Origin of the sequence: Alteromonas sp. K632G (genome assembly GCF_017653625.1) — a bacterium.
Classification (GTDB): Bacteria; Pseudomonadota; Gammaproteobacteria; order Enterobacterales; family Alteromonadaceae; genus Alteromonas; species Alteromonas naphthalenivorans.
In genome coordinates this window covers 57672-107916 of the sequence record NZ_JAGGDM010000020.1, presented here as the reverse complement: position 1 = coordinate 107916, position 50245 = coordinate 57672, and the positions used below count along the sequence as shown (strand labels likewise).

The 50245-nt window shown below is 44.2% G+C and carries 47 protein-coding genes; 21 read left to right on the top strand and 26 right to left on the bottom strand.

The features are described 5' to 3' along the window. Positions 1-97 precede the first annotated feature (97 nt). The 3 genes from J5X92_RS17800 (at position 98) to J5X92_RS17790 (ending at position 2931) form a co-directional block, all read left to right on the top strand. Complete coding sequence (locus J5X92_RS17800) at positions 98-253, top strand: hypothetical protein (protein ID WP_208806225.1); 156 nt, start codon at positions 98-100, stop codon at positions 251-253. A gap of 234 nt (positions 254-487) precedes the next feature. Next, positions 488-1672, top strand: coding sequence for a hydroxymethylglutaryl-CoA reductase (locus tag J5X92_RS17795; protein ID WP_126871716.1), 1185 nt, complete (start codon positions 488-490; stop codon positions 1670-1672). 119 nt (positions 1673-1791) lie between these two features. Then, positions 1792-2931, top strand: a complete 1140-nt coding sequence (locus tag J5X92_RS17790; RefSeq protein WP_208806222.1) for an alpha/beta hydrolase — start codon at positions 1792-1794, stop codon at positions 2929-2931. 51 nt (positions 2932-2982) lie between these two features. Here J5X92_RS17790 and J5X92_RS17785 read toward each other — a convergent pair whose 3' ends face one another. Together J5X92_RS17785 and J5X92_RS17780 are read right to left on the bottom strand one after the other, a co-directional pair. Further along, a complete protein-coding gene (locus J5X92_RS17785) occupies positions 2983-4551 on the bottom strand; it encodes a sodium:solute symporter (protein ID WP_126871718.1) in 1569 nt (522 codons plus the stop codon). A gap of 238 nt (positions 4552-4789) precedes the next feature. Then, on the bottom strand, positions 4790-5308 hold the full coding sequence (locus tag J5X92_RS17780; RefSeq protein ID WP_126871719.1) for a hypothetical protein: 519 nt from the start codon (positions 5306-5308) through the stop codon (positions 4790-4792). A gap of 337 nt (positions 5309-5645) precedes the next feature. Between J5X92_RS17780 and J5X92_RS17775 the strand changes: the two genes are divergently transcribed. From J5X92_RS17775 to J5X92_RS17765, 3 genes are all read left to right on the top strand, one after another. Next, positions 5646-7334 carry a carbon starvation protein A gene (locus J5X92_RS17775; protein ID WP_208806221.1) on the top strand — a complete coding sequence of 563 codons (1689 nt, stop codon included), beginning with the start codon at positions 5646-5648 and terminating at the stop codon, positions 7332-7334. A 321-nt stretch (positions 7335-7655) separates the two neighbouring features. Beyond that, positions 7656-8891: an SO_0444 family Cu/Zn efflux transporter gene (locus tag J5X92_RS17770; protein ID WP_013786317.1), complete on the top strand. Its 1236-nt coding sequence runs from the start codon at positions 7656-7658 to the stop codon at positions 8889-8891. A 158-nt stretch (positions 8892-9049) separates the two neighbouring features. Continuing rightward, complete coding sequence (locus J5X92_RS17765) at positions 9050-10153, top strand: CNNM domain-containing protein (protein WP_126871720.1); 1104 nt, start codon at positions 9050-9052, stop codon at positions 10151-10153. A 6-nt stretch (positions 10154-10159) separates the two neighbouring features. Here the strand turns inward: J5X92_RS17765 and J5X92_RS17760 are convergent, their stop codons facing one another. From J5X92_RS17760 to pdsR, 6 genes are all read right to left on the bottom strand, one after another. After that, positions 10160-11380, bottom strand: coding sequence for a hypothetical protein (locus J5X92_RS17760; RefSeq protein ID WP_013786315.1), 1221 nt, complete (start codon positions 11378-11380; stop codon positions 10160-10162). Further along, the gene (locus J5X92_RS17755; RefSeq protein ID WP_260563413.1) at positions 11380-12060 is read right to left on the bottom strand and encodes a methylamine utilization protein; all 681 of its coding nucleotides are present in this window, start codon (positions 12058-12060) and stop codon (positions 11380-11382) included. Before J5X92_RS17755 ends, J5X92_RS17760 begins: the two co-directional genes overlap by 1 nt. A gap of 275 nt (positions 12061-12335) precedes the next feature. Then, entirely contained in the window at positions 12336-13016 is a 681-nt protein-coding gene (locus J5X92_RS17750) for a Fe2+-dependent dioxygenase (protein WP_208806220.1), read from the bottom strand. A gap of 25 nt (positions 13017-13041) precedes the next feature. Beyond that, positions 13042-15336, bottom strand: coding sequence for a TonB-dependent receptor (locus J5X92_RS17745; RefSeq protein ID WP_208806219.1), 2295 nt, complete (start codon positions 15334-15336; stop codon positions 13042-13044). A gap of 193 nt (positions 15337-15529) precedes the next feature. Then, positions 15530-17752, bottom strand: a complete 2223-nt coding sequence (gene pdsS, locus J5X92_RS17740; protein WP_208806218.1) for a proteobacterial dedicated sortase system histidine kinase — start codon at positions 17750-17752, stop codon at positions 15530-15532. Between the two features lie 12 nt (positions 17753-17764). Then, positions 17765-18454 (bottom strand): proteobacterial dedicated sortase system response regulator, encoded by a 690-nt coding sequence (pdsR, locus tag J5X92_RS17735; protein ID WP_013786310.1) that lies wholly within the window; start codon positions 18452-18454, stop codon positions 17765-17767. An 832-nt stretch (positions 18455-19286) separates the two neighbouring features. Between pdsR and J5X92_RS17730 the strand changes: the two genes are divergently transcribed. From J5X92_RS17730 to J5X92_RS17720, 3 genes are read left to right on the top strand one after another with little or no spacing between them, the layout of a single operon-like run. Next, positions 19287-20207 (top strand): ABC transporter ATP-binding protein, encoded by a 921-nt coding sequence (locus tag J5X92_RS17730; protein WP_126871722.1) that lies wholly within the window; start codon positions 19287-19289, stop codon positions 20205-20207. Positions 20208-20209: 2 nt separating this feature from the next. After that, positions 20210-21022 carry an ABC transporter permease gene (locus J5X92_RS17725; RefSeq protein WP_126871723.1) on the top strand — a complete coding sequence of 271 codons (813 nt, stop codon included), beginning with the start codon at positions 20210-20212 and terminating at the stop codon, positions 21020-21022. Continuing rightward, positions 21022-21702, top strand: a complete 681-nt coding sequence (locus J5X92_RS17720; RefSeq protein WP_126871724.1) for a methyltransferase domain-containing protein — start codon at positions 21022-21024, stop codon at positions 21700-21702. The genes J5X92_RS17725 and J5X92_RS17720 overlap by 1 nt, the downstream gene beginning before the upstream one ends. 25 nt (positions 21703-21727) lie before the next feature. On the opposite strand, the gene J5X92_RS17715 is transcribed toward J5X92_RS17720, so the two are convergent. Further along, a complete protein-coding gene (locus J5X92_RS17715; protein ID WP_126871725.1) occupies positions 21728-22447 on the bottom strand; it encodes an EAL domain-containing protein in 720 nt (239 codons plus the stop codon). Between the two features lie 276 nt (positions 22448-22723). Here J5X92_RS17715 and panP point away from each other — a divergent pair, with 276 nt between their 5' ends. Further along, positions 22724-24352, top strand: coding sequence for a pyridoxal-dependent aspartate 1-decarboxylase PanP (gene panP / locus J5X92_RS17710; protein WP_208806217.1), 1629 nt, complete (start codon positions 22724-22726; stop codon positions 24350-24352). 162 nt (positions 24353-24514) lie between these two features. Here the strand turns inward: panP and panC are convergent, their stop codons facing one another. From panC to sfsA, 7 genes are all read right to left on the bottom strand, one after another. Next, a complete protein-coding gene (gene panC / locus J5X92_RS17705) occupies positions 24515-25363 on the bottom strand; it encodes a pantoate--beta-alanine ligase (RefSeq protein WP_208806216.1) in 849 nt (282 codons plus the stop codon). 12 nt (positions 25364-25375) lie between these two features. Then, complete coding sequence (panB, locus tag J5X92_RS17700) at positions 25376-26170, bottom strand: 3-methyl-2-oxobutanoate hydroxymethyltransferase (RefSeq protein WP_013786303.1); 795 nt, start codon at positions 26168-26170, stop codon at positions 25376-25378. 50 nt (positions 26171-26220) lie between these two features. Then, a complete protein-coding gene (folK, locus tag J5X92_RS17695; RefSeq protein WP_208806215.1) occupies positions 26221-26718 on the bottom strand; it encodes a 2-amino-4-hydroxy-6-hydroxymethyldihydropteridine diphosphokinase in 498 nt (165 codons plus the stop codon). Continuing rightward, positions 26711-28027, bottom strand: a complete 1317-nt coding sequence (pcnB, locus tag J5X92_RS17690) for a polynucleotide adenylyltransferase PcnB (protein ID WP_208806214.1) — start codon at positions 28025-28027, stop codon at positions 26711-26713. Before pcnB ends, folK begins: the two co-directional genes overlap by 8 nt. Positions 28028-28125: 98 nt before the next feature. After that, entirely contained in the window at positions 28126-29214 is a 1089-nt protein-coding gene (gene gluQRS / locus J5X92_RS17685) for a tRNA glutamyl-Q(34) synthetase GluQRS (RefSeq protein WP_208806213.1), read from the bottom strand. Positions 29215-29282: 68 nt separating this feature from the next. Then, a complete protein-coding gene (gene dksA / locus J5X92_RS17680) occupies positions 29283-29732 on the bottom strand; it encodes an RNA polymerase-binding protein DksA (RefSeq protein WP_013786299.1) in 450 nt (149 codons plus the stop codon). A gap of 217 nt (positions 29733-29949) precedes the next feature. Next, positions 29950-30651: a DNA/RNA nuclease SfsA gene (gene sfsA, locus J5X92_RS17675; RefSeq protein ID WP_013786298.1), complete on the bottom strand. Its 702-nt coding sequence runs from the start codon at positions 30649-30651 to the stop codon at positions 29950-29952. Positions 30652-30753: 102 nt separating this feature from the next. Between sfsA and pepB the strand changes: the two genes are divergently transcribed. Further along, positions 30754-32055 (top strand): aminopeptidase PepB, encoded by a 1302-nt coding sequence (pepB, locus tag J5X92_RS17670; protein ID WP_126871729.1) that lies wholly within the window; start codon positions 30754-30756, stop codon positions 32053-32055. 80 nt (positions 32056-32135) lie between these two features. Here the strand turns inward: pepB and J5X92_RS17665 are convergent, their stop codons facing one another. After that, complete coding sequence (locus J5X92_RS17665) at positions 32136-32318, bottom strand: MerR family transcriptional regulator (protein ID WP_013786295.1); 183 nt, start codon at positions 32316-32318, stop codon at positions 32136-32138. A gap of 318 nt (positions 32319-32636) precedes the next feature. On the opposite strand from J5X92_RS17665, the gene J5X92_RS17660 reads away from it, so the two are divergent. Beyond that, positions 32637-33239, top strand: a complete 603-nt coding sequence (locus J5X92_RS17660) for a YhgN family NAAT transporter (RefSeq protein WP_126871730.1) — start codon at positions 32637-32639, stop codon at positions 33237-33239. After that, positions 33239-33820: a YjaG family protein gene (locus tag J5X92_RS17655; RefSeq protein WP_013786293.1), complete on the top strand. Its 582-nt coding sequence runs from the start codon at positions 33239-33241 to the stop codon at positions 33818-33820. Before J5X92_RS17660 ends, J5X92_RS17655 begins: the two co-directional genes overlap by 1 nt. 51 nt (positions 33821-33871) lie before the next feature. Here J5X92_RS17655 and rsmD read toward each other — a convergent pair whose 3' ends face one another. Continuing rightward, a complete protein-coding gene (gene rsmD, locus J5X92_RS17650) occupies positions 33872-34528 on the bottom strand; it encodes a 16S rRNA (guanine(966)-N(2))-methyltransferase RsmD (RefSeq protein WP_013786292.1) in 657 nt (218 codons plus the stop codon). Positions 34529-34594: 66 nt separating this feature from the next. Here rsmD and ftsY point away from each other — a divergent pair, with 66 nt between their 5' ends. From ftsY to ftsX, 3 genes are read left to right on the top strand one after another with little or no spacing between them, the layout of a single operon-like run. After that, positions 34595-36157: a signal recognition particle-docking protein FtsY gene (gene ftsY, locus J5X92_RS17645; RefSeq protein WP_208806212.1), complete on the top strand. Its 1563-nt coding sequence runs from the start codon at positions 34595-34597 to the stop codon at positions 36155-36157. 46 nt (positions 36158-36203) lie between these two features. Then, the gene (ftsE, locus tag J5X92_RS17640; RefSeq protein WP_013786290.1) at positions 36204-36893 is read left to right on the top strand and encodes a cell division ATP-binding protein FtsE; all 690 of its coding nucleotides are present in this window, start codon (positions 36204-36206) and stop codon (positions 36891-36893) included. Further along, positions 36890-37870 carry a permease-like cell division protein FtsX gene (gene ftsX, locus J5X92_RS17635; RefSeq protein WP_013786289.1) on the top strand — a complete coding sequence of 327 codons (981 nt, stop codon included), beginning with the start codon at positions 36890-36892 and terminating at the stop codon, positions 37868-37870. Before ftsE ends, ftsX begins: the two co-directional genes overlap by 4 nt. 30 nt (positions 37871-37900) lie before the next feature. Here the strand turns inward: ftsX and J5X92_RS17630 are convergent, their stop codons facing one another. Then, positions 37901-39142 (bottom strand): EAL domain-containing protein, encoded by a 1242-nt coding sequence (locus J5X92_RS17630; RefSeq protein WP_126871732.1) that lies wholly within the window; start codon positions 39140-39142, stop codon positions 37901-37903. A gap of 139 nt (positions 39143-39281) precedes the next feature. Beyond that, positions 39282-40511 carry an EAL domain-containing protein gene (locus J5X92_RS17625; RefSeq protein ID WP_208806211.1) on the bottom strand — a complete coding sequence of 410 codons (1230 nt, stop codon included), beginning with the start codon at positions 40509-40511 and terminating at the stop codon, positions 39282-39284. A 611-nt stretch (positions 40512-41122) separates the two neighbouring features. Between J5X92_RS17625 and rpoH the strand changes: the two genes are divergently transcribed. Beyond that, entirely contained in the window at positions 41123-41977 is an 855-nt protein-coding gene (rpoH, locus tag J5X92_RS17620) for an RNA polymerase sigma factor RpoH (protein ID WP_013786286.1), read from the top strand. A 119-nt stretch (positions 41978-42096) separates the two neighbouring features. Here the strand turns inward: rpoH and J5X92_RS17615 are convergent, their stop codons facing one another. From J5X92_RS17615 to pip, 3 genes are all read right to left on the bottom strand, one after another. Further along, positions 42097-43005: a bifunctional GNAT family N-acetyltransferase/hotdog fold thioesterase gene (locus tag J5X92_RS17615; RefSeq protein WP_129740236.1), complete on the bottom strand. Its 909-nt coding sequence runs from the start codon at positions 43003-43005 to the stop codon at positions 42097-42099. Between the two features lie 83 nt (positions 43006-43088). Continuing rightward, positions 43089-43526: a D-aminoacyl-tRNA deacylase gene (gene dtd, locus J5X92_RS17610; RefSeq protein ID WP_013786284.1), complete on the bottom strand. Its 438-nt coding sequence runs from the start codon at positions 43524-43526 to the stop codon at positions 43089-43091. Then, positions 43526-44500 (bottom strand): prolyl aminopeptidase, encoded by a 975-nt coding sequence (gene pip / locus J5X92_RS17605; RefSeq protein ID WP_013786283.1) that lies wholly within the window; start codon positions 44498-44500, stop codon positions 43526-43528. The genes dtd and pip overlap by 1 nt, the downstream gene beginning before the upstream one ends. Positions 44501-44598: 98 nt before the next feature. Here pip and J5X92_RS17600 point away from each other — a divergent pair, with 98 nt between their 5' ends. Further along, positions 44599-44841, top strand: a complete 243-nt coding sequence (locus tag J5X92_RS17600) for a hypothetical protein (protein ID WP_013786282.1) — start codon at positions 44599-44601, stop codon at positions 44839-44841. After that, on the top strand, positions 44838-45476 hold the full coding sequence (locus tag J5X92_RS17595; protein WP_013786281.1) for a DUF2959 domain-containing protein: 639 nt from the start codon (positions 44838-44840) through the stop codon (positions 45474-45476). The genes J5X92_RS17600 and J5X92_RS17595 overlap by 4 nt, the downstream gene beginning before the upstream one ends. 114 nt (positions 45477-45590) lie before the next feature. Here the strand turns inward: J5X92_RS17595 and J5X92_RS17590 are convergent, their stop codons facing one another. Together J5X92_RS17590 and metF are read right to left on the bottom strand one after the other, a co-directional pair. Beyond that, positions 45591-46475, bottom strand: coding sequence for a virulence factor BrkB family protein (locus tag J5X92_RS17590; RefSeq protein ID WP_013786280.1), 885 nt, complete (start codon positions 46473-46475; stop codon positions 45591-45593). A gap of 159 nt (positions 46476-46634) precedes the next feature. Beyond that, positions 46635-47519 (bottom strand): methylenetetrahydrofolate reductase, encoded by an 885-nt coding sequence (gene metF / locus J5X92_RS17585; RefSeq protein ID WP_129740232.1) that lies wholly within the window; start codon positions 47517-47519, stop codon positions 46635-46637. A 151-nt stretch (positions 47520-47670) separates the two neighbouring features. On the opposite strand from metF, the gene metJ reads away from it, so the two are divergent. Then, the gene (gene metJ / locus J5X92_RS17580) at positions 47671-47997 is read left to right on the top strand and encodes a met regulon transcriptional regulator MetJ (protein WP_013786278.1); all 327 of its coding nucleotides are present in this window, start codon (positions 47671-47673) and stop codon (positions 47995-47997) included. Positions 47998-48078: 81 nt separating this feature from the next. Here metJ and J5X92_RS17575 read toward each other — a convergent pair whose 3' ends face one another. Next, positions 48079-49320 carry a malic enzyme-like NAD(P)-binding protein gene (locus J5X92_RS17575; RefSeq protein ID WP_208806210.1) on the bottom strand — a complete coding sequence of 414 codons (1242 nt, stop codon included), beginning with the start codon at positions 49318-49320 and terminating at the stop codon, positions 48079-48081. 408 nt (positions 49321-49728) lie between these two features. On the opposite strand from J5X92_RS17575, the gene J5X92_RS17570 reads away from it, so the two are divergent. Next, entirely contained in the window at positions 49729-50043 is a 315-nt protein-coding gene (locus J5X92_RS17570) for a hypothetical protein (protein ID WP_129740230.1), read from the top strand. Positions 50044-50245: the final 202 nt, after the last annotated feature.

Below are 50245 nucleotides of genomic sequence, written 5' to 3'. Positions count from 1 at the left end.
TCACTGGCATTTTCGATGATGTGGCTACCCATGTACTGCTGAGTGAAATATATGCAGCAAAGATCAACAGGCCCTAGGTGTTAATGATAGTAGCGGTGTGAATTTTGAGGCTCGTCGCAACGCGCAAATTTATGTGTGCGGTCATTTTGAAGGAATGGGTAAGGGGGTTGATGCTGCCTTACAGGATGTACTTGGTAAACAGTACTACAGTATGCTTGTCGATAAAGGTCGTTATCACAGAGATCTTTATTAAAACTAAAAATCCGCTTATCACCGTCAACATCTCCTATGCGTTTATAACTATTAAAAGTTTACCTCCAAAATATACCTCCAAAATATGCCAGCCAATTGCGTCTTTAATAAACGCGTTACGAAAGTGTAGATAATACTATTGCGGATAGCTATGAGTAAAAATACACAGGGTTGATTGGTATAGAAGCATAAGGCATAACATAATGAGTTAACATTAAATTAACAAGCAAGTGTTATGGCTAAGATCCCACGAAGCAAATCCAATGACCAGAACTCCAGTGAGTACAGCACAGAGATGGCGGCAACTCGGCGTCAATTCGTGAAAGAAAAAACTGGCGCTGAAATGAATCATGTCGGTACATTTTCAATCGAGCCAGATACTTTGCCGGGCAATATAGAGCACTTCACCGGTGTCGCCCAAGTGCCTATTGGGTTAGCAGGTCCATTGATCATCGAGGGTGTAGATGCTCACGGGGAGTTTTATGTTCCAATGGCAACTACCGAAGGGACGCTAGTTGCCAGTTATAACAGGGGGATGCGGTTAACTGCTGAATCGGGGGGCGTTAAAACTACCGTTATTGATGATGCCATGCAGCGGGCTCCCGTATTTGTATTTGAAGATGCGCGCGCTGCACTAGCTTTCGGGAAGTGGGTAACTGACAACTTCGAACTAATTAAAGCCAAAGCAGAAGAAACGACTTCGGTAGGTAAGCTGCGTGATATCGAGCAGTATGCCGTATCAAAAATGCGTTGGTTACGTTTTAACTTTACCTGTGGCGATGCGGCAGGGCAGAACATGGTTAGCAAGGCCACGCGACATGCTTGCCAATGGATGCAAGCGCAACACATAGCTGGGCTTGAACACTTTGCCCTATCGGGTAATTTAGATACCGACAAAAAACACTCTTTTGTGAATTCGCTACATACCCGAGGTAAGCGCGTGGTGGCCGAGGCCACTATTCCTGCTGATTTAATGAAATCATTAATGCATTGCTCGCCTGAAGCGCTATTCAAGCAACGCCAGTTGTCTAACATGGGGGCATTTGTGGCAGGCAGCGTGAGCAATGGAGCCCACTTTGCCAATGGGATTACCGCACTGTTTATAGCCTGCGGCCAAGATGTCGCAAATGTAGCCGAATCATCAGCAGGGTATACCTACAGTGAAATTACGCCGAATGGCGATTATTATTTTTCTATTACTATCCCTTCACTCGTCGTAGCATCTTATGGCGGCGGTACAGGGTTAGCTACGCAGCGAGAGTGCTTAGAAACGCTAGGGTGTTATGGCAAAGGTGGCGTGAATAAGTTGGCTGAGATCATTGCTGCTACTGTATTATGCGGCGAGCTATCGTTAGGTGCGGCGGTAGTGGCAGATGAGTGGGTATCCAGTCATGATGAATATGGTCGCAATCGCCCATAGCTTTTTTCGTGCAAGCCACTCGCGTAACTATTAATAATAGTGATTATTGTTGAAAAGTAACAATATACGGGTGAGTCTATCGGTTATAACAATCTTGATAATATAAAAGCGTTTTACGCATGAACCTACTTACCTTTTCCTTCGCCTTTTTCATTTTGGTGGTATCAATGACCTTTTCGGCTTCTACATCTGGGGCTTCTACCCACAACACTGATACGGCCAGTGCGAGTAAACAAAAGGCCGATACAGTCAAAATCTCTAATGAATCTCCGTTAACCGTGCCAGCTAAAACGTTACCGCTGCCAAGTGCTTCAAGCGATGAACTTAAAAGCGCGATTTCTCAATACCCCATGCCGTCAGTTGATGAAGTCATTAACAACACGCCTCAATCTATAGAGCAGTGGCGTGAATTGATTCAAATAAGAAATGCAGATCAGAAAAAGAAAATCAAAAAAATGCGCAAGCAGTTTGATGTTGATGTGTCTTTGGAAAAAATTAATGGCGTACCGGTCAGGCGACTTACGCCAAAGACCATTGCCCCTGAATTTAAAAACAAGGTATTTATTGACGTACACGGTGGCGCTTACGTGTTTTTTTCCGGGCTGCCCAGCATAGAAGAAAGCTTGTTAATTGCCCATAGAGTGGGTATTACAGTGATTAGTATCGATTATAGCATGCCACCTCATGCGCCATTTCCAGCAGCACTTAACGATGTAGTGTCGGTTTATAGCAGCGTGGCTGCAGAACATGGCGCACAGAATCTTTTTATAGGTGGCACATCTGCAGGAGCAGGTTTAGTGCTTGCTGCCGTGCAAACGCTTATTGCTGACAAGCAACCGTTGCCAGCAGCAGTGTATGCGGGCACCCCTTGGGCTGATTTGACGAAAACCGGCGATACCCTTTATACCAATGAAGGTGTTGATCGTATTTTGGTGACATACCAAGGGTTTTTGGAAGCAGCGGCTAATCTATATGCTGGAAGCGAAAGCTTAACCCACTCCTCTATTTCCCCTCTTTATGGCAATTTTGCTGGCTTCCCGCCTACGTTTTTAATATCTGGCACGCGAGATATGTTTCTAAGCGATACGGTGCGGGTGAATCGTAAGCTACGTGATGCACAAGTACGCACCCAGTTAGAGGTTTTCGAAGGGTTATCCCATGCCGATTACGTTGTTGCTTATGAAACCCCAGAATCTCACTCTGTATACCAAGAGCTTAAGCAATTTCTACTAAGCGTGTGTACTAAAAGTAGCGACTAACCGCCGATAATGACAGATAGCAACATAAACAGCCCGACATAGGTCGTGTCGTTATTGACTAAGCATCACAGGTAATGCGATACAAATACCAATCAGCACAACACACCAAGTAATGAGTGCCGCTATATTGGTTTTAGTGAGTACATCCTGGCGGGTGTTAATAAAGGGCTGTTTAACCTTTTTGTGACTAAGCCAATACACTCCCAGTGAAACACCAAGCGCGGTTGAAAAACCAATCACGTTCCACCAAAACCAAAATACATCTGGTTGGGCTAGCCACAGATAGATGTTTAAAAGCACGCCAGCAATAAGCCCAGTATTCACCTGCTTTGCCGAAAGGTGTTTTGTGCACACGCCTAGAAAGAATGTCGCAAGAATAGGCCCGTAACATACAGAGCCAATCTTATTGATGGCCTCAATAATAGTAGGGGCAATATCATCTACCACAAAGGACAAACCCAACGTAAGCAAACCCCAAAACATGCCAACATACTTAGCAACCTGAAGGGTACTCTCTGGTGACAGTGTTTTGCCCGCAACTCGACAATAATCTTCAACAGATACCGCCGCTAAGCTATTAATTGCTGAACTTAAAGAGGACATGGCCGCGGCTAAAATGGCTACTAACAACAAACCTAAAATTCCGTTTGGAAGGTAGTTAACTATAAAGATAGGCATCAGCCAATCGGGTTGGTCGTCAGGAATTTGAGCAAGAAATTCTGGGGTGGTCAGCGCTAATGTGCCAATGATTAACCCTGCAAAGCAGTAAATTAACGTGATAGGGAAACGTAAGAAGCTGGCAGCCATGATAATTTTCTTCAAATCAGCTAGGCTCTTGGCCGACAGCGAACGCTGGGCTTCTGATTGGTCGCAGCCGTAATACGAAGCGTATAACACGATGCCACCAAAAATCATGGGCAGCAGGCCGAAACCTTCACCATCAAACCCATAAGATGCGGTGTTTAATGTAGAGAGTCGTTCTGGCTGAACTTGCTCAAGAAAGCTTGTCCAACCGCCTATGTGATATAGCCCAAAGCCCAAACACACCAACGCCCCTGCGACTATCAATACCATTTGCACGGCGTCACCATACACAACGGCTTTCATGCCACCTTGTAAGGAGTAAATGAGGGTTATAACCCCAATTAACAGCACGCTTTGCCAGAACGCTAAGCCCATGGTGCTTTGCAGTATGATAGAAATCGCATAAATCATGACGGCGGTGGCAAAAGAACGGCTTATTTGAAACACCACGCTAATGAGCACCCGAGAAGAGCGGCCAAAGCGTTGCTCTAAAAAGTCATAGACGCTGACTACGCCTGAGCGATACAAGGTAGGCAAGATAAAATAGAGTAGGGCTAGCATGGCAAGGGGAAGGGCAAGCTCGTATGACAACCAAATAAGGCCACCATTTTCTCTTAGCCCCACAAAAGCAGGGGCCGAAATAAAGCTAACTGCAGATAGCTGCGTGGCCATAATGGAAAGGGAGAGAGGCTTCCAGCCCAGCTGCCGATTAGCAAGAAAGTAATCTTTTTTACTCACCTGTTTTCGAAACACAAACCCCATGATTAACAAACCCACGAGGTAGATAGCCACTACTGTGAAATCGACAAAGTTCATACACGCTCACCGTGCAGATGCGCTGCTACCTTTGAAGTGCGTTGTAACTCGAGTAAAGCCGAAGTGAGAGCACCTAATACAAGCGTGCTTACAGCGAAAAGATGGTTATAGTGGCGCGGCATAAATCTTCCCTGATAGTGAGCGTACGAGATCGTTACTATTCAGATACGTTACCACAGGGTTCAAGCATGTGCTAAAAAGTGTTCGAACCACACCACAGCGGTTCGAACACGTGAAGTTATGAGCCGAACATCACCACAAGTACAGCCACTACTGCACCTAATCCCGCTATTTTAAGCCCATTTTTATACATAGGCAGCTTAGGCATAAACATCAAAAATGCAGAGATGACGAAAAACAAAAGCGCAACGCCAAAGCTAATGTTCAACCAGAATAATGGGCTGTTATTCGTCGCCTTGTGAAGCTTAACCATTTTTGCCAAAACAAGAGGATAGTCTTTACGAGTAATAGTAGCGACACCGTCTGTTTTGTTGTAGCTGCCCATATTTAACACAACTTGGCTGTCATTCTCTTCAACTACCTTTAAACCTTTTACCTTAATCTTCGAAGCTACCTGTTTTCCGTTCAAGTCTAGAGACAACTGACGGACTTCAGTTTTATCGAATTTCAGGAAATCGGTGGGGCGAAAAATGAGTAACACGCCACTGATAGCATAGATTGCCATTATGCCTGCTAAGAAAAAGCCTAACCATCGGTGATATTTACGGACGGCCATATGAAATTTTGGTGATGCCATAACTGCTTATTAATAGAATTATTTATTGATGAGCCTTTATAAACGAGACTGAGCGGTATTTGAAGGGTGTAGGTAAGATTAACGCTATATTTAGCAGCTATTTTCTTTAAGCCTGCTATTTTTGTTGTAAATGATTGGTAAAAGCCACAAAACTAGCATGGTACGAGCAGTGTAAAAAAGCTGCTACCACAATAGACTTTGGTCTAATATGGCGACGTGAAAAAGTAAATAATGTTTTAATGTTTAAATAAGCGTTTTTTAACGACAGAAAAGCGTTGTATATGCGTTCAAAAAAGAAATTGAATAATGCGGTGCAACATCGACACAGGACAATAATATGCAGTCAATAGCCATAGTATTACTCGGGATCGTGGGCATGCTCCTCGGGTGGTTCGTTTACTCGAAATTTATTGCCACGAAAATATTTAAACTAGACGATAACTTCACTACGCCTGCTCACGAGCTGCAGGATGGTAAAGATTTTGTACCTACTAATAAAGTGGTGCTCTGGGGGCATCACTTTACGTCAGTTGCTGGGGCTGCGCCAATTGTAGGGCCAGCTATCGCTGTGTACTGGGGCTGGGTGCCTGCCGTACTTTGGGTTATTTTCGGTACCATATTGTTTGCAGGTGTGCATGATATGGGGGCCTTGTGGGCGAGTGCGCGTCACAAGGGTAAATCGATGGGAGCTTTGTCTGAAAGTGTTATCGGCAAGCGTTCTCGTTCATTGTTTATGATTGTTGTCTTTTTAGTACTGTTAATGGTTAATGCCGTGTTTGGCGTGGTGATAGCAAACTCGTTTGTCTCTCAGCCTAATGCGGTTTTCCCAGCCTGGACAGCCATTGCCGTAGCGCTTGTTATTGGCCAGCTATTAAAACGTAACTTTGGTTTAATTCCTCTTTGCCTTGTGGGTATCGTGGTGCTTTACGCCTCGGTTTATGCTGGTAGCTATATCCCGATTAGCTTGCCTGAAACCATGTTCGGTTTAGCTGACAAAGCGAACTGGATCGTTATCCTGTTTATCTACGCTGCCATTGCGTCTTTATTACCCGTGTGGATGTTGCTTCAACCCCGTGACTTTATTAACGGTATGCAGCTGTTGGTTGGCCTATTTTTACTTTATGGCGCGGTCTTCTTTGCTATGCCAGACATTACAGCGCCAGCTTTCAATACACAGACGGCCATGGACTCTCCTAGCTTAATTCCCTTATTGTTCGTCACTATAGCCTGCGGTGCAGTGTCAGGCTTTCATGGTATTGTGGCTTCAGGCACCAGCTCAAAGCAGTTAGACAAGGAAACTGATGTACGCTTCGTGGGTTATTTAGGGGCGATCGGTGAAGGTTCTTTGGCGTTAATTACCATTGTTGCGGTTAGTGGTGTGGCGTTTGCGGCCTCTCCAGAAGAGTGGCATGAAGTCTACAGTCACTTAGGTGCAGGTAGCGTAGGTGCGTTTATTAGCGGCGGCGCGGCGCTTATTCATCAAGGGTGGGGGCTGCAGGAAGCTTTCTCATCAACCATACTGGCGGTAATGGTCGTGTTGTTCGCGGGCACAACTATGGATTCTGGTGTTCGTCTTCAGCGCTACATTATTCAAGAGTGGGGCGATATTTATAAATTGTCAGCACTTAAAAATGGTGTGGTCGCCACTTTCTTAGCGGTTGCTTGTTGCTTACTGCTAGCGTTCGGCGCAGGTGGTTCTTCAGGCGGTGGCGGTATGATCATTTGGCCGCTGTTTGGCTCTACAAACCAAATACTGGCTAGTCTTACCTTGTTGGTTATTTCAGTCATGCTGATTAAGATGGGAAGACCAGCCCGTTACACATTAATACCCATGGTATTCGTTTTGGTCATGGCTTTCTTTGCTGGGCTAATTAAACTTAAAGAATATTATCTTGCTGAAAATTACCTATTAGTTTTCCTAGATGCTGTGGTGCTAGTGGTGTCTGTGTTGGTGATGCTCGAAGCATGGTCTGTTGTGGCTAAACTTCGTAGCGGACATCAAGACGAAGTGGGCGAGAAGGAATAGCAACAGCGGTAAAAATAGTAGCTAGCCGCTATCACAACATTGTTGAGCGCTAGCTTTATACAAAGCCGACGTAGAGCGTTATTCTCTGCGTCGGCTTTTTTGTAGGCAATCGGGTTATTCGATGAGGTGGATTACTTCTCGTTCATTCACGGTAGGCGCGTAAATTTGCTATCATACGCATTCGCCTGATTTGGTAGATTTACCGCCAAGTAAATTGGCACATTAAGCTGGAAGTCGGAAGTCGGAAGTCGGATAGCAAGTCGGCAAAGCAAATCAGCATGTGAAAAATATAAATGTTCAACGCGGTTCGTTTGGAGTGGTATGACTGACCTAATGCTATTAGTGCAAAATTTCATCAGCCTATTTATGGAGTCTGCTCCGTGGCTGTTACTTGGCCTGCTGGTGGCGGGTATTATGCACGAATTAGTGCCGGTCAGCTTTTTAGAGCGCCACATGGGAAGCAGCTCAACCGCCTCTATCACGAAAGCCGCGGTAATAGGTGCTCCATTACCTTTATGTTCTTGTGGCGTTATTCCCGCTGCGATAGGGCTGCGTAGAAGTGGCGCCTCTAAACCATCGACAATTTCATTTCTAGTTTCTACGCCTGAAACAGGGGTTGACAGTGTTTCTGTTTCTTACGCATTACTAGGCCCCCTGTACGCCATCGTTAGGCCAATAGCCGCTATTGCTAGCGCAATCTATGCTGGTCTTATGGTGAGATGGTTTGATGGCGCTAAGTCTCAGAAACCGGCACATTCACATACTCACTCTCATAAAGGCTCTCATCAGCACCCACATAAACACGCGGGCAGTGTATCTTGCTGTTCAAGTGAATCCTCTGTAGCTCCAGAGCAAGAAGAAGCCGCATCGTTGGATAAAGCGCAAACGAGTTGTTGTGCTAGTGAAAAGCCAACCACACGTTGTTGCGATGGCACGGCCACTACTCAGGGTGAATCAGTAAAACAAGCAAACAAACTTACCCAAGTGCTTCGTTATGCCTCGGGTAAATTGCTGGAAGATATTGTGGTATGGCTACTTATTGGCCTAGCCTTAGCCGCAGCCATCAAAACTTGGGTACCAACAGACTTTCTCACTCAATGGGGTGATGGGGTTATCGCTATGTTGGTCATGGCCATCATTGGCATTCCTATGTATATTTGCGCCACGGCATCTACGCCGCTTGCAGTGGGTTTTTTAGCTGCTGGGTTATCTCCTGGCGCGGTGCTGGTATTTCTCATGGCAGGGCCGGCTACTAATGTTTCTACCATGGGCATGATCAAACAAGAAATGGGTTTTAGAACCCTGTGTTTGTATTTGTTTAGTGTAATCACAGCCAGTATTGGGTTTGGCTATTTGCTTAATTACGCGGTGTCAGCATTGTCATTAGAAGGCTTAATTCATATGGAAAGCCAACTACACAGTCATGGTGCTAACATTCAAGCGCTCTATGCAGCGTGCGCTATTCTTCTTGCTGCACTAATGGCTCGATTGGGCGTTAAAAAAGTCAATGCTAGGTTGGCACAGCGTGAAGAAAACCATCAAGACTGTTGTGGTTAACACAAAGGTAATAATGGTTAGGTAATTTAGTATATGGATACCTGTATTTATGAGTAAATTACTCGGTATTCGTATTTAATTCACCTGCGCTCTTGTAAGTCCGGTTAAGGCTTGCATAATGGTCGTTTGCTTCATACTCCGATTATCGGAAAGGACTCATGTTTTTACTCATCGTTTATGTATTGATTGCCTTGGGCTTCTCTTTTTTATGCTCAATTGCTGAGGCAGTCATATTAAGTGTGTCCTCAGCCTATATCTCTGTTTTAGAAAAAGAGAATCGGCCTAGCGGCATATTGCTACGAAAGCAAACCGATAATATCAATACGCCGCTATCGGCAATTCTAACGTTGAATACCATTGCGCATACCATGGGTGCTGCTGGTGCGGGTGCACAGGCTGCTAGTGTGTTTGGCGAAGCATATTTAGGTGTGATTTCAGCGGTATTAACGCTGCTTATCTTGGTTTTTTCTGAAATAATTCCTAAAACCGTCGGTGCAACCTATTGGCGTGGATTAGCGCCAGTGACAGCCTATTTCCTCAAGTATCTAATTATAATTCTTAAACCTTTTGTGGTGATGTCTGAATTGCTTACCCGTGGTTTTAAAGATGACAGCCCACTTCGAGGGTTAAGTCGCGGAGAACTTCACGCCATGGCCGAGCTATCAGGTCAAGAAGGGCAGTTGGCCAACCACGAGGCGGTATTTTTACAAAGCTTGTTAAGCTTGCACGAATTAAAAGTAAAAGATGCCATAACACATCGTACAGTGTTGTTTTCAGTGGCAGAGTCGATGACGGTAGAAGTGTTTTTCCATAAACACGCGCATATTGAGTATTCACGAATTCCTGTTTATGAAGACAAAGATTCGGAAAACATCACCGGTTATGTCATGCGTTCAGATTTGCTTGTGGCGCAAGCGCGCGGGAATACCGATAAACCATTGTCAGAATATGCTAAAGACATGGTGACCATATTAGGCTCTATGCCTTTGTCGATAACCTTCGACCATTTTATCGATAAACATGTTCATATGCTTTTAGTGGTAGATGAGTATGGCGGGTTGGAAGGGGTGATTACTCTTGAAGATTTGCTAGAGCGCTTGCTGGGCGTAGATATTATTGATGAAAAAGACACAACGGTAAGTATGCGCAGATTGGCGAAAATGATGACGCGCCGCAAAGAACGAATGATGGTCAAAAACGTACCCGATGAGTCGCTCGATAAGTCGCTCGATAAGTCTAAATCTAATGGTAACGATGATTAGTTCTGTTCAGTCGATGCGGTAGGTAACTGCGAGCTGAAGCAGGTTTTCGTGGAAGGTTTCACTAGATACCGATGTAGCGTTTAAAAATCGTAGATTTTCTTGGCGGCCTCGATTCACTTGCCACTCGGCTGATATTGCTATTTTCGAGCTCATAGCATAAGTGTAATTAACGGTAATGGCTTCCCCTCTACTGTTGTTGGGGTCATCTATGGTGCTGTCGTTATCTATCACTTGATACCAATCTAAACGTGTAGAAAGTTGATGTGCTTCATGGGTATACGTTGCAGCAATGTAGGCCGCGTAAAAGTCGTTATTAACAATGTCTTCCCCCATCAAAGTGTCACCTATCAGCCCTTGCCCGAAAAAGGTGACATTGCGGTTACGCATATGACGAAGGGTTAATGCGTGAAATCGCGTGCGCCATGCGTATATTTTGTCAGGGTCGAAAATGAGTGGATTGGCGCGGTTGTCGTAATAATAATAACGTAACTCTGAACGGCGCTTATGGGCTAAATGCGCCCCCACGTAATAACCTGTTTTCGTATCAATTTCACGAAAGGGGTCTGTCCATGCTGGAGCACCGATCCCCGCTTCCGATACCACGCCAGGAATAGGAGTGAATTTTACTCTATCATTGTTCAGCGATTGCCTGTCGTGCAGCGCAAAGCCGCGCCATGATAACAAGGTGCCTGTGGTGTCGTTACCCTTAAATAGGCTCCCTATTACTTTCCATGACCAGTCACGTCTAACTTGCCTTCCGTTTTGTCTTAAGCTTGCCTCTACACCAAACGTTCTAAGCTCTTCGCCTATCCAGCTGTTAATGGCTGAATTAGATAAAAAGTGTGGTGACAGCCACCCCATGTCGGTGTTTTCAGCAGAAATTGCAGGGTAGAAAAAGCCGAGCTTAACTTCTGGTTTAATGGTGGATGCAGTGAGTGGTCGGTATTGAGTATAGAGTTGGCTAACCCCGAGTTTTTGTTCTCCATCGCTATATCCATTGGCCACAGCATGAAACTGCCAATTATCGCTTAACACTTTATTATACGCTAGCACCGCTTGAGATAACGCAACTGCGTTATTTTCAAAGCGCTGGTGGGAGGCGCCATTTGTTTGAAATGTGTCAGCATTATCTGCTGAAAGAATACTACCTCTAAGCAACAACCTTGTATCTGAAAAAGCGTGAAAATTGATGAAGCAAAAAACAACGAAAATACAACGGCTCAGCATTAATAATCACCGAAACCATCATCAAAATCATCATCGCTTGCTATCACTTTCGATAACGTTAGCGTGAAGTTTTTATCGCTGTTCAACTCAATTTCAGTTTCAATAAAGGGCGTTTCGTTTGGCGCGTTAGGGTGCCAAAACTCAACACTGTATTTGCCAGTGGGAAGTGAGATGTCAGCATTTCCGTCATCTGCGGTTTTTAAAAAATAAGGGCTATCAGCAATAACGATGTAACCTAGCATCCAATCGTGAATGTTGCAGCCAATATCCACAATTCCAGCTTGCTCAAAGAACAATGGTTCGGCAGTAAATTCTTTGTAGAGCTTTAGCTCAAACTGCTTGGTGGGTGAAAAAGAATAAACATGATGGAACACGTTATCGGCGTTAGGGAAGGTAACTTCTGTGTTCTTTTGTACTACAAGTACATGAGGGGCAAACTGCTTATTGATTTGATTCATAATCGCAGTTTTAGGTGTTGATTCTGCTTCTGAGTGGTTAGTTTCTGTGCTGGGTAAATCAAATAAGGGGGTGAAGATAACCACGCCGTCTTTAACCGGGGACTGCTCGGCGTCTAATAGCGTTATTGATGCGGTTACATTATTTGCTAGCGCATTAAATGGCGCCAGCATTGCAATAAAAGCTACAGAGGCAAGAGCGGCTAGCACAGCAAGCTTATTCACGTTTTTCGCCACGCGCTTAATCCAGCAAGTGTTAGGTGTAAAAAAGCACGTTCCACACATTATTTCATTCATCTAAGAGTAACCCTATCTTTTGCTAAAAGCTTTTTTTTCAGTCATATAGAGACCGGAGGTAAAGCTGGTTTATTTCACAGTATTCTAAGCGTCACATGTTAATGAGTTAGGAAAACGCTCAATAAAATACTATTGGCAAGATCGACACAGTCAAAACATACCTACAAGAATAACCTTGCGCGACGGGTAAGGTTTTGTCCAGTTTAAACGATAGAGAATTTTCTAATGAGGTTGTGGTATACGTGATGAAGTTTATCGAGTTCTTCTCTGTTGGCTTTACCGCCTTGCACCAAAGACTGAATGCTTTGGTCTAGCTCATATAAGCTTTCACGAATGGTTTGGTCGCTAATCATGCTTTGCATCCATGTAATAGCAGCAATTCTCTCGCCGCGAGTTACCGGAGTAACTTTATGTAAGCTTGAGGATGGGTAGAGTACTGCGCTACCTAGGTTACCTTTAACTTTCTGCTCGCCGAACCCCGTCTGAATAACCAACTCTCCGCCTTCGTAATCGCTTGGGCTAGATAGAAACACCGTCATCGACATATCGCTACGCAAAACATCGGGGGTATTGGGAATGCGCATGATTGCCGCATCTACATGATAGCCGTAGGTTTGTGATTCACTGTAACGATTGAAACAAGGAGGGAAAATGCGCTGAGGTAGCGCAGCAGAGACTACTTGCGGGTGGTTGCCGAGGCTTGCCAACAAGTTGTTGGCAAGGGCTTGAACCGTAGCGTGCTGCGCGTCAGCTTGACCATTATTTTTAACCCCTGCTGCCATGCCCATTGCGGTCGCTTTTCCATCGTTAAATGGTACATCGGCTAAAGCAGCCCGATATTGCTTTACTTGGTCGGCGTCTAGTAGGTTATCAATAATGATCATTTTTTGTGTTTCTCTTTAAACTAACTTAGAACTCGTAGTTTACCGTACCGGTTACGTTACGGCCGTCACCAATGTACATGAAGGCACCAGAGCGATAAGCTGCAGTCCAGTATTCTTCATCAAACAAGTTGCCGATATTAACACGGAACGTTAGTTTTTCAGATGCGTAGTAGTTCGCAAACAAGTTAAATACTTGGTAGTCAGGAACGACAATTGAGTATTCACCCGTATCGGCATTGTAACCTGCCGCAGTGTCAGGTTGGCCACCAAACATTTCAGACTTGTACGTATAGTCACCACCAAAAGCGAACTTTTCATTGGGTTGATAACGCAGTTGTAAGTAGAAGCTTTCGTCAGCAAAGTTACTTAATGCAAGACCAATGTTAGATTCTGTGAATGAGTCTAGTACTTCTGAGTCCATGAAGGCGGCAGAGGCTTGAACACTAAACTTGTCAGTAATATCACCGCTAACACCAAATTCAACACCTTCAACTCGGTTTTCACCCGTGTTTAATGTACCAATGGTTGAGTAGTCATCTTCACCGATACTTTCATGTACATCGCTTTTCGTGATACGGAAGATTGATGCATTTGCCATCAACTTCTCATCAAATAGCATCCATTTTGTGCCAATTTCGATGTTTTCAACATGCTCTGGATCAGCTTGCGCAGCTTGTTCAGGCGTACCACATAGCCCACCGTAACCACAGTTTGCGCCAAGGTCAGACTCGCCGCCATTAATGTTTGTTGCTGTGCTGTAAGAGGCGTAAACATTACCGTGTTCAGTAATGTCATATACTAAACCTAAGTGTCCGTTAAACAACTCATCAGAAAACTCATAAAGGTCGCTACTTGTTTGGTTGCTATAGTCGTAGCTATCCATACGTAGGCCAAAGAACACGTCTAACTTATCGGTTAACGCAAAGGTATCCATGGCGTAAATGGCATAGGTTTCAATATCGAAAAGGGCATCTTCATCACCACGTTCAATGGTTCTGTCCATTAATGAGCCGATGTTATCGATAAGGTTTCCATCACCATCAAGGATACAATAGCTTTGTGATACGCCACGACGACCACCAATTGCACAGTTAGTATTTAAGTTTTCAATATCAAAAACACCGTTATCAACCGATTCATCGCTGTACTCAAAACCAAATACTAAACGGTGATCTAAGCCTGCAAATGACGTGTCCCAGAAAAGGTTAAATTGAGTCGTGAAGTAATCTACTTCTTGCCAGCCTTGGTGCGTGCTAAGTCGAAGTGTATCTACACCTGGTGCTGTTTCATCAGAATCATCACGGGTTGTTGCACTCATACCGGTCGTTACGTATTCGTTTTCAGTGTTACCTGCACGAGTCGCGTTATAAAAACGAACATTGTCGCTAATTTCGTATTCGGTACGGAAGGTAAAAGTGGTGACTTCTGAGTTTTGGAAGTCGTCATCTTGTGCATAAACAGGAATATCTTCTAACGGATAACCCGCATCACGGTCGTAGTAGCTCCCTAAGTCAGGTTTATCTTCTGCATTAAGGTAATAAACATCACCAATGAAAGACAATCTGTCGTTAGGGTTTAGTACGTAAGAAAGCTGAACACCATCACGTCCACGTTCAATGCCTTCGCGACCTGGCTTGTCTTCTTGAGACGTGAGTGCATTAACACGAATTGCACTGTTTTCCGTTAAGGTCTTATTCAAATCTACCGTTAAGCGCGTGTGCTCATCGGTACCAATGGCGGCATCAACACGACCAAAGTTATAGCTAGTAGAGGCTTTTTTCGTAATGCTGTTTACCGCACCGCCTGATGAACCGCGACCCGCAAATGTTGAACTTGGGCCTTTAGTAATTTCAACACGCTCGGTGGCGAAACTTTCACGTGTAGTCATACCTGGGTCACGCAAGCCATCAACAAAAACATCGCTGCGTGCTTCATGGCCACGTATTACATAGCGATCACCAAAAGCATTACCATTCTCACCTGTACCAAGAGTTACACCGGCTTGCGCAGCAAGAATATCTTTAAGGTCAGTTTTACCACTTTCTTGAATTTGGTCTTGTGTAAGAACACTAATGGTTTGTGGTGTATCAACAAGGTCGGCTAAACGACGAGGATCGCCAGACTTGTCATAGCGATAGATAGATTGCTGAACACCATGGATGCGAATTAGCTCAATTTCGTCTTGTTGCGCTTTACATTCCGCTTCTGTTTTATCTTTACAGATTTCAGTTTCTTGTGTTTGTGCAAAAGCAGCACCGTGTCCGAAAGCTAAGGCCGCAGCAATGGTTTGTGCGCCCATCGTTAACGTTTTATTTTTCATTGTGTGTGTTTTCCCTGTGTGTGTTTAGGCATCGAAGTGTATTCAAGTAGTAAATGAATGTAAATACTAATGAGAATAATTCTCATACGTTATTTATTTAGAGGGTTTTTAGTAAAACTTAAAGGGCTGCGTAAAAGGGGATATCACAACAAAGGGAAGGTGGTTTTCAAACCACCTCAAATAGCGTAGCGCATCAGATCTTTGGGAAGTTAACCGAAACAATCACTCCGCGTTTGTCATCTCGATTGGCCAGGGCGAGCGTGCCTTGATGAAAAGCGACAATAATGTCAGCGATATAAAGCCCCAAACCTAGATGTGGTGAACCTGCTGATTGCGCCGCCTCAGACTCAGGGCGAACCGATACCATTGATTGTACGAGTTGTTTTTTCATGCCTTCGGGCAATAGGGGCCCAGGGTTGCTCACAGTGAGGACAATTCTTTTGTCTTTGGTATAAACGGCTACATCTATGATGTCGTCGGGTTGACTAAAATCGACCGCGTTAGAAATAATTTTATCAAACATTTGCGCGATAAGGTCGGGGGCGCCCTTTAGCATCGCTGTGTCTTGTGAACAAGATAGTGAAAACTGCCTGTCTGTATAAGCATGTTGATACCCACCCACGCAGCCTTTAATTACGTCAATCATATTGAACGTGGTCACATCTTCCTGCGCAATGGCTTGTTCTAATCGTGTGGCTTCACTCATGGCATTCAAAATAGAACTTAACCGGCTTATACCGGATTGGGCACGTTGAACGAAAACATCTTGTTGCGTATTCGCCTGAGCGCTAACCTGAGATAACGCATCAAGGGATGATTTCACTACGGCTATTGGGGTTCTAAGTTCATGGGAAAGCCGAGAAGCCATGTTCTCTAAATAGGAGTTATATTGCTGTAGTCGCAATAAAACATCAGAAAACGCTCGCGACAGATCGCCAATTTCATCACCCTCTTTGGCAATAGGCAGTTTGCCTACAATTTTACCGTTAGCATCAATAATTGCCTCGGTGTTGTCTCGAAGCCGCCTAATACGGTTGGATATTCTGCTCGCGAAAAGCAATAAACCTAGCGTGCCCAGTAACATTACTGCCAAAATAACGTGGAATAGCTGCTCTAACGCTCGGTTTCTTAATGTGCGTATACCGTTAGTGGTTTGCTCCACCACCACTGCGCCCATTACCGCGCCCTCAATAAAGATAGGGTAAGCAGCAGACACTACCACGGCTTTGTTATCTGGCGTTAAGCGCCATAATGAATCCGGTTGACCATTAAGGGCTAGGCCAATGTCTCGGCCCGCCAACGCATAAGCATCCTCTAGTTCATCCACAAAATCGGCCGGTGGCTTAGTGAGAATATGGTAATACAAGGGCAGTAGCCAATGGGTTTCTACCCAGCGCCATACCGGGTTTTCGCTTGCTTCTCTTTTGGCAGTATTTAGCCCTGAGGCCGTTTGTATATCGCCTGCTCGCGCCAATACCCGCTTGTGATTATCTATCACCCATACGCGTGAGTCGGCATATTTTAGCCCTGCTAATATGCGCTCAATTTCAGGTGACGGGGTTACCACCGTACCTAGTTCATCAATGTTGTTGGTGTTAGCGGTGCCAATGGCGTAGCGTTTTTGCCTGGTTACCGGGTCGTCCACATCGACAATGGCAAAGGCGAGTGCGCCAGAGGTCATGGAAAGAGGAAAGCGAAGTTCAATATTGTAGCCAGTAGCGGTTTCTTGCCAGCGACCTTGAATACTTAACGCATTTTCCACCGCGCGATTTGTTGTGCCAGACTCAGCTAATTTAAACGCATTTACCCAGCCACTTTCGTAAGGGGCTACTACGTATCGTGCTAAGTGACCTGCTGGGGTTTGCATAGCAATAAGTAAATGGTCACCCCGCTCCACACTTAAACTATTTGCCTGTCGCCACAACAAGGCGTCGTCGGTGACGTTAAACATGGCATACAGAAACTGATCATATCGGCCTACCATATGCTCGAAAGAGAGGCTAATCGTTTTATCTGTGCCTTTGTTCACGCTAGCTGCGCCCTGGTTTTCGTCGTTAGTATGAAGGTTAGTAAAGCGCTCAACAATTTCATTAGCGCCATAGTGGGTAAGCAAGTCGTCAACTTGTTGCCAATCGTTTAGTTCACCGTCAAGCTGAATAGGATAAGGAATGGGCGGGGCGTATAAATCAGTGCCCGGGCGTACGTCTTTTAAATAGGCAGACTCGCTGTCGAATAACGCAGGGCGTTCATGCAGCGCTGTTGCTACCGCCCTCGCCGTACCTATCATGGTTTGCTCTTGACCTGTGCGAAGGTATTGCTCTAGCTCCCATACGTAATTATAGCCAAGGTAGGGAATGGCAAAAAAGAACAGCGACAACACAAGCAGCTGTAAGCGTATGGAGAACCTTAACCGCATATTAGCAATACCCTACAACTGCCATCGATATCCCATACCGTAAACGGTATCTATGTGGTCGAATTGTGGGTCTAATTGAATGAATTTTTTACGCATACGTTTTATATGAGAAGTAATGGTGGTGTCGTCTACTACCATGCGCGACTCATCCATTAATTGTTGTCTGCTTTTAACGTGGCCTGGGTGTTTAATCAGCGCGTGTAGCATCCAAAATTCTGTCACTGTCAGGGCGACAGGTTCGCCGCTCCAACTTACTGTCATACGAGAGGCATCAACTTTTAACTCGCCTATACGAAGCTCGTCTTTTTGCTTGACAGGGGCTGACATTAAATCGCTTCGTCTGAAAAGCGCGGCGATACGGGCAAGTAGGTGAGCCATGCTGATATCTTTAGTTAAGTAGTCGTCAGCACCCATGCGAAGCCCGCTAATGGTATCTACGTCGTTGTCTCTGGCGGTAAAAAAGATTATAGGCAAGGTGGGCGACAAACCTCGCAACTGCTGACATAGCAAAAAACCGCCCTCCATTTCTTCTTTTAGACCAATATCAATGATGGCTAAATCTGGCAATGCTTCGTTAAACGCCTGAGTTGCCGAGGGTCGGTCTTCAAACGCATTAACCTTGTAGCCTTGCGCTCTTAGGGCAACAAGGTAGTTTTCTCTTATAGCGGCATCATCTTCTACTAGCGCAATTGTTTTAGGCATGGGATCTACTCTCAATCATTCTTGGCACTACTATACCTTGGCAAAAGCGCGCGTGCCTGAGTTCGACGCAAATTCCATAAAGTCGCCCGCTTTTCGCCATATTTGCCATTAAACAAAATAGCTTTTCCATTATTGTGCCCTGATATTGCCTTGTCTGCTTGGTTAACTATACCTGTGCTTGGGAAGACAGATTGACTCAAGTATGACTCACTTTGGTACGCCAACCCCTTGCACTGTGCCTAACCCCCAACTAGGTGCAGTGCTTTTTTATACCTCCCACCGTCGGTTCCGTCTTCTTTATCTCGTTCTCTTCTTATTTTTGCTTGGCCGCGAAAGTCCTTAGCACCCTGAATCGTCTGTGAAACAGTCGGTAAAAGACAGGGCAGAAATGTTCAATATCGATAAAAGAATGCATTGAGGCTTCAATAAAAAAATCGACAAAAACAGTAAAATAATCGGCAAGATAAGGAGAGTGGCAGGCAGATGGGATAATAAGTGTGACATAATTACCCCCTTTTATATTTCGTCTTTGAATTAGTGATAGCATGAGTGAAATGGGTGTTGAATACCCCTATTACGGCAAGGGTTGAATTACTAGCATATGCCAGCACTATGCTTAAAACACGCTTACGGTAGGTATACCGTCATAGTATTACCGTTGCCGGTGTATTATGGCAGATGGGTAGTCACGTCAACTGGCGGCAAACTGATTTAATAGATTATTTGATTTACAGGGCCCTCGAATTACAGGGCGCTCGATTTACAAAGCACTCGATTTACAAAGCACTCCATTTACGGAGGCATCAAATTACGAGCAACTTACGGGTAGCACATGAAAGCGTTGGATATATCAGGCTTAACCAAAACGTATAAAGGTGGCGTACAGGCACTTAAAGGCGTAGATCTCACTGTTGATAAAGGGGACTTTTTCGCTTTACTTGGGCCGAATGGCGCGGGTAAATCTACCACTATCGGTATTATCAGTTCTTTGGTTAATCAAACCGATGGCAAGGTATCGATTTTTGGTTACGACCTTCATACCCAAAAAGAGCAAGCCAAAGCATGTATTGGCCTAGTGCCACAGGAATTCAACTTCAATCAGTTTGAAACCGTGATGCAAATTGTGCTCAACCAAGCGGGTTATTATGGCGTGCCCCGAAATATTGCGAAAGAGCGGGCTCAGAAGTATTTAGCTCAGCTCGATTTATGGGAAAAACGCGATGCCAGAGCTCGCGAATTATCAGGTGGCATGAAACGCAGGCTAATGATTGCCCGCGCTCTTATGCACGAGCCTCGTTTATTAATACTTGATGAACCAACCGCTGGCGTAGATATAGAAATCCGTCGTTCAATGTGGGGCTTCTTAGAAGAGATTAACCGCCAAGGTATTACCATTATCTTAACGACACACTACCTAGAAGAAGCAGAAATGCTGTGCCGCAACATTGCCATTATTAACAAAGGCACCATTGTGGAAAACACCAGCATGAAGGCTTTATTGTCGAAGTTGAACACAGAAACCTTCGTACTGGACATTAACCTTGGTCAGCAAAAGCCGCTTTTGACAGGTTACGAAAGCCGTTTACTTGACGACCATACTTTGGAAGTCGATGTGGAAAAGGCAGAAGGGTTAAACCCTGTTTTTGCTCAATTAACCGAGCAGGGGGTACAAGTACTGAGTATGCGTAATAAATCAAACCGATTAGAAGAGTTGTTTGTGCGTTTGGTTGAAACGGCAAAGGCAGAGGGTTGAACATGAATTCACAAGCAAACACACAGTCGGAAGAAAAGATTGGCTGGTTCAAGCAAAACTATGTGGCGCTAACCACTATTTGGATAAAAGAGTGCACTCGCTTTTTACGCATTTGGATCCAAACCTTAGTGCCGCCCGCTATTACCATGAGTTTGTATTTCGTGATTTTCGGCAGCCTCATCGGTAACCGAATAGGCGAAATGGGCGGCTTTTCTTACATGGAGTTTATTGTTCCAGGTTTGATCATGATGTCGGTTATCACCAACTCATACGCAAATGTCTCGTCGTCTTTTTTCAGTGCGAAATTTCAGCGAAATATTGAAGAGTTATTGGTTTCTCCCGTGCCCACGTCAGTGATCATTCTAGGCTTTGTTGGGGGCGGTGTAGCAAGGGCTGTGCTAATTGGCATTATTGTTACTTTGGTATCGCTGTTCTTTGTTGATGTGCAAATACATCATATCGGTATCATTATTCTTACCGTACTACTGACCTCATCATTGTTTTCAACGGCAGGGCTAATTAACGCCATTTTTGCAAAAACTTTCGATGATATTAGTGTTGTACCCACCTTCGTATTAACGCCGTTAACCTACCTTGGCGGCGTATTCTATTCACTTAGCTTATTACCAGAGTTTTGGCAGTGGGTGAGCAAGGCCAACCCTGTTGTGTATATGGTGAATGGTTTCCGCTACGGGTTCTTAGGTGTTTCAGATGTTGACGTTACCTTATCGTTAGCACTACTAGTGGGCTTTAATATTGTGCTGTTCGCTGTTGCTTATTACCTACTGAAAACAGGCAAAGGAATACGTAGCTAATGGCTAGCGGCAACTCCCGAAGCATCACAACGAATCAAGAAGGTGTGCACGAAAAGCTCGATGATTTAGTAAAGCGTTATAAGTCGTCTGAAAATCAGCGCCCCATTGGCGAGCATACGCAGCTCGCCTTCAATGAAGCAACCGAATGGCTTGACGGGTTTACCGGCGATATTATTTTAGACTCTTGCTGTGGCGTGGGTGAAAGCACAGCAAATATTGCTAAAGCGAACCCTGATTGCCGTGTTATTGGCTTAGATAAATCGGCGCAGCGGGTGGACAAACATCAGCATTATTCAGCGGGGCAAGATAATTATCGGGTTATTCGCGCCGATGTGAATGACTTTTGGCGTTTGGTTAATAGGGCAAATTGGAAGGTAAGCCAGCATTGCTTGTTCTATCCAAACCCTTATCCGAAGAAAACCCAGGTGCAAAAGCGCTGGCATGGTAGTGCTGCCATGGCCGATTTAATGGCGATCACTCCGAATATTGAAGTGCGTAGTAATTGGTTGGTTTACTTAATGGAGTTTGCTCAAGCTGCTACGCATTACGGCTTGGTGTCGAATTTAACTGAAATTACGTCTGATAATGCCATGACCCCATTTGAACGCAAATATCGCGCTAGCGGCCAACACTGCTGGTCGCTTAATTGCTATTCAGAAGAGGCCGATGGCGGGGCGTAGAATAGTTGAGAACAGCTACCCGCGGCTAGTGATGGGGGGTATTCGGTTGCGGAGGGCTAAAGACATAACCTTGCGCGTACTGAATGGGCAGTTTGTTTACACTTTCAAGCAGTAAATCTGTTTCAATATGTTCTGCTACCACGCTAATAGCGCGCGCTTGGCACAGTTCGAGCAAATTATCGACGTAATCCTGCACCGCTTCGTCTTGTTCATAGTGGCTTATCAAGCCACCGGCTAACTTAATGCCTTTAATCGGCATATTTAATATTGCATTAATGTTGCCGGGGTTTTCACCCACATTATCTAAGAAAACGCCAAGCCCTGCCTCAGCGCTTCTCTCAACAAACGCTTGCATTAACGCTGGGTGGGTTAATGCACTGGCAGCACTTATCTCAATGCTGACTCTTTCTGGGTTTGGGTAATTTGTTAAATGGGAAAGTAGCGTGTCAGCCAGGTTGTCGTTTAGTAAATCTCGCGCGCTTATATTAATACTCCAAGGTACTTGTACATGGCGAAAGTAACGGGCACTTTGGCAGAACATGGCTTCGGTAAGTGCCTTAACGTGTTGCTCCCGTTCAATTAGGTAGAGAAATTCGCTAGGCAAAAAGGTTTTGTCTTCGGCAGTAATTAAACGCGCTAAGCACTCGTAACGCCACACACGCTTCGACCTTAAATCCATGATAGGTTGAAAGTAGGGTACGATATCATTAATAGACACGGTTTTACTTACGGCTCTTATTGGCACATTACAGCCTTTATTTTTATTCGTATGTATAGGCAAAATATAGCACTACCCGTCATAATTTGAGAAGTTTAGGTTACTTCACTGTATTGATAGTGAATTATCACCACAAAATATCTTGTACTGATACACGGTCAAATCATCGGGATACGCTTGGCGAAGTGGGCAATCTGAGGTAAAGTTCGTGACCCTGAAAGTATTATGATTGCTTTCAGCGTAAGCAACGAAGTTGGGTTGTATTTTCTTGAAAAAGAGTCATTTCAAAGTGAGGTCGGTTGAGTGGGTGAAGCGCAAGTTAGTCTAGAGCACTTGTTTAGGGTCTTTACCAAGCCTGAACACAAAGACTCAAAGATGGCTCAAATTGAACAGCATTTATCTGACAATATCTTAGATTTTTTGTCGCAGCACGTTGTTACCAAAAAAACCTCGCTAGAAGAAATTGAGAAAGACTTCTCAGATTCAAAAGTACCTGAATCGCCAGAGTTTGTTTCAACCCATGCTGAAAGCTTACTCGATAAATTGGTTGCCCATTCGGTAAATACCTATTCGCCTACGTTTATCGGTCATATGACCTCCGCGCTTCCCTACTTTCATTTGCCCCTGTCTAAGTTGATGGTGGGGCTTAATCAGAACCTGGTGAAAATAGAAACCTCAAAGGCATTCACGCCACTTGAGCGTCAAGTGCTAGGTATGATGCATAACCTTGTTTATGACGAATCGAAAGACTTCTACGATAGTCACTTACACAGCGCTAAACGCTCTTTAGGCGCCTTTTGTTCTGGTGGAACTATTGCCAATATTACCGCTTTGTGGGTAGCTAGAAATAAGATGTTGGGCCCGCAAGAGGGGTTTGCCGGTGTAGCAAAAGCTGGGCTTGCTGCGGCTTATCGCTTCCACGATATTAATCATCTTGGCGTTATGTGCAGTAAGCGTGGGCACTACTCCTTATCAAAAGCGGTGGATGCGTTAGGGTTAGGTCGCGATCAATTATTATCATTACCTGCGCCGAATCAAACTCTCGACCCTGAAAAAGCACTCGCCGCAGGTAAACGTTATCAGGAAGAAGGTAACAAGTTGCTGGCCATTGTTGGCGTTGGTGGTACTACTGAAACAGGGCATGTCGACCCGCTTAACGAATTGGCTGATGTAGCCAAAGAATTAGGATGCTGGTTCCATGTGGATGCCGCCTGGGGTGGGGCAACCTTGTTCTCATCGCAATATAAACACCGCCTGAAAGGCATTGAGCGAGCTGACTCGGTCACAATTGATGCCCATAAACAAATGTATGTGCCCATGGGGGCAGGTATGGCGTTGTTCAAAAATCCTGAAGATGCCAATGCAGTGCGCCATCATGCACAATACATTCTGCGTGCAGGCTCTAAAGATTTAGGTGCGACTACGCTTGAAGGTTCGCGTAACGGCATGGCCATGATGGTATATTCTGCCATGCATATCTTTGGGCGCAGGGGCTATGAGCTGTTAATCGACAGAAGCATCGAAAAAGCAGGCACCTTTGCGGATATGATTGCAAAGCACCCTGACTTTGAACTGACTACGTCACCTACACTCTCATTGCTAACGTATCGCGTTTGTCCCGCTGGCCTGCAAGAAAAGCTTAAACATGCGGATGAGGCCACTAAAGATAAGATTAACGAGAAGCTTGATAGGCTAACTGTAATTGTACAGAAGCAGCAACGGGAGGCAGGGAAGTCTTTTGTCTCTCGTACACGCTTAGAAGCGCCAGAATACCCCACTAACTGTATTACTGTGTTCAGAGTTGTACTAGCGAACCCACTTACCAGCACACAGGATTTACGTAATATACTTAACGAGCAGCACGTCATTGCTACCGGCACTAAACTGTATAAAGAGTTGGTGAAGATAATAGTGACGATACCTGTTGCCTGATAAATCGGGCTGACTATTTAGGTTATTCGAAAGACGCATTACTAGCAGATAAAAAAAGATACAAAAAAAGCCCCCGCATGTGAATACGGGGGCTTTTTTGTGGTGGTAATTGATAATGTATGGTTTAAAGCGTGTTATCAATACCCGCGCCTTTATCTAAGCCTACAACTGGATTTGGAGGTTATCGATAAGACGGGTGTTACCCAGAAACGCCGCCACTAAAATAACTAAGTGTGCATCGGTTTCTTTCGCAGGCTTTAGACTTTGAGCATTAACAATATGCACATAGTCATTTTTAAAGCCTGAGTCGGTTAGGATGTCTGCAAGGTCTGCCGCCAATGCGACGTAATTTCTTTCACCCGCTTCTATACGGGCTTTCAGGGATGTCATTTCACTGTAAATAGTAGCCGCAGTATGACGTTGCTCATCAGTTAAATAACCGTTGCGCGAGCTTAAGGCTAGGCCAGATACATCACGTTCGGTGGGAATGCCATGAATGGTTACGCCCATAGAAAGGTCGCGCACCATGGTGCGAATAACCTGCAATTGCTGAAAGTCTTTTTCCCCGAAAAAAGCATCATGTGGGTGAACCATATTAAATAATTTGCTCACTACCGTGGCTACACCGCGAAAATGCCCGGGACGACTTGCACCACATAGAATATCCGAAATGTCGGGTACTTCTACTACCGTTTGGTGTTCAACCCCGCCTGGATACATATCGCTAACGCTGGGTAAAAATACGGCATCAACACCCGCTTCAATAAGCTTGGCTTTGTCTTCTTCAATGGTACGTGGGTATGCATCTAAATCTTCATTAGCACCAAATTGCATAGGGTTAACAAAAATACTCACTACCACTCGGGAATTATGTGCCTTGGCGCGTTTAACGAGTTTTAAGTGCCCGTTGTGCAGGTTTCCCATGGTGGGAACAAACCCAACAGTGCTACCACTGAATTTCCATTCAGTAGTTAGTTTTCGTAATGACGCAATGTCGTCAACAACCTTCATATTTAAACCTCGTTACTCAAAGCTGTGCTCAGGGGACGGGAAGGCACCACTTTGTACTTCTGCAATATACTGCTGAACCGCCTTGCGCATATCGCCCGTCTCGGCAAGGTAGTTTTTTGAAAACTTAGGCATGTAGTTGGCACTAATACCAAACATGTCATGCATTACCAGTATCTGGCCATCTGTATCATTTCCAGCGCCAATACCAATTACCGGTATAGTCAATGCTTCGCTTACGGCTTTGCCTAATGAAGACGGTACGCACTCTAGCACGAGTAGCTGAATACCTGCAGCTTCAAGTGCTTTCGCTTCTGCTAGCAGTTTTTCTGCTTTGTCGGCTTCACGGCCCTGTATTTTAAATCCACCAAAAACGTGAACCGACTGTGGCGTGAGCCCTAAATGACCACATACAGGCACGCCACGCAAATTCAAACCCTGAATGGTTTCGCATAACCAGCTACCGCCTTCCATTTTAATCATGCTTGCACCTGCTGCCATGAGCTTAGCTGCATTCGCATAAGTTTGTTCTGGTGTCGCGTAGGACATAAACGGCATGTCTGCTAAGACGAAGGCACGTTCAGTACCTTTCCTTACGCTGCGCGTATGGTATTCAATATCTTCAATGGTCACCGGTAAGGTGTCGCTTTCTCCCTGAAGCACCATACCTAGCGAATCGCCAATTAGTAAGGCATCAATACCTTGCTCATCAAACATTTTAGCAAAGCTGGCATCGTAAGCTGTTAGTGAGGTAATTTTTTCGCCGGCTTGCTTCTTCTTAAGCAAACCAGAAACAGTAATTTTCTTCATAGCAACCTTCCAGGGAAAGAATAATGGGGCGAACTATACGGATTTTGAAGCTAAATGGAAGCGCGCAGGCGTTTAAGGCCATCAAGAGAGCATTTTGCAACCCAGTGAGAGATGGGTTTTCCGTCAGGCATGACCATAGTTTGAGCTATTTCAAAGAGAGGAACTAGCACAAACTCACGTTCAGACATGCCACTATGTGGCACGGTAAGATCAGGCGTAGAAATTGTTTGGCTGCCGTAAAGTAAAATGTCCAGATCGAGCGTTCTTGCGCCCCATCGTTGCCCTTTGCGCTCTCGGCCAAAATCGTGTTCGGTGCGCTGTAATGCACTTAGCAATTTATCTGGCGCTAGCGTAGTTTCAATTAGCGATACCGCGTTAATGTAATCCGGTTGGTCTTGCGGACCCATAGGCTTACTAGAATACAGCGATGAGCACGCAAGCACGCGAGTACCTTCAAGTAAACCCAGCGCAATAAAGGCGTCTTCAACGTGTTGAACAGGGTCGCCTAGGTTGCTGCCTATACCAATATAAACGTGCTCTTTATGCATCAGTATTTCTCGATGCTGGACGGCGTTTACGCTTTCTTGGTTTGGGGCCATCACCTTCTTGGCGACGTAAGTCGTTTAACATTTTCTTTTGCTTACCAGGTTCGCCGTGCTGAAAATGTGTCCACCACTGGGCTAGCTCCAATAGGGCTCCGCCTTCAACTTGCCCGCGAACTAATAGAAAATCGTAACCGGCACGAAATTTAGGATGGGTTAACAGCTGAAAGGCACGACGGCCGAAACGCTTGGGAAGGCGTTGCTGTAAAATCCAAATGTCTCGAATGACTGTGGAGAAACGCTTAGGGATCATAATGCGCTGGGTTTGCTTTGCAATCACTTCAGTTGATGCAAGGTTGAAAGCATCATGCGCATTTAAGCCAGATTCTGCCTGCATAATTTGCGCGCGTTCTTCTAACGGGTACCAGAGTAATGCGGCATACAAAAATGCGGGTGTTACCCGTTGATCGTTATTAATTCTTTCATCGGTGTTTTGCAGTACTTTTCGTACAAACTGCATTTCACGGCTGTTTTCATCTTCGATAAACGGCGCAAGTTGCGGGAATAAAGGCGCAATTAAGCCGTATTCTCGCAGCATCATAAAGGTTTTCTCACCTTGACCAGATAAGAACAGCTTTAAGGTTTCTTCGAATAGTCGCGCGGCCGGAATATTGTTTAGCAAGCTCGCTAGCTGCTTGATTGGTGCCGCAGTGTCGTCGCTTATACGCATTGAAAGCTTAGTCGCGAAACGCACGGCGCGAAGCATTCGAACTGGATCTTCACGATAACGAACTTCAGGGTCGCCAATTAAACGTACTTCACGCTTTTCAATTGCCTCTAGACCATTCGCAAAGTCTTTTACCGTGAAATCAGCCACACTGTAGTACATGGCATTAAATGTGAAATCGCGGCGCTCGGCATCTTCTTCAATACTGCCAAAAACATTATCTCTGACCAGTTGCCCATGGGCATCTCGTTTCGACACTGCTTTGTTCTTTGGTACTTCTTTAGCCTCAGGTTCTTCGCTGTGATGGCCACGAAAAGTGGCTACTTCTATTACTTCACGGCCAAATACAATGTGAGCGAGTCTGAAACGACGGCCAATTAAACGGCAATTCCTAAATAGCCCCTTAATTTGTTCCGGTGTGGCATTGGTGGCCACATCAAAGTCCTTGGGCTCATGTCCCATCAAAATATCGCGAACACAACCTCCGACCAAATAGGACTCGAAGCCTGCTCCGTTAAGGCGATACATGACTTTCAACGCATTAGGGCTCACGTCTTCGCGAGAGATGCCGTGCTCCCCACGAGTCATAACACGAGGCTCTAGTACATTGTCAGCGGTATGTTCCTTAGTAAAGGCTCGCTTAACAGAATTGAAAACACGATGAATGATGGTGAAGTCTCCGAAGGCTATAAAGGATGGCTATAATAAGTGGATTCGTGCTCGCCCACAATAATTTCGGCTATTTTAGGTACTAATTTCCTATCCCAGCGCGATATTGCCATAGTAAGCAGTTGTGTGGCATTTTCAAATTCGTTCGCGTGATAGTCACCTTGGCCTAAAAAAGACAGGCCATTAACGATATTTTCCAGCACATTCTTGTTGTTAATGGGGGCAGCATGATTTTGTTTACTCAACTTTCGCCCTGGCGTCACAGCAGCAACCGGAATATGCCCATATTGTGGCACATTGCAGCCTAATGAACGATAAATAGCGCGTTGAAGCGGGGTGACATTTAAAAGGTCGCTGCCTCTGATAATGTCTGTTACACCCTGATATTCATCGTCTAATGCTACTACAAAGTTATAGGCGAAAAGGCCATCGCTGCGCTTAATTACAACATCTTCTGGTACTGTACTTAATGGTGTTACTTCGCTAGCGCTTATTGAGCCATCGTCGCTTCTGCTACTGCTTTTGTCTCTGTCTTGTTCCGCTTCGGCAAAGCTAGATGAAGTTAAATCAGCGGATGTTGAATGGGCTTTAGATATTGCCCCTGTTTTATCGACCCTGCCCATAATGCCGTCATTAAAGGCATCTAAGTGGCAATCAAGTTTTAATCGAACTGCTAAGCCACGGGTATTTGGCGCTGATTCGGACACTGCCTGAGCGGTTAGGCCTAGTTCTCGACAATAGTGATTGTCGTGCCCGCCATTTGCTTTTATTTGCTTGCGAGTACAGGCACAAAAGTAGGCTGAGTTGTCTGCTAGCAGGCTATCAAGTTTTGCCTGATACCTTGCATGCTGCTGTTGTTGATATAAAACGGGACCATCCCAGTGGAGGCCATGGCATTCAAGGGTATGCAAAATATCGCTATCGACACCAGGTAAACATCGCGGTGCGTCAATGTCTTCCATTCGAACTAACCATTGCCCGTTTAAATGACGTGCATCGAGGTAGCTAGCGAGCGCGGTAACTAAAGAGCCGAAATGAAGTTGCCCTGACGGCGAAGGCGCGAAGCGGCCGACATATAGAGGTGAGGAGTCGATTTTAGAAGGCATTAATAGAAATACTGTTACACACCCCTATAGTAAACACTAAGAGGCGTGTAACTTACTACGAAGGTTTATTAACCCTGTAGTTGCTTTTCTTTGATTTCTGCCATGGTCTTACAGTCGATACATAAATCGGCGGTAGGACGAGCTTCTAAGCGACGAATACCGATTTCAATGCCACATTGGTCACAAAAACCAAAGTCATCTTCTTCAATACGCTTAAGCGTCTTCTCAATCTTCTTGATCAATTTACGTTCGCGGTCGCGAGTTCGTAATTCAAGACTGAACTCTTCTTCTTGCGCAGCGCGGTCTACCGGGTCTGGAAAGTTTGCTGCTTCGTCTTTCATGTGCGTAACGGTGCGGTCAACTTCTTCACGAAGTTGGTTGCGCCATGCTTTAAGCAGTAAACGGAAGTGCTCCATTTGCGGCTCGCCCATGTACTCTTCGTCAGCGGTAGCCTGGTACGGCTGCAATCCTGCTAGTGCTAATAGCCCTAGGGATTTTGTCTCTTTTCCTGTTGGCATCTGCCACATCTCCTACACTACGACATCCATCTTGTCCTGAATGAATCGATTAACTAAATCAAAGCCGTTCATTACAAGCAATTGCTCGTGTCTATGTAATTATTATGCTGATGATATTGATTATAAGTCAGCACTGTTACTAGTTTACGTATTTCACGTTCTTCCAGTAAAACAAGGCGCAAATATGAAGGCGAAATGAAAAAAATCAACCTATTTTTCACACGTTTACTGGTAGTGTTTGATTTATAACTATTTTTTGTTCATCAATTGAACAGCTTGCTGCGAGGAACTTAACTCCTGATGCGACCGCGGTATTTACGGCGTCGGCGTAAACAGGATCAATATCTCGCGCTACTTGTACAGAATGCACTCCCGTATGCTGAACACAAAATAATAAGCAGGTACTTATACCTTGTTGAGAGAGTTCTGCAAGTTCTAAACAATGTTTTGCACCTCTGGCGGTTACCGCATCAGGAAAATATCCTTGGTTTCCCCGCGCCAGAGTGACAGATTTCACTTCAACATACTCAAGAGCGTCATCTTGACCGCAGGCAAAGTCGAAACGACTATTACCGCCAGGCGGTGTTACTTCAGCTTTCCAATGATTAATATCAGAAAATGCAGACAAGACCTTGTTATTTAGTGCCTCTGCCACCAATTTATTAGCATTGTGAGTATTAATGCCAATGAAATCGCCTTCGAAGGTTTGGGCAAGCTCCCAAGTATATTTTAACTTTCGCTTAGGATTGTCTGACTCGCTCAAATAGACGGTGTAGCCGGGTTCGGCGCATCCTGTCATCGCCCCCGTATTAGGGCAATGTGCAGTCACTATTGAGCCGTCTTCAAGTTCTACGTCGGCAAGAAACCGTTTATAGCGTTTAATTAAGGTGCCACGTAGTAGTGATGGCGAAAAAAACATAACAATTGGCCTATAACGACATGAATTTACATGCATTGCGTTGCTAGAACTAAACATCTACCCCAGCAATGAAACGCAAAAATATATAAGGATTAAAACGTAATGGCAGAATTTACCGTAAGCTTATCCTCAGATAAAGCCAATAGTGCGTGGGGAGAAAATACTAAGCTCTCTTTTGCTGAAAATGGTGCAGTGATCCATCTATCTGATGGTGATAGCAGCCAGGCTGGAAAGAATGAACGTACCATTCAGCAAGTGGCGCGTAAGCTTGATGGGTTAAATATTCCCGAAGTGGCCTTAACAGGCGAGTGGACCAAAGAGCAACAATGGGCTTTCGCGTTAAGTTTTACCCGAGCGCGCAATCCTTCAACTATCAAATGGGCAGACAACGACGACAAGCAGTGGCTAGAGCAAAACTACGCTGCTTTACTATTTACTCGTCAGTTAGTGAACGATACGCCTGAAGATTTAAGCCCTGAAACCCTAGCTCAGCGTGCAGCAGTTTGGTTGTCTGAATTAGGTAAAGAGCATGTGTCTTATACCATGACAGTGGGTGAAGAATTAAAAGATGCTGGTTGGACAGGTATTTATAACGTGGGCAGAGGCAGTGAACGCCCGCCTGTGATGTTAGAGCTAGACTACAACCCAACGGGTGATCCTGATGCCCCTGTTGAAGCGGTTCTGGTTGGAAAAGGTATAACCTTCGACAGTGGTGGTTACAGCATTAAATCAAGTGAAGGTATGCTTGATATGAAATGCGATATGGGCGGCGCCGCTACCGTAACCGGTGCACTAGGCTTGGCCATTAGCCAAGGCATTAGTAAGCGTTTAAAGCTCATTTTATGCTGTGCAGAAAACCTAATTAGTGGGCATGCTTATAAATTGGGTGATGTACTTACCTATAAAAATGGTGTGACTGTTGAAGTCGTTAATACCGATGCGGAAGGACGTTTGGTATTGGCTGATGGGTTAATGGCAGCAACCGAAACGGGCGCGCCATTAATTATTGATGCAGCCACATTAACCGGGGCAGCAGTGGTGGCGCTAGGTTCTGATTACCACGCAGTATTTTCAATGGATGACCATGCCCGTTCGCAAATGCTAGCGGCGGCGACTGCTGAAAACGAACGTTTTTGGCCTCTACCGATTGAATCGTTTCATGCCGATCGTTGCCCATCTGCCTTTGCAGATACCGCAAACAGCCGACCAATGAAAGGCGGCGGTGGCGGCGGTGCCTCTAATGCGGCAGGCTTTTTATCACGGTTTGTAAACCCCGAAGGAAAAGGTTGGGTGCACTTAGATTTAGCGGCGGCTTATCATGGCGGCGCAACAGCAGAAATGCCAGTAGGTGCAACAGCCAAAGGAATTCGAAGCATTGCAAGAATGCTTCAAGACTTTAAATAAGTCGTAAACGGATGTCGCCACCCTAAGGTGGCGACATCACTTAATTCAGTTTATCTGTTCAGATAAATATTTGCGGGCAGTTAAATACCGCCTAAGCGCTCAGCAAGCACTTTGTAGCGCTCTACATCTGCGCTATCAAACAAGGCATTACCGTCAGTGTCTTTTTCTTTTGCCACCAATAGGCTTTCTCTTTCTAAGCGTTCTACTCTTACTTCCTGAACACCTAAATAGGCCGCTACTTCTTTTACAGTCATCAAACTCATTCTGCTGGTTCCCAACGTTATTTTTTAAATTTACTCTCGTTGTAAGCGCCGCTACCGCTGCGATACCTCGGTGCGCTCAATTATTGATGTACATAGTAATAATAAAATGACTCAATACAGAATTATGAGAATAGCTCAATTTTAAAGCTTTGCACTAGATGTATTTTTGTCCGTAACGTTTTCAAAGCGTTATAGTTAATATTTAAGCCTAAAATTGACAAATTACGAATGCTTTTTTGTACAATGCAGAAAATGATAGATATAAAAAGTATTCTTGCAGTCGGTGATACCCAGCAAGTTATTGGAGAATAAGAAAAAATGGATACTTGGTCAGCAGCCGTCATGTTATTCTTGATCATGGATCCTCTTGGCAATTTGCCTGTGTTCATGTCGGTTTTAAAGTTAATAGAGCCCCGAAGACGGCAAATGATTCTTATCAGAGAGTTACTGTTTGCTTTAGGAATTTTATTTTTATTCCTATTTAGTGGCCAGTCGGTATTAAATTTCCTCAATGTTGAACAAGAAACGGTTAGCATTGCTGGTGGTATTATCTTATTTTTGATTGCGCTTAAAATGATTTTTCCGTCAGCGGGTAACCCTAGCGGGCTCGCCGTTGGCGAAGAGCCGTTCTTGGTGCCGCTGGCTATTCCAATGATTGCAGGGCCCTCAACATTAGCGGCTCTCATTCTTCTGGCAAACCAAAACCCAGATCGTATGTCTGACTGGGCACTTGCGCTTGGCGCCGCATGGTTAATAAGTGCAGTAATTTTGATGTTTTCAAATGTGTTTCATAAGCTATTAGGCGAACGTGGTCTTATTGCTATGGAACGATTAATGGGGATGATCCTCGTCATGATAGCCATTCAAATGCTTCTTGATGGTGCTACTCAATACTTTATGCATGCCACCGGAGCTAATTAATGGCAAAGCAAAAACTTAATACATTTGGGCGTGTGCGCATGCTTGAAGGATACAAAGCAGTTGCGTTTAGCGCAGCCTTGCTTGAACGAATGATCCCTAATTACGAGCTGTTCTGTGACGTTACCGAATTTGGTGATAAAGAAGGTATTCGTAATTGTCTCAATCTTGTATGGGAGTCGGTTAAAGCACCTAAAAGTAAGTTCAATCTTGCAGTACAACTTGAAAAAGTGGAAGTGGCGACGCCCGATACTAGCGATTTTGATACCTATGGCGTGTATCCCGCGATTGATGCCGCAATTGGGTTGGCCGCTGTGCTTAATCTTATTGCCGGCGACGACCCACAAGGTGCGGTAGTTGTTAGTAAGCTTTCTCAAGGTAGCGTAGAAGCTTACTTGTTAGAAAGCGGCGAAGCCGATGATGAAACCGTAAAAGAGCACCCACTTATGGTGTTTGAAGTAGAAGTGCAAGAAGCATTGCTTGACTGTGTTGAAGCTGGAAAGTCACCTGCTAGCACGGCTGATGCGCTAAAAGCGATTGCGTTAGAAGAAGGTATTTCGAATATCGGTCTCGATTTGGCTTAATGTTCTCGTAGTAAGGGCTTAACGCGTTTATCGTGAGACAATGCAGTTTTATCACACAGCCTTTATCAAATAATAGCAAAGCGCCGATGTGCGCTTTTCTTTTATAATTTGCCAGTGGTCCGGCAGGGAAATAGGCGCGAGGTTCGCTTCGTGCTCTACGTATAACACACCGTCGTTTGACAATAAGTTATTAGTGGCAATAGCCGATAACGTTGGTGCTACCAACCCTTTGTGAAAAGGCGGATCGACAAACATTATATCGAAGCTTTTACCTGAAAAGGTAGGGAGTATTGCTAAGGCATCGCCCTGATGGACGCTAGCAGTTTGTGCATTATTAGCCGTCAATAACGCCAAATTCTTTTTTAACTGTGCACTTGCCGATTTATCTAATTCAATAAAATCACAAGAAAGGGCATAGCGTGACAGCGCTTCTAATCCCAAGCCCCCCGAGCCTGCAAATACATCTAAGCACTTTGCTTCATTCAAATAAGGCATAAGCCAATTGAATAAGGTTTCTTTATTTCGGTCGGTGGTGGGGCGTAAACCTTCTGCGTCGAGAACCGGTAGCTTTCTTCCCCGCCATTGACCGCTGATAATGCGAATATGTCCGCCTTTCGCTTTTGCGTGGGTAGAATAGGATTTTTTTGCAGTTGAAGATGCCCTGAGTGGGCGAGAAACTCGCTTCATAGTCGCTGACAATGGTATCATGGGGTTATTCAATATTCGGCAAGTGTAGCCGAAATTGCCCAGTATTTATAAGGATTTGTCTTAACAATGTCGAAACTTTTTGGCTGGTTCGGTAAGAACAAAAAAGCAAATAAGCAAAAAGCACAGGAAAACCAAGATCAAAAGTCAGTTGATCAAAACGCAGTTTTACCTGATGAATCACAAACTTCAGACGCCGAGCAGCCACCTAGCACTGCCGCGCCAGTGGTCAAAGACACTGCCGCGCCAGTGGTCAAAGACACTGCCGGTAGTGACCTATCGGAAGATGCCAATAGCGCTTCAATAGACCCTGCCCAGAGCGATTTAGCTGAAAGCGCAGCACCAGTAGCAAATGAGCCGGTGTCAGTACCTGTCGAGAAAGAAGACGCTGCGCCAGTGGGCGTGGTTCCTGACAAGTTAGATGCAGTTGAAATAGCCGATGAAGCTAGTTCGCCAGCGTCAGTAAATGATGGTGAAAATGCCGAGAAATCGCTTGAAACGCCATTTCAAGAACTTGAATCAAAGCAAGAAAGTGAAGCGCCTGCTGTTGAATTTCCAATTCAAACAGCTAGCGTTTTAGAAGCAGAAGCAGAAGCAGAAGCAGAAGCAGAAGCAGCCGACATTGCTAACGAGCCCGTTGTGGAAACTGCACCTGTAGTTGAGGCAGCACCAGCTCCAAAAGAGAAAAAATCACTATTCTCGCGCCTTAAAGAAAGCTTGTCTCGCACTAAAGCAAACTTAGGTAGCGGCCTAGTTAGCCTTTTCAAAGGCAAGGCAATTGATGATGAATTATACGAAGATTTAGAAACCCAATTATTGGTTGCTGATGTGGGAATGGATACCACGCAAAAAATCATTACCCACTTAACGGATAGTGCAAGCCGTAAAGATCTTAAAGACGCAGAAGCCTTGCTTGATATCCTGAAACAGCAAATGGCGGGCATGCTCTCGAAGGTTAACGAACCGCTGAGCGATGCCATTAACGCCCACAATAGCGATGAAGGCCCCTTCGTTATTCTCATGGTTGGTGTAAATGGGGTAGGTAAAACTACCACCATCGGTAAATTAGCTAAGCAGTTCCAGCAGCAGGGCAAAAAAGTAATGCTGGCAGCGGGTGATACCTTTAGGGCTGCTGCTGTAGAGCAATTGCAGGTATGGGGTGAGCGAAACAGTATTCCAGTTATTGCACAGCATACGGGCGCAGATAGTGCGTCAGTACTTTACGATGCGCTAGAAGCTGCAAAATCCCGCAAAACAGATATTCTTATCGCCGATACCGCAGGTCGCTTGCAGAACAAAGACAACTTGATGGAAGAGCTTAAGAAAGTGGTTCGCGTAATGAAAAAGCTGAACCCTAATGCCCCTCACGAAGTCATGCTTACCCTTGATGCGGGTACAGGGCAAAATGCTATTAGCCAAGCGAAGTTATTCAATCAAGCGGTTGGCTTAACTGGTATTACCCTTACCAAACTAGACGGTACCGCAAAAGGTGGTGTTATCTTCTCAATTGCGGATAAATTTGGTATACCTATCAGATATATAGGGGTTGGTGAAGGTATTGATGACTTACGCCAGTTCGACGGTCAAGAATTTATTGATGCGCTATTTAGCGAAATTGATAGCGGCGAGTAGACAGCATTAATAGCTAATTACGGGAATAGGGTAGTAGGGAACATGCATGATAAAGTTTGAGCAAGTAAGCAAAACCTACCCCGGTGGACAACGGGCGTTGAGTAAAGTCGATTTTCACATCGCCCCTGGAGAAATGGCTTTTCTTACCGGCCACTCTGGCGCAGGGAAAAGCACGCTGCTTAAACTTATCAGTATTATGGAACGCCCTACAGTAGGTCGTGTACTGATAAACGGTCATGACCTCAATGCTATTAGCCGAAGAGATATTGCCTACATTCGTCGCGATATAGGCATGATTTTCCAGAGCCATCAATTGTTGATGGACAAGTCGGTTTTCGACAATGTGGCGCTTCCACTTGTGATAGAAGGGTACACCCACAAAGAAATTGGCAAGCGTGTCGATGCCGCACTAGAAATGGTAGGGTTACGAGATAAAAGCCGCAACTTACCCATTATGTTATCAGGCGGCGAACAACAACGGGTTGGTATAGCACGCGCTGTTGTTAACAAGCCTCCCTTACTTCTTGCCGACGAGCCTACCGGAAACCTTGACCCGAAACTTTCTATGGAAATTATTCGCTTGTTTGAAGATTTCAACCAAGCCGGTGTATCTGTGTTCATCGCTACCCATGATTTAGGGCTAATTGCCCGAATGAAATATCGCACACTCACTTTAAAAGACGGCCAAATGATTACCGACGGGCTAACTGATGACTTAAATGGGAACTGGCAATGAGTATTCTATTTAAAGGTAGAAGCCAAGGCGCGTCGTCTAGGAAAATAGGGTTTGTACAATCTATTGTGATGTTCTTCGTAAGCCATATAAGGCAAGCCCTTTCAAGCTTAGGCGAATTATGGCGTCAGCCCGCGGCTTCACTGATGACTATTGGTGTGTTGGGCTTAAGTATTACCCTTCCTAGCACGCTTTACATTATGGTTAAAAATACCGAGAAAATTACCGCCGGGTGGGAACAAGCCTCAGAGATTTCTTTATTTTTGAAACCCGATATATCAGCCGCCAGTTCACAGCAATTGGTTGCTAGGTTAAATACTTGGGAAGAAATTGATTCTGTGGTGTTTATACCTGCAGATGATGCGTTAAAAGAGTTTCAGCATTTATCAGGGTTAGGAGATGCTATTGCGTATTTGCAAAGTAACCCGCTACCCGATGTTGTGTTAGTGACCCCCATTGATAAGCATGCCACACCGAATGCCGCTAAAACACTGCTCGATAAGCTAAAGCAGCAGCGTGAGGTTGATATAGGTAAGTTAGATATAGAATGGTTGGAGCGCTTGTATGCGGTTATTGATATTGCCAGCGACCTTGTCACCTTTATTGGCATTTTATTGTTCTTCGCTGTGGTGCTGATTATAGGTAACACTATTCGACTGAACATTCTTAATAAGCATGATGAAATAGTAGTGATGAAGCTAGTAGGGGCAACCGATGCCTTTATTCATCGTCCATTTCTATATACCGGTTTTTGGTACGGCTTACTAGGTGGGCTTATGGCTTGGTTTGCCGTTATAATAATTCTATGGTGGATGGATAGCAGTATTCAAACCTTTGCTGCTATGTATCAAAAAGACTTTAATATTACGGGCCTAACGGGAACGGCGTTATTAACGATGTTGGGGCTATCTATTACATTAGGGTTGCTTGGGTCGCTTATTTCAGTACAGCGTCATGTACGACAAATAGAACCCAAATAAGCGTTATCTTACTGTTTAGCTTTGATAGGCTTAGCTTTGAACAGGGGCGCGAGGGAAGTGCGTAGAAATAGCGCTTCTCACACCGTTACCCCACACAATGGCTTGATTGTAAAGGATATGAAGTTGCTTTTGATCGATATCCAGTACTTTTGCTTGTTTAATCACATTCATCCACAGCGCTCCTTCAAAAGCGCGTACTAGGCCCATGTAGCTGTTGAATTCTGCTGTCTTTCCTAAGATGGCGTCATTTATTTCTTCTGATAGCGGGAGTTGTTTAAGCACATCATCTATAGACTGATCTAATAACGCATCCAACAATGAAAATAACCCCACTAAAAAGCCGATAGGCGGGTTCGCTTTTAAGCCACGCTTTGCCGACAATAAATCGAAAAACTTGGCCCTAACCAAAGACATATGAATAATCTCTAACGGCTTATCATCACCTAAGTTGGTGAGGCTGAGTAGCGCGATAAACTTCTTCACCTCCACTTCACCCATATAATTAAGGGCGTGTTTAAGTGAGGTTATTTTATGGCGCTTATTAATCAGTGGGTTATTGATAAACTTAAGCAATAGGTAGCTTAGTGCAGCATCACGCTCAACAATTTGGCTCACTTTATCAATATCAAAATTATCGTTTGAGCACTCGCCGATAAGGTCGACGATGTTCATTTTAGAAGCCGGCAATTGGCGAAGTATGCGTGCTTCTGGCTGGGCAAAGAAATAGCCTTGGAAGAAATCAAACCCAAGATCCATGCTGGTCGCAAATTGGTCTTGCGTATCAACTTGTTCAGCTATGAGTTCAACGTTGGCATCTAGGAATCTTGGAATATTTTTCTCTATGTTTTCGAAACGAATTTGCGAGAGATCTACTTTTACGATATCAACAAGGGGTAGAATTTCATGCTTAGCACTAAGCATCATAGGGTCGTCAATAGCAATACGAAAGCCAAGGCGCTTTATGTGCTGACAAGCTTCTAACAAGCCCGTTTGAGCAAAAGGGTTGTCAGCCAATTCAACCACAACCGATTCTGGGTTCAGTGTGGTAGGGAAGCGAGAAATAATGGTTTCAGAGGAAAAGTTAATAAAAGAGGTCTTTTCACCGCTAATGTCATCTAGCCCTAATGGATGAAAGTGTTCAGAAATATATTGCGCTTTTTCAGGAGAGTGCTCGGGGTACGCGCCAGCCTTGCCATCTCGAAACAAAAGTTCGTAAGCAAATACATCCTTTGTTTTATCCAAAATCGGTTGGCGAGCGATAAATGCGAACATACAAGTTCCCTACTGGCACGTTGAACAATTATCAACGAATATTACTGTAATTTGCACCACCATAACATGCATTTACGAAAATCGCGTTAATTTGCGCATTACATTATGCAAGTCATATTAGTGAACGTACATTCCTGAATTACTTTTTCTCTACCTGCGCTGAAACATGTACGTGGTGTGCCCATTTCATCGCTTCATTATAATAACCGTGAAGCAAAGTTTGCTGAATGTTGTACTTGCCGGAAAACTTTTTAATACCTGCCCAGTTCGCTCTTTCAAAATACTTAGCTAAAGTAAGACAGTCTTTCAATACGCCAGGCTCACCACAAAGCGCGTCTTTTACATTATCGCTAATAGGTACCTTACTAACCAATTCGTCGATGTGTTGTTCCATCATGGCATCAAGCATAGATAAAAGACCGGTTAAAAAGCCGGTAAGTTGATTTTCGCTTTCTTTAAAAGAGATAAACACAAGCTCACAAAATTTTGCCCGTACAAGGGCCATCTGCATCAATTCTTGAGGCTGACCGTCATTTAAATTAGCCAATGCAAGTAACGCGATAAACTTCTTAACTTCAACTTCGCCCATAAAGTTAAGCGCATGCTTGAGGGATGTAATTTTATTTCGCTTATTAATAAGGGGATTATTGATGAAGCGTAATAGCAAATAGGTGAGGGATGGATCGCGCTCAATAATTCGATTTACTTCATCAAAATTTAGCTTGGGTTGGCTACTTAACGTGAGTAGTTCCATCATGGTAAGCGCGCTAGGGCCTAATTTGCGATGACGTACAATTTCTGGTTTAGCTAGGAAGTAACCTTGAAAATAGTCGAAACCCATTTCCTTAAACTTGTGAAATTCTTCGTAGGTTTCGATTTTTTCGGCCACAAGTTCGATATTGTGCGATTTGAAGCGTTTAACTAATGAGGGAATAGTTTCGTGAGCAATTTCAGTAATGTCTATTTTAACAATACTGGTAAAAGGAACGAAAGCGTCCCACTTATCTTCCATATCATAGTCATCAAGTGCAATGGGGTAACCTAACCCTCGTATGTGCTTGCATGCGGCAATAAGCGCGTCATCTACCTCAACGGTTTCAACAATCTCAATAACCACTTTACTTGCGTCTAATGAGGTAGGAAATCGGTACATCAAGGTATCGCGGTGAAAATTAATAAATGCTTTTTTATCACCTGTTATTTCTTCAATACCTAAGCTTAAATGCGTAGACGTTAAAATTTTTGAGGTCGCCTCATCGGGCGGAATATCTGGAAAGCAATTGTCTTCCCCTATTCGGAAAAGTAATTCGTAAGCGTAAACGTTCCTATTTACGTCGAATATGGGTTGTCTTGCTACGTATGCGAACATCGAGTGCCTCTTTGCTCTCGCCGCGTAAAAACGCGATTGAAGTCGGTAAAAAAATGAAAGTTTTTATTATTATTTTGTTATTTATTTTATTTTGTTATTTATTATAGCGCCGAGCGCTTTTAAGGCATAAATTTTATATCTCATTGTAAGTAAAAAAGCGATGCTAGCAATCGAAAAATTGTAATAGTCTGCGTATTCGAGAGCGGGTAAAGTAGTTTTGTTGATATATAACAAAAATACGACCGAATTTAAGTTTGATATAACTTTTTGAAAGATGAATGGCATGTTTTATATACATTTTGAATGTATAATGGGCATATACCGTGAATATCTGCTTCGATAAGCTGTTTCCTCTGGGTTCGCACTTATGTTTCTTTGAAGCTTCCGGTGATATTTATTGAGCGTTGTAGCGTAATGATAAATTCGTTTTGCAATGTTTGAGAAATTTGGAAAGAGATAGACACTAATTGAACTGTTTTTTGCAATTGTGGTCTTGATCTTTAGAAGATGGGTACTACATACCAATAACTGGTTTGGTTTCTCATCGCAATTAAGTCTCGCGCGGCTGATGTTACTTTGCTAATATCAAGTTGCAAAGAATGAGGTGAATAATGAGCAATAAATTGCAATCCCTAGCACTATCAGTTCCTCACAGCGGTAGCATTGAAGGCTACGTACAAGCTGTAAGTCGTATTGATATGCTAACTGCAGAAGAAGAGCGCGCATTAGCGGTGCGTCTTCGTGAAGATGAAGATTTAGAAGCAGCACGCAAGCTGGTTATGTCTCATCTACGCTTTGTTGTGCATATTGCAAAATCTTATTCAGGATATGGTTTGCCACAAGCTGACCTTATCCAAGAAGGTAATATTGGTCTAATGAAGGCAGTTAAGCGTTTCGACCCAACAGTGGGCGTTCGTTTGGTTTCTTTTGCCGTACATTGGATCAAAGCTGAAATTCATGAGTTCGTACTCAAGAACTGGCGTATTGTTAAAGTTGCTACCACAAAAGCGCAACGTAAATTGTTCTTCAACTTACGCAAAGCGAAAAAACGTCTTGGTTGGTTTACCCACGAAGAAGTGCAAACGGTAGCCAGCGAGCTGGGTGTGAGTACGAAAGAAGTGCTTCAAATGGAAGCGCGAATGAGCAGCCAAGATCAAGCATTCGATCTTTCTGCTGACGAGGACGAAACGGGCAACTTTGCACCGGTTCAATTTCTTGAAGATAAATCAACTGATGTTGAGATGGACGTTATTAATAACGATTGGGATACTAATGCGAGCAAGCGTTTGTACTCAGCCATTAAGACGCTAGATGACAGAAGCCAAGATATTATCGAGACTCGTTGGTTGGCTGACAGCAAAATTACACTTCAAGATCTTGCTGATAAGTACGAAGTATCTGCTGAACGTGTTCGTCAAATTGAAAAGAACGCGATGAAAAAGCTTCAAGCTGCCATGGTTGCGTAAGCAAGCGCCGCCCAAGCGTCTAAGCTAAACAAATATAATTGAAAAAAGCGCCTACTGGCGCTTTTTTTGTATGTGTCATTTACGAAAGTAAAAAACAGCGAATAATATACCTTTGCTCGTTAGGCCTCGGTTTGCTCTGGAAGCACCCAAAACACCCCTTCAAACTCTGCCACGGCATTATCGCCATCCAAGATATCTACGTTCAAAGCAAATCGTGCTTTCTCACCTTTTTCTAAAGGCTTAAATTTGCCCGATAAGGTTTCTATATTACAGATTGCACGAGGCTTCATAGTAATGGGCTTATGATAGTGAATATCGCCGTCGCCCAATACAATATCGCCTGTTAGCCCGCGCTCTTTTAGTTGTAAGTAAATCATTCCCCAACCAGTTAATGTGGCTAACGAAAAAATACTGCCGGCAAACATAGTGCCATGAACATTAATATTTTTATTAAGTGACGCGCGGGTTTCTAATGTTCTGCCTGTGTATTGATATAGTTTAATGCCCATATGTTCTGTAATGGGAATGGTATCAGTCCAGGTTTGCTGTAATGATTTACACCACTTGGGATGCAGCACTAAGGTGTTATTTTCAGTTAGCTTTTTCACCATCTGCTGGCGTCTTAGCATGCCTAATTCGTTAGGCGCTTCACGTTCAACCACAAACCCACATGCGCTAAAAAAGTCGATGGAAACTTCTCGGCTGTTGGTCACCGCGCGTATAGCACCCAATTCTTTCGCCACGTTCTCTAAAGCGTCCATTATCATCTGCCCAAGCCCTTTACGCAGATGATCAGGGTGTACGGCAATATGTCGAATTTGTGCTTCTTCAGCGGTATTTAAATGTACTCGTCCACAGGCAACAATGTCGCCTTTACCGTTCACTATGGTGCGGTGCTCTGCCACTTGTTCATATTCATCTTTCTCTGAACCAGGAGGAAAGTTCCATGGCTGGCGAAGGTGAGCCCAGCGAAAATGAAAATAGGCTTCGAATTCAGTATCGCTTTTAGGGGTTACAACCTTATACACAATAGAGAGGCCTCGTATGAAAGAATGAAAATCTATTTAACCTTACGCTTTTCAACTGCACAAGATTAATTCTAGTATGTTCATTATACCTGAAACTGGAATGTGGCGGGTCCGTCATTTACTAAAGCGACTTTCATTTCAGCACCGAATTGCCCAGTTTCCACCACAATGCCCTTTTGTCTAAGGGATTCTATAAATTGCAGATAAATAGCATTGCCATGTTCAGGTGTTGCTCCTCTAGAAAAGCCAGGACGATTACCCTTTTGCGTGTCGGCCACAAGAGTGAATTGGGACACCACTAATACTTTCCCCCCGATTTGCTCAACATTTAGGTTCATTTTTCCATCGCTGTCGGAAAAAATACGGTAGCGGCATAATTTGTTAGCAAGCTTTTCGATTTGTTCTGGGCCATCGTCTTTTTCAACGCCAAGCAGCACTAGCATACCTTGTTCAATTTCACCGATGATTTCATTGTTCACTGACACGCTAGCTTCAGACACTCGTTGAACCAACCCAATCATTACTTTTGCTCCTTTAAAAATCTTGCCATATCTCTGGTTGCGCGGCACAACGCATAAGCAATGCCCGGTTCAGACGTGCTATGGCCAGCATCAGGAATGATTTGAAGTTGGCTTCCCGGCCACGACTTATGTAATGATTCTGCCGCTTCAGTTTTACATATCATGTCATATCGACCATGAATGATAGTGCCAGGAATATCACTTATTTTATTTATATTATCAAGTATATAGCCTTCATCAATAAAGCATTTGTTGGTTAAGAAATGGCATTCAAGAGTGGCTAAGCTGGTGACAAGCGATAGGGGATATTGACTGGTGGAATCGCCAGTGCCAGGTGGTAAAGATACGCGAGAAAGTCGCTCTTCCCATTGATACCAGCGCTTCAACGCCGCATGGCGTTGTACCTCGTTATCGGCTTTCAATGTATTGAGATAATGCGTACAAATAGCAGCGGTACTTAGCGAACCGTCTATCCCTTTAACGAACTGGCGATAATATTCTGGAAAAAGCTGAGCGGCACCCCCTTGTGGCGACAAAAACCAGTCTCGGTCTTGTTGGCGTGCTAAAAATACGCCGCGAAGAATAAGGCCGCTGACATGATCAGCATACCTAAAAGCATAAAGAAGCGCTAAGGTTGAACCCCATGAGCCCCCAAACACTAACCAACTCGATACGTTGAGCTGGCGCCTTAATATTTCAATATCTTCTACATTTAGCCATGTATCGTTGTCTTTGATGCTGGCTAATGGTGTTGAACGACCACATCCCCTTTGCTCGAAACCGATAATACGGTATCGGTTACTGTCGAAGAAACATTTATAATTTGGCGGTAAACCAGCACCTGGACCACCATGAATAAAGAGTACTGGAATACCTTCAGGGTTGCCGCTCTGCTCGTAATATAGAGAGTGCCCACATCCCACCTCGATAAATCCATTTTGATAGCAGGTAACATCTGGGTAAAGTCGTTTCATTTTATTTCCGCGCGTTGTGCGGGTGCCTGTTTTAGTTTAGTTTATTCTTATGAAATACTACATAATCATATTCTGATAACAATTGCGAGGAAGTTTATATGTCAGGGCAAGGATCTGGCGGCAATGTGATTGCTGCAATCTGTAACTTTTTTATTCCAGGGTTAGGGCATTTAGTACAAGGGCGAATACTTGGCGCACTGTTTTATTTTATTGTGGTTGGAGTGAGCTATGCGCTTGCCGCAACCGTAGTATTAGCAATTGTATTTTGGCCACTTGGCGTTATTTTGCACATTATTTGTATTATTAGCGCGGCCCGCTATCGAGGGAGAGAGATGTTATGAGGCTAATAGCAACCGCTATTATTGCTATGTTGGTATTAACTGGCTGTCAGTCTGCGTATTACGCAGCGTGGGAGAAAGTAGGCGTTGAAAAGCGCGATATTCTTGTAGACCGTGTTGAAAACGCAAAAGAGTCGCAAGAAGACGCACAGGAAGAGTTTAGCTCTGCGCTGGAAGCTTTTAGTGCCGTGGTTGCTTTTGAAGGTGGCGAGTTAGAAGATGTTTATAACAAGCTTAACAGCGAGTATGAAAACAGCCTTTCTGCTGCCAATGATGTCACTGATCGTATCGATAAAGTAGAAAGCGTGGCTGAAGCGTTATTTGATGAATGGGAAGACGAGTTAGAAAAGTATCAAAATGCATCATTAAAACGAGAAAGTACTGCGAAATTGCGTGATACAGAGCGCAGATACAGCGCATTGATTAAAACCATGCGTAAAGCAGAAAGCAGAATGGCACCTGTATTAAGTGCATTTCAAGACAATGTTTTATATTTAAAGCATAACTTGAACGCTAGCGCGATTGGCGCGTTGCAAGGTGAGCTTTCAACTATTCAAAATGATGTTGATCAACTCATTGAGCAAATGAATTCAGCTATAGCTGAATCTGATGCCTTCATTGCTGCCATGTCTAATTAATGAGTGCCCAACTAATAAGTGTGTCGCTTATCAGTCGTTAGCTTGTTTCTACTATTAACAAGCTAATACGATACTAAAAAGGCGTTGTAGTTTCGTTTCCTACAACGCCTTTTTTTATTCCTCTGGAATTTGCCTTGGCTCGGCTTCCGCTTTTCTATTTTCAAACGCTTGGCCCAGGCTACACGTAAACTCAGCGCCTAATAGCACTAAAATCCATGAGATATAGACCCACAAAAATAAGATAGGTACTACGGCTAGCGCACCGTATATCAACTCATAGGAGGGGAAATTAGTAATATAAAGGGCAAAGCCAGACTTCGTTAATTCGAACGCAACCGTCGCCAATATGGCACCTGAAATAGCGTGACGGGCAAAAACACGTCGGTTCGGAACTATCATGTACAAAATAAAGAAAGCCAGCATGGCAGCAAAGCTAGGTACAAGAGTAAGTAAAAACGTGCCTAACCCAGGGGTATATTCTTCGGCGAAAGCAGCTAGACCTGCTAAATAAGAACTAATTATCACGCTAGAGCCGATAAGCAAGGGCCCTAAGGTAATCACCATCCAGTAAATGGCAAAGGTATACACGATAGGACGATCGCTTTGTGTACGCCAAATACGGTTAAGGGTTTTATCAACGTTGGATATCAGCATTAGCGCCACAACAAGTAGCGATAGAATACCAATAGCGCCCATTTCTGAAGCGTTGCCAACAAAGTCAGACATATACTCATGAACTGTATCGCTAGCGGTAGGTACAAAATTATTAAAGATAAAGTATTCTAATTTGCCTCGCACCGAAGCAAATGCAGGAAACGCTGACATGATGGTGAATGTCACCATGATAAAAGGAACAAGAGAAAGTAGCGTAACGTAGGCTAGGTGGCCTGCGGAAATGGTAATATTGTCTTCACGGCAGCGCTTGATGAAGATAGTGAAAAGATCGACAACTTGTGGTGCGAGCTTATGATAGATGGCTTTTACCCGATCCCAATTCACACTTTACTCCTAGTAATTACTCGCCTTGGCTATTCGCCACCTACCTTGGCTTTTAAACAACCTAGAAAAGTGACAGTAAGGCAAACGAGTCGTTCAAATACCTAATAATAAGCAAATGGTATACTGGTCTGCCCTATAGGAGCAAAGGTTTAATCGAAATTAACCTGCTCGAACACCTAGCATGTGGCAAATAGCGTAGCTCAATTCACTACGGTTAAGGGTGTAAAAGTGAAAATGCTTCACACCTTCTTTGGCGAGTACCTTAACTTGATCCATGGCGATATTAGCACCAATGAGGTTCCGCGTAGCTTGGTCGTCATCGTCGAGGCCATCAAACATTTTGTGTAAGAACCCAGGTACGTGCACGTTAGTGAAACCGGCAAACTTTACCAAGGTTTGATAGTTAGTGACTGGTAGTATGCCAGGTACTAGGTCTAGGTCGATCCCCGCTGCTGCCGCACGGTCACGAAAACGCAAAAATACACTGGTGTCGAAGAAGAACTGTGAAATCGCTTCGCTCGCACCGGCTTCTGCTTTGCGCTTAAGGTTCAGTAAGTCGAATTGGGCATTAGGCGCTTCTGGATGTTTTTCAGGATAAGCGGCCACTGATATATCGAAATCGGCTACATCCTTTAGTAATGCTACTAAATCTGAAGCATACATCTCGGTATCTTTCACGCCAGGCGGTAAATCACCACGCAAGGCAACAATGCGACGAATACCAGAATCCCAGTAGTCTTGAGCAATTTGTTTAAGCTCATCACGGCTTGCATCAACACAAGTAAGGTGAGGTACAGCTGCAACCCCTGTTTGCTGTTGAATACGCTTTACTACATCATGAGTACGGTCGCGCTCACCACTGTTAGCACCATAAGTAACCGACATGTAACTTGGCTTTAAGGGCGCCAAACGTTCAACGGACTTCCACAAGGTTTGTTCCATTTTCTCTGATTTAGGCGGAAAAAACTCAAATGACACATCAATGTCACGCAGTTCCGAGAGGGACTGATTCAGTGCATCGACACCTTGTGCGTAAGAAACCATGATAAAATTGCTCTTTTATAGACGTTTAGACGTCCAAAATAAAGAATTTACGTCTAGACGTCAAGAGGTTTACACTGCTCAATTGACCTTTTCGTCAACTTGTTTAGAATTTCTCTTCATAACATAAATAAGATCAGACAGAGTTAGCATTATGGCAGAGTGGAACGGTAAGTATATTCATCCCTACGCAGAGCACGGTAAAAAGAGTGAACAGGTAAAGAAAGTCACCGTTTCTATTCCTATTAATGTGCTAAAGGCATTAACCGATGAACGTACACGTCGGCAAATAAATAATTTACGTCATGCGACGAATTCAGAGTTGTTATGTGAAGCATTCCTTCATGCCTTCACTGGTCAGCCGTTACCGGATGATGAAGATTTAAGAAAAGATAACCCTAATCGTGTACCAGCAGAAGCAAGGCGCATAATGGAAGATATGGGTATAGACGTTTCTATTGAGAACGAACAAGAAGATTAAAAAAAACGGCAATGAAAGTTGCCGTTTTTTATAATAATTTGAAGATTAAGCTGCGCGCTATATTCTTCGTTTATATTACCTTCACTCTGCGCGGCTAGGTATTTCTGGAAGTCTTGCAACGCCAGATTCAATCGCCGCTTTAGACACGGCAGTAGCAATGCGTTCACAAAGGCGAGGGTCCATTGGCTTAGGGATAATGTATTCTTTGCCAAAGGTGAGGCTTTTACTATTGCTGGCCGTTAATACCGATTCTGGCACAGGCTCTTTAGTAATAGCGCGAAGTGCTTCTACCGCAGCCACTTTCATCTCGTCGTTAATGGCCGTTGCGCGAACATCTAATGCACCACGGAAAATGAACGGAAAGCACAGAACATTGTTTACCTGATTAGGATAATCAGAACGCCCTGTCGCCATAATTAAATCGCTTCGAACCTCGTGGGCCAATTCAGGCTTAATTTCAGGGTCGGGATTAGAGCATGCAAAAACAATTGGGTTGGGGCTCATTAACGCTAGCGTTTCTGGTGGTAATACATCAGGTCCAGATACACCTACAAAAATGTCCGCGCCTTCCATTACATCTTCTAAGGTACGTTTATCAGTGTTATTAGCGAACAAGCGCTTGTGCTCGGTAAGGTCTTCACGGCGAGTGTGAATAACCCCTTTTCTGTCTAGCATGTAAATGCGTTCACGCTGCGCACCACATTTAATCAGTAATTCCATACAGGCAACGGCTGCCGCACCAGCACCCATGCAGACTATTTTAGCGCTCTCAATATTTTTACCCTGAATTTCAATGGCGTTCAACATGCCTGCGGCGGTAACAATAGCAGTACCATGTTGATCGTCATGGAATACGGGAATACTGCAGCGCTTAATCAATTCTTGTTCTATTTCAAAGCATTCAGGGGCTTTAATATCTTCAAGGTTAATACCGCCAAAGGTATCTGCAATATTGGCAACGGTATTAATAAATTCTTCTGTTGTACGATGCTTTACTTCAATATCGATAGCATCAAGCCCTGCAAAGCGTTTAAACAGCAGTGCTTTACCTTCCATAACTGGTTTAGAAGCTAACGGCCCTAAATTACCCAAACCTAAAATAGCAGTTCCATTACTGATGACCGCTACCATGTTGCCTTTTGCAGTATATTTGTAAGCATTATCAGGATCTTCAGCAATTTCTCGTACCGGCTCAGCGACCCCTGGACTGTAAGCCAGAGCAAGATCATCCACACTATCGGCTGGCTTTGAAAGCTCTACGCTGATTTTACCTGGCGTGGGTTTGGCATGATAATCTAGTGCACGTTGTCTGAAATCTGACATTAGTAAACATATCCTTCGATGTAGGGGTTAGGCAATCTTCGTTACCGTAGGGGCAATCTGCGTTCTAGCAGTAGAATGTCTTCGACTCTATCACAGGGTCATTTGAGTACATATCTGATCTGCCCTTTATATCTGTCAATCTAGGACAGACTTGCTCGTATGACCAGTGACATCGTCGAATATTTGCCATTCACAGTATTAATGACACTTAAGGAGTTAATACATTATTTCTATTTTATGGGTACTGGTACAGGGATAAGTTCAGGCATAAATGCAGGAATAACTTCAGGCTTGGTAACAAATAACAATCGGATAATGTTTGAAAAAAGTCATTTAACCGGCAGCTTAAGGCGCTGATTGGCGGAATAGGTATAATGGTAAACATGAAGAAAGAAAGCGTAACTTAACATGTCTGAAAAGAAACTGATTGAAGCGTTAACTGCGGTGTGTGAGTGGGCAAAATCTGAGTCGGTTGGCTTTGAATGGCTTACGCATGAGGGTCACTGGCGCAGACCAGAAATTATTGCGGTGTTTAAAACCGAAAAGCAAAAAAGTGAAGCACTTTCAACTAACTGGAACCAAGCATTCGAACATGAACTTGATAACGTATGCTCCGAATTGAAGGTACGCATTAAAGGAGTTCGCTATGACAGCGAGCAAGCATGCTCTGCACAAAGTAACGGCAACTGGGAACGGCATTTAAAACGCCGAGCTTTTCACTAAAAGAGCATTTTACTAACAAAGCATTGCATTAGCCGAGCATTCCACTTCGCTGCTCTAGCTGCTCTATAAGGGGCGAGCACGGTATTGGTTGAACCCAAATGAAGCGAGAATGAAAAGCGCAGATACGAAAAAATTCAAAACCCACTTACAAACTCCAGACACAAAAAAAGCGCCGATAGGCGCTTTTTTTAAAGAAACATCG

Bases quoted from the DNA above. Each gene is read 5' to 3' on its own strand.
- J5X92_RS17725 (WP_126871723.1), top strand. From the start codon at position 20,210: ATGAATTCACAAGCAAACACACAGTCGGAAGAAAAGATTGGCTGGTTC.
- J5X92_RS17730 (WP_126871722.1), top strand. From the start codon at position 19,287: ATGAAAGCGTTGGATATATCAGGCTTAACCAAAACGTATAAAGGTGGC.
- dtd (WP_013786284.1), bottom strand. From the start codon at position 43,526: ATGATTGGGTTGGTTCAACGAGTGTCTGAAGCTAGCGTGTCAGTGAAC.
- folK (WP_208806215.1), bottom strand. From the start codon at position 26,718: ATGCATAAAGAGCACGTTTATATTGGTATAGGCAGCAACCTAGGCGAC.
- metF (WP_129740232.1), bottom strand. From the start codon at position 47,519: ATGGTTTCTTACGCACAAGGTGTCGATGCACTGAATCAGTCCCTCTCG.
- J5X92_RS17745 (WP_208806219.1), bottom strand. From the start codon at position 15,336: ATGAAAAATAAAACGTTAACGATGGGCGCACAAACCATTGCTGCGGCC.
- J5X92_RS17625 (WP_208806211.1), bottom strand. From the start codon at position 40,511: ATGTTCGCATACGTAGCAAGACAACCCATATTCGACGTAAATAGGAAC.
- J5X92_RS17595 (WP_013786281.1), top strand. From the start codon at position 44,838: ATGAGGCTAATAGCAACCGCTATTATTGCTATGTTGGTATTAACTGGC.
- J5X92_RS17720 (WP_126871724.1), top strand. From the start codon at position 21,022: ATGGCTAGCGGCAACTCCCGAAGCATCACAACGAATCAAGAAGGTGTG.
- pdsR (WP_013786310.1), bottom strand. From the start codon at position 18,454: ATGCCTAAAACAATTGCGCTAGTAGAAGATGATGCCGCTATAAGAGAA.
- rsmD (WP_013786292.1), bottom strand. From the start codon at position 34,528: ATGATACCATTGTCAGCGACTATGAAGCGAGTTTCTCGCCCACTCAGG.
- pip (WP_013786283.1), bottom strand. From the start codon at position 44,500: ATGAAACGACTTTACCCAGATGTTACCTGCTATCAAAATGGATTTATC.
- J5X92_RS17750 (WP_208806220.1), bottom strand. From the start codon at position 13,016: ATGATCATTATTGATAACCTACTAGACGCCGACCAAGTAAAGCAATAT.
- ftsY (WP_208806212.1), top strand. From the start codon at position 34,595: ATGTCGAAACTTTTTGGCTGGTTCGGTAAGAACAAAAAAGCAAATAAG.
- J5X92_RS17600 (WP_013786282.1), top strand. From the start codon at position 44,599: ATGTCAGGGCAAGGATCTGGCGGCAATGTGATTGCTGCAATCTGTAAC.
- pcnB (WP_208806214.1), bottom strand. From the start codon at position 28,027: ATGACTCGTGGGGAGCACGGCATCTCTCGCGAAGACGTGAGCCCTAAT.
- panB (WP_013786303.1), bottom strand. From the start codon at position 26,170: ATGAAGAAAATTACTGTTTCTGGTTTGCTTAAGAAGAAGCAAGCCGGC.
- J5X92_RS17785 (WP_126871718.1), bottom strand. From the start codon at position 4,551: ATGAACTTTGTCGATTTCACAGTAGTGGCTATCTACCTCGTGGGTTTG.
- gluQRS (WP_208806213.1), bottom strand. From the start codon at position 29,214: ATGCCTTCTAAAATCGACTCCTCACCTCTATATGTCGGCCGCTTCGCG.
- J5X92_RS17775 (WP_208806221.1), top strand. From the start codon at position 5,646: ATGCAGTCAATAGCCATAGTATTACTCGGGATCGTGGGCATGCTCCTC.
- J5X92_RS17570 (WP_129740230.1), top strand. From the start codon at position 49,729: ATGTCTGAAAAGAAACTGATTGAAGCGTTAACTGCGGTGTGTGAGTGG.
- J5X92_RS17665 (WP_013786295.1), bottom strand. From the start codon at position 32,318: ATGAGTTTGATGACTGTAAAAGAAGTAGCGGCCTATTTAGGTGTTCAG.
- ftsE (WP_013786290.1), top strand. From the start codon at position 36,204: ATGATAAAGTTTGAGCAAGTAAGCAAAACCTACCCCGGTGGACAACGG.
- J5X92_RS17770 (WP_013786317.1), top strand. From the start codon at position 7,656: ATGACTGACCTAATGCTATTAGTGCAAAATTTCATCAGCCTATTTATG.
- J5X92_RS17760 (WP_013786315.1), bottom strand. From the start codon at position 11,380: ATGCTGAGCCGTTGTATTTTCGTTGTTTTTTGCTTCATCAATTTTCAC.
- panC (WP_208806216.1), bottom strand. From the start codon at position 25,363: ATGAAGGTTGTTGACGACATTGCGTCATTACGAAAACTAACTACTGAA.
- sfsA (WP_013786298.1), bottom strand. From the start codon at position 30,651: ATGTTTTTTTCGCCATCACTACTACGTGGCACCTTAATTAAACGCTAT.
- rpoH (WP_013786286.1), top strand. From the start codon at position 41,123: ATGAGCAATAAATTGCAATCCCTAGCACTATCAGTTCCTCACAGCGGT.
- J5X92_RS17790 (WP_208806222.1), top strand. From the start codon at position 1,792: ATGAACCTACTTACCTTTTCCTTCGCCTTTTTCATTTTGGTGGTATCA.
- ftsX (WP_013786289.1), top strand. From the start codon at position 36,890: ATGAGTATTCTATTTAAAGGTAGAAGCCAAGGCGCGTCGTCTAGGAAA.
- dksA (WP_013786299.1), bottom strand. From the start codon at position 29,732: ATGCCAACAGGAAAAGAGACAAAATCCCTAGGGCTATTAGCACTAGCA.
- J5X92_RS17780 (WP_126871719.1), bottom strand. From the start codon at position 5,308: ATGGCATCACCAAAATTTCATATGGCCGTCCGTAAATATCACCGATGG.
- J5X92_RS17655 (WP_013786293.1), top strand. From the start codon at position 33,239: ATGGCAAAGCAAAAACTTAATACATTTGGGCGTGTGCGCATGCTTGAA.
- J5X92_RS17575 (WP_208806210.1), bottom strand. From the start codon at position 49,320: ATGTCAGATTTCAGACAACGTGCACTAGATTATCATGCCAAACCCACG.
- pdsS (WP_208806218.1), bottom strand. From the start codon at position 17,752: ATGCGGTTAAGGTTCTCCATACGCTTACAGCTGCTTGTGTTGTCGCTG.
- metJ (WP_013786278.1), top strand. From the start codon at position 47,671: ATGGCAGAGTGGAACGGTAAGTATATTCATCCCTACGCAGAGCACGGT.
- J5X92_RS17660 (WP_126871730.1), top strand. From the start codon at position 32,637: ATGGATACTTGGTCAGCAGCCGTCATGTTATTCTTGATCATGGATCCT.
- J5X92_RS17765 (WP_126871720.1), top strand. From the start codon at position 9,050: ATGTTTTTACTCATCGTTTATGTATTGATTGCCTTGGGCTTCTCTTTT.
- J5X92_RS17795 (WP_126871716.1), top strand. From the start codon at position 488: ATGGCTAAGATCCCACGAAGCAAATCCAATGACCAGAACTCCAGTGAG.
- pepB (WP_126871729.1), top strand. From the start codon at position 30,754: ATGGCAGAATTTACCGTAAGCTTATCCTCAGATAAAGCCAATAGTGCG.
- J5X92_RS17630 (WP_126871732.1), bottom strand. From the start codon at position 39,142: ATGTTCGCATTTATCGCTCGCCAACCGATTTTGGATAAAACAAAGGAT.